The sequence below is a fragment of the Acinetobacter sp. YH12255 genome (genome assembly GCF_013417355.1).
GTDB classification, from domain to species: Bacteria; Pseudomonadota; Gammaproteobacteria; order Pseudomonadales; family Moraxellaceae; genus Acinetobacter; species Acinetobacter pseudolwoffii.
The window spans coordinates 1-57671 of sequence record NZ_VPEC01000018.1; the positions used below are offsets into that span (position 1 = coordinate 1).

Below are 57671 nucleotides of genomic sequence, written 5' to 3' on the forward strand. Positions count from 1 at the left end.
CTCACCATAGACCCATGATGCAAATTCCTTAATAAACCCATCTTTATTTTCAGGGGATACAAAATAAGCAAGGTCTTGCTCTACTTTCTTTAAGCTTTCAGTCAAGTATTTCATTGCAAGTTTTTTTTAAATTTAATACCTAAATTGTATATGTTTGACTATATTTGTCAATATAATTATTTGCTATCAATCACTCTCCTGTTCAGCATTGCGACTGCCTCTTTTGCAGAGCTGCAAATTTCAGAAAAAGTTCGCCCCCAAGTAAAATCTGTAGTTAATGCCGAGATTGAACGTCTGCCCATTCCTGCAACACCCAACAATATGATTCTGCCTGAATTTGGTAAAGGTATCATTGGTTGGGGTGCTGGCCCCAAAGATGCCGAAGTCCGTTTCCAGCGTGTCACCACAGCCGATGTTGAAAAAATGAAACAGGATGGGGTTACTTTAGAAATGGCGCAGGCCTGGCAGACCTTCTATGAAAATGAAACTCAGCGGAATCCGGGTAATCCGACTGCACCTTTTCGGGCCCAACTGATGAAAAAAATCGTCAGCCTCTGGTAAATATCCAGATATCCTGAGGACAAGTCATTAAAAGCAGCAGATTAGAAAATTATTCTGCTGCTTCATTGGTGACCCGTAACACTTCTTCAATGGTAGTTTTCCCTGCCAATACCTTGCGCAGACCATCATCCCGAATCGAACCGGATTGCTGCCGTGCATAACTTTCTATTTCGTATTCGGCCGCATTGCCATGAACCAGACGGCGCATATGATCATCGACGGGCACAATTTCATAAATCGCAGTACGCCCACTAAAACCAGTATTGCCACAGCGTTCACAACCCTGTGGTTGCGGCAGTCTTAAATCCTGTGGATGTTCAATATTTTCAAACAGTTTCTTTTCAAAAGCATCTGCTTCATGCCAGGTCGCGCAATGCGGACATAACGTTCTGACCAGACGCTGGGCAATTACCCCAATCAGGGAACTTGAAAGCAGGAACGGCTCAATGCCCATATCCTTCAAACGCGTGACAGCACCAATCGCGGTATTGGTATGCAGGGTCGACAACACCAGATGCCCCGTCAAGGAGGCCTGCACCGCAATTTCTGCGGTCTCCAGATCACGAATTTCACCCACCATCACCACATCAGGATCTTGGCGCAGCATGGCTTTTAAGGCACGTGCAAAGGTCATATCCACTTTGGTATTCACCTGGGTCTGACCAATACCTTCCAGTTGATATTCAATCGGATCTTCAGCGGTGAGGATGTTTTTGGAACCATCATTCAGGTCAGAAAGTGCGGCATATAAGGTGGTGGTTTTACCCGAACCGGTGGGGCCAGTGACTAAAATAATGCCGTGTGGACGATGCACCAGAGTTTTCAGTCGATCATAGTCATTATTCATCAAGCCCAAATGGGTCATATTTAAACGACCGGCCTGCTTGTCCAGCAGACGCATCACCACACGCTCACCATGAGAGGATGGCAAAGTAGATACACGGACATCGACTTCACGTCCGGCCAGACGCAAGGAAATACGACCATCTTGTGGAATACGCTTTTCCGCAATATCCAGTTTGGCCATGACTTTAATCCGCGAGACCAAAAGCGGCGCAAGTTCACGGCGTGGCTGGACAATTTCACGGAGCTGGCCATCGACCCGTAAACGTACCGACAGTTTTTTCTCAAAAGATTCAATATGAATATCGGAAGCCCCGACCCGAATCGCTTCAGACAATAATGCATTGATCAGTCGTACAATCGGCGCATCATCTTCCTGATCCATCAGATCTTCAGCTTCAGGTACGGAATCGGCCAGACTGAGTAAATCCGGATGATCTTCCAGACCCGCAGCCACCTGTTGTGATTCGCCGCTATCTCCGGCAAAACTGGAGCTGAGTAACTGGTTAAATTCCTGTTCGCTGCACAGCTGAAAATGAGCCGGATAACCGAGCAGACGGCGCGCTTCCTGCAATGCAAGCATCGAGGTATTGTCACGACGCAGAATAAAGGCCTGATCTCCCTCATAACGCAACAGCACACCATGGCGCTTGGCGAAGCTATATGGGATTTGTAATTGTTTAAGTACTTGCATCGCGGATTATAATAATGATGAAAAAATTTAAATTGAGTGTACTCTAAGCATATGACAGCGTGAAGTATGTTTTCAAAGATTTAGCAAGAAAGGGTGCCAACATTGCCGCAAGATAAAGATGAATTAATCCCGAATACAGCGAAAATGCGCTGGTGGGGAGAACAGATTTTTGAAATAAATCAATCCAAAGCCTGGCAGTTTGGTTCCTTGCTGTTTCGTCTGACTCGAGGCATTCAGGAATGGCGACTGGAATACTATCGTCCTGTGGTGCAATATGATTATGAGCAGCAATGGCATCAGATTGATGATCCGAACTTTGCCTTTCCAGCGCCGGTGCACATTGAACGTTATATGTTCAAATCCACCCAAAATAAATTACAGTTGATGCCACGTTTGGCAAACCGTTCGGTGGTGATCAAGCCGGTTGATCCGATTTATATTCCTGCCGGACAACGTGGTACGCTTTATATCAGCACGCCCTTATGGATTGCTGGTTTTGTCGAGGGGCAGCGCGAACCAATTTTTGATCTCCCGGTGATCTTGCCAAAAGACACCTGGTTTGGGCCGAATCATCGCTCAGGTGAAATCTGCTATGCCACTGCAGTCGATGGCAGAACTGAACTGAAACAATTGCATCCACGCGCTTTTCGTGCGGTTACACCGATTGAATTTCACAATACCAGTAACCAGCAATTGCGCTTTGACCGGATGAATGTCCCGGTGCCTGCCCTGCCGTTATTTTACAGTGAAAGTACCGGGCGCTTATGGACCTCGCAAATCCGGGTCTTGCATGAAGGTTCGGACCGCCCACCGCGTATTCGGGTGGAGAACCGTACCCCGCCAAATGCCGGTGAAGTCGCCTATCTGCATCCACCGCGTGATCCGGCGGGCGCTTTATTTAATATGTTTGATTCATTTTTCTAAGGGCGTCTGATGCCAAGTTCAAATATTCCGACCGAAGTCACCAACAGCCTGAAGGGAGTATTTACCAATATCAATACCGACCGTTTAACCGAAATTTTGGTCGCGGTGGTGTTATGTTTTATTGGTTTCCTGATTGCGCGCTTTATTTCCAATACCTTTATTCGGACCATTGGTGTACGTTTTAATGCCCATCAGAAGCTGGTCTGGCGCCGCGGGATTTTCTATTTTATTTTCCTGCTGTTTGTAATGGCCAGCCTGAAAGAAGCCGGTTTTAAACTGAGTGTCTTCCTCGGGGCTGCCGGGATTCTCACCGTAGCCTTGGGTTTTGCGTCACAAACCTCGGCATCCAACCTGATCAGCGGTCTGTTCCTGATTGGTGAGGGTTCTTTCGAAGTCGGCGATACTATTCAAATCACCTTGATTCGTGGGCATACCATTGAAGGTGAAGTGATTTCGATTGACCTGCTTTCAGTCAAACTCCTCACGCAGGATAATATCTATGTACGTTTGCCGAATGAACAGCTGATTCGGGCACCGGTACAGAACCTGTCAAAATTTCCGATACGGCGTATTCCGATTACGCTGGCGATCAATTTCCACGAAGATATTATTAAAGTACGAGAAGTGCTGCTGGATGTCGCCAATAAGTATCCATTAGTTTTGGCTGACCCGAAACCTGCAGTCACCGTTACCGCCTTTCGTGAATCATCCATCGAGTTGTTATTTGCGATCTGGTGCCAGCAGGAAAATTATCTGAAAGTACGCGATGAAATGCAGGAACGGATTCGTAATGGCTTTGTCGATAATCAGATTGAAATTCCAGTGCCGAAAATGGGCTTTGTCGACCATCCATTATCTCGCCCCTTAGAGAATGTTGATATTGACCAATACGCCAATGACAAGGCCCTCAAAAGAGAGCCTGATCTAAAATAACCCTTCGATTCCCTCTCCTTTTTAAAGGAGAGGCTTAGGGAGAGGATTCAATCAGTTTTCTCTGGCATCGGTGCAATATAGGCAATCAGCAGCATCACCCCACCTGCCAGCAAGAAGGAAATGACTCGCGTCAGGGTGCCAATATGCGACAGGTCAAAGAGCACCAATTTTAAGGTCACAACCACCAGAATACTGCCGCCTAAAATCCACATCGGCTTCAGGTTTTTTAAGGTTGCCGTCCACATGGTGATCCAGGCCAGTAATACCCAAAGTACAGTCAAGCTGAGTTGCACCGTCGCATTACCCCATAGCTCCATATCATTAAACGGCGTGTGTAAATACACATGTAAAGCTCTTAAAACCATATAACTGGAAAGCCATAACAGGCTCAACACCATCAAGACTGCGATCATGCCCTTATCACGGCCAACCTTAATCTGTTGCAACAGCATCCAGATAAAACTGGCAAACATGGCGATACTGATCAGGTCAAAAGGATTCAGAATCGGCAACCAGTAATACTGGAATGCTTGCTGACTAAATAACTGTGAACATACCAGCCAAGTGGCCATCAGCAATAAACAACACTTGGTTTGCCAAAGCTGCTGCCAGCCTGATTGCAGGTCCTGTCGATAGCACCACAGGCAAAACAATAAAGGTAAGATCACCATACTGAAATAAGGCATGCTCGGGATCAGACACAGACTGGCCAAAGCCAAACTGCTAAAAACGCCCAAACTCATCCATTCTTTGGATAGCTGCAAACCAGCCAGCGGTCTGAGCCACAGAATCGCTAATAGCATCGCCGAAAGGGCAAAAACCCCGCGCTCCAGACCGCTATCCCAGACAATCACCGCATTTTGACTGCGATCCAGTGTCAAAATCACTGCAATGACCAGCAAGGGTGAGATACCACTCCACTTCGGTAGCAACCAGGACCATTGCTGATTTTTGCGCAGAATCATTTCATTCAACAGCACATAGCCCAGTGTGATGATGAATAAACTCAACACATAGGCATGCTGACTCGAAAATTCATCTTCCAGCAAAGCAAAGAGCATTAAACTGGCTGCAACACTTAAACTACTTAAAAAACTGATACTCAGACTATCCAGTTGCTGCTGGTATTTTTCTTTGAGCTGACTGATCGCCACTACTGCCACATAACACAGACTCAAAATCCAGAAAATCATCCGCGGTGTGGGATTGATTTCGACCAGATAATACAGGCTGCTAAATCCGGCCATCAACAATAAGCCCATACTTAAATAATGCGCCACCCGGACATTTTTCTCTAAGGCCCACAGATAAATTAGCACCCCTTCCACAGCCCAACCAACCACACTCCATTGTTCGGTCAATAAGATCGGTGGCACCAGTGCCAGAAAAATCAGCATCAGACTCAGATAACTTTGTGAAATAAGCTGAATCGTTTGTTTTTGGCGCAATAAAGTCCAACAAGTGGCAAAGACCCCTGCGAACAACAGACTTAGACCGGCTTGCCAGAGTTTTTGATCGGGCTGATTAAAGTGAATCAAATACAGAAAAATATAAGCAGTAATCGGTGCGGCAAAAATCAAGGCCAAGTCGAGTACCGGTTTTAGCTGAAAACGGGACAAATCCTGTCGTGCCAGCAACTGGCTAAAACGAAAACCCAGCCAGATAAACAGCGCACTATGCGCCAGAATCAGCGCAGTCATGGCGTAACGCTCATGAGTATCACCATGAATCAGGCTATACATTCCACCGACAATCGCCGTAATTAAAAAGGCAATCTGATTGAGAATTTTCCAGGGGCGGAAGCTGCTCAGCACTGCCACCCCGACATTAATCAGCAAGTAATAACTGATCAGCTCAACAGCGGAAGCATCTCGGATTGGCAAGGTAAACGGCGCCAGATAAGCAATCAGCAAAGCCATTATGGCCAGTTCGATACTTTCCTGTTTCAGACTTAAATACAGCGTCATTGCCAAAATGATGATAAATACACATGCTGCCAGCGGTAGTGTTGGAATCACCAGATTGTAATAGGCAAAGAATAATGTCAGAAACAAACTCCCTAAACCTAATCCTTCCAGCGCCAGAGCAAAACTGCGGTTTTTAGGAATCAGCCGATAGCCCAGTCCTGTTACAAACAAACTGGCAAGCGCAACCAGACCTAATTTAGCAGCCAGACTCAGCTGCCAGTGCTCGGTGGCAAAACGCAGCAACAAAATAATCCCGATCACTAAAATACTAATGGCGACTTTTAAGACCGGATTGCCCTGAAAGATCCAGCGCTGCACTTGATCGATGAGATTAGGCGTGGACTGAGAATTTAGAGCCGGTTGAGCAGTCACAGGTGCAGCATCAGACCAGTTCGGTGGTGTCGAGGGTGGTGGATCGGCAGAATAAGATTGCAACTGTAACTGTATCAAGCGCCCTTCCAGACGTTGCAGCCATCGGAGTAAAAAGAACACCCAGGCGGTAATCCCGATGCCCATCAACCAGTCAAGCTCGGCCAGCCCACCGACAATGGCAATAATTGAAGAGACATATAAAGGAACTTTCGAATTGCGTTCCAGAGACCTCTGCTGCTGTGCAGCCAGTTGCTGTAGCGGGGCTTCTACTGCGCTGACATATTGCATCACACTGAAGAGAAAACCCACACCACACAGATAAGTCACAATCTGATAATCCAGATACCAAGCACTGATCCCAACAATTAGCAGAGTAATCAGCCAGATCATGCGTAACTCATTGCGTCCTGCAGCCATTCTTATATTTCTCTTTCCTGAATCATTCCATCATACAACAGCTTGTGCTGCTTATTTCATCTTCAGCCGATATTCGCTAAGCTGTAAACTCAGACTCGCCTCAGCGAGCGCAGTAAAAATCACGTACAATAGCGCTGTATTTTGAATAAGGAATTGATTACATGCCACCATTTGTCTTGGTCGATGGCTCTTACTTTTTATTTCGTGCCTTTCATGCACTGCCACCATTAACCACGTCAACCGGTTTACATACCAATGCAATTCGTGGTGCGATTTCTGCTATTCAAAAACTGATGCGTCGGATCCAACCGACCCATATGGCGGTGATTTTCGATACGCCAGAACCGACGTTCCGGCATGAGCTTTCACCGATTTATAAAGGTGACCGCCCGAGCATGCCGACGGAATTATCCGAACAGATTCCTTATTTGCATGCCTTGATTCGTGCACTGGGTATTCCCCTGCATACCTTGCCGGGTGCCGAAGCCGATGACATTATCGGAACATTGGCCAAACGTGCCGAAGCCTTGGGACATCAGGTGCTGATTTCGACTGGTGATAAAGATATGGCGCAATTGGTCACAGACAAAGTGACCCTGGAAGACAGCTTTAAAGAAAAGCCGCTGGATGTCGATGGCGTGTTTGAAAAGTTTGGCGTATGGCCAAATCAGATTATTGATTACCTGACCCTGATGGGCGATGCTTCTGATGGCATCATGGGCGTGCCGGGTGTCGGTGCCAAAACCGCGGCAAAACTGCTAACCGAATATGGTTCGATTGGCGGCATTTTAGAAAATGTCGACAAGATCAAAGGCAAAGTTGGTCAAAATATTAAAGAGCATGTGGATGGCATTGCACTGGACCATCAACTGGCCAGTATTGTGATCGATCTGGATCTTAACTTTGGTTATGACGATTTAAAACTGGGTGAGCCGAATGTCGAGACCTTACGTCATTTGTACACAGAGCTGGAATTTCGTAATCAGCTACAATCCTTAGATCACCCAAACAACCCGAATCATTCAAATTATAAACAGGCGGCAAGATCCATTACCGCCAAACCGGCAACTCTGCCAGACACCACAGAAGATCATGCTTCTGTGACCAGTGGCGATGATCAGCTAGGTCAAGCAACCTATCATAGTGTGTTAAACCAGCAGGACTGGGACAAGCTGTTTGCGCGCTTAAGTAGCGAAAAACGTTTTGCCTTTGATACTGAAACCACCAGTCTGGATTATCGTATCGCGCAGATTGTCGGCTTCTCGGTCGCCTTTGATGCCAACGATGCCTACTATGTTCCTTTGGCCCATGATTATGAAGGCGCACCGGAACAGCTCAATCGTGAAGTCATCTTGGCACAGATCAAGCCGATTCTGGAAGATGACAGCGTACAGAAGATTGGTCATCATCTGAAATATGATGCGCATGTACTGGAAAACCATGGCATTCATTTGGCAGGCTGGTATTTTGATACCATGCTGGCATCGTATGTGCTGAATTCTGTGGCAACCCGTCATGGTATGGATGATGTGGCGCGTCTGTATTTGAGCCATCTGACCACGACCTATGAACAAGTTGCCGGTAAAGGAGCCAAACAGAAAACCTTTAACCAGATTCCGCTGGAAACCGCCGCACATTATGCTGCTGAAGATGCTCATGTCACTTATCGTCTTTATGAAGTTTTGGATGAAAAACTCAAAGTCCATCCTGAATTAAGTCAGCTTTTGCATCGCATTGAAATGCCGGTGGCACGTGTATTAACGAAAATGGAAGAAAATGGCATTCAGTTAGACGTGCATTTCCTTGACCAGCTCAGTGAAGAATTTGCACAAACCATTCAGAATCTGGAAAACCAGATTATTGAATTAGCAGATCAAAGTTTTAATGTCAGCTCACCAAAACAAGTCGGTGAAATTTTGTTTGATAAGCTGGGCCTCAAAGGCGGCAAGAAAACCTCGACTGGCCAATACAGCACCAGTGAAAGTATTTTAGAAAAACTGGATCATCCGATTGCCGCATTGATTTTGGAATATCGTGGCCTGTCTAAACTGAAAAGCACCTATACCGATGGTTTATGCAAACAAGCCAATAATGACAGTGGCCGCGTACACACCAGTTATCATCAAGCGCTGACTGCAACGGGTCGTCTATCTTCAACAGATCCAAATTTACAAAATATTCCTATTCGCGAGAAAATTGGCCGTCAAATTCGTAAAGCTTTTGTAGCACCGAAAGGTCGTGTGCTGCTCGCTGCCGATTATTCACAAATTGAATTACGCCTCATGGCGCATTTTTCCCAAGACGAAGCCTTGGTACATGCCTTTAATCACGGTCAGGACGTGCATCGTCGTACTGCAGCAGAAGTTTTGGGCATCACTTTTGAAGAGGTGACAAATGATCAACGTCGCCAAGCCAAAGCCGTGAATTTTGGTCTGCTCTATGGCATGTCTGAATTCGGTCTAACCCGTCAGTTGGGCTTTACTCGTCAAGAGTCACAAGAATACATTAAACAGTATTTCCATCGTTATCCGGGGATTTATGAATATATGCAACGCACCCGTCAGGTGGCACTCGATCAAGGTTTTGTCGAAACCGTTTCTGGTCGTCGTTTATATACACCGGATATTGATGCTCGTAATATGATGGTGCGTAAAGCGGCAGAACGTGCTGCAATTAATGCCCCGCTACAGGGTTCGGCTGCAGATATCATTAAAATGGCAATGATTGAAGTCGACAAGATGTTGCCAAAAGATCAGGCCAAAATGCTGTTGCAAGTCCACGATGAACTGGTGTTTGAAGTCGATGAAGCTATTGCCGATGAATTGGCACCGAAACTGGCTGAAGTCATGCAATCGGTATTGCAGATTTCTGTACCGTTGCTGGTTGAAGTCGGTAAAGGTAAAAACTGGGATGAGGCGCATTAATGCGCCTTTAAGCCCCTTCCTCCTTATAGGAGATGAGGCATATATTCGGCAAGGGGATGCAGGTTAGTTTTAATCCCCTCTCCCCCTTGCGCAGCAATGTCCTCATCCCAAAGGAAGAGAAAATTTCATTTACTTATTCCTATGCCTTTCTTGAAGTCCATAATTTTGAGTTGGAAGATGTAAGGTAAAGCCCCTCTTTGAAAAAGAGGGGCTTGGGGAAATTTAAACCCCTCCCAACCTCCCTTTAGAAAAGGGAGGCGCAAATAAAAAGGACGCCTCAGCGTCCTTTTTATTTGAATCCGATTAAAGTCCGGTCAACAATACAATTGCCACCTGATTCATGATCATTTCAATGATGATCAAGGTTAAAATAGCAAAAATTGGAGAGAGATCGATCATCCCCATATTTGGCATAATCTTACGGAAAGGTGCCAGCAATGGTTCAGCCAACTCCTGAACCACTTCAATATACGGTGAACGAGACTGGGTAAACATCACCACCCAACTTAAGATAATCGTAGCGAAAATCAAATAACGACAGAAACGGATCAAGTCCTGCATCATGGTGACAAAGGTCAAAATCAGTAAATGCACAGGACCATTCGGCATGCCACCAGAGAGATACATCATGCCGAAAATTTTCAGCAAATACAGTACCACCAATAATGCCAAAGCGGCAGTATTGACACGGCCTTTGGCCAAAGTTGGGAAAATTCGACCAAACACATCTACAATTTTAGTGGCTTTTACAGTCGAAAGAACCACGGGATTGTAGGGGCTGACAGCAGCCAATTGCATTAAAAATCGGAAGAATACGAGCAAAATCGCGACGTTAATGATAATGCCAAAAATTAGCGCAGAATTTGCACCCATACTTGAACGTTCCTAAAAATTAAACTGAAGATTTGCTGCTTTCACTGAGCTCTTGTGCCAGTTCTTGACTGCGTTTTTGTGCAGCGGCAAGTGCGGCCTGAATATTTTGAGAAATCTGGGCGCGATCGAAGACTTCAAGGGCTGCCTGTGTCGTTCCATTTGGAGAGGTCACATTTTTACGCAGCTCGGCTGGGGTGTTCGAACTGGTGATCGCCATTTGTGCCGCACCTAAAGCCGTTTGCAAGGTCAGCGCCGTAGCCACTTTTTCATCCAGCCCTAAATTTTTGCCCGCACGAATCATACTTTCCATCATATAGAAAAAGTAAGCCGGCCCCGAACCCGATACAGCAGTCACCGCATCAATTTGCGCTTCTGAATTCACCCAAATGGTCAAGCCCGTAGAGGCTAAAACCTGACTGGCCAAATCACGGTCACTATTTTCTACATCTTCATGGGCGTATAGACCATGCGCCCCGGTTTGTACCAAGGCTGGCGTATTCGGCATGACCCGTACAATACGCGCTGTCCCCAATAAGCTTGCCAATGTCGCTATTTCCGCACCGGCAACAATGGAAATAATCAGCTTATCATTGACCAGACCTTTTAAAGGCTGTAACACTTGTGCCAAAACTTGAGGCTTTACCGCAAACACCACAATATCTGCATCCTGAATTGCAGCGCTATTATCATCGGTCACATTGATTTCTTTTTCCGCAAGTAAGGCACGGACTTGTTCGACCGGATCAGAAACTGTAATACGTGTTGTTGGTAAACCACGCGAAATCAGGCCGCCAATTAAGGCTTGGGCCATATTACCGCCACCAATAAAACTAATATTACAATTTAAAGCTGCACTCATGTTTAATGCTCGTTGTTGAGTTCTAAAGTTGAAGAAACCGAAATCGGCAGCCATCCCCCTGCTTCACAATATGCAGATTGGGCCAACCAAAATCCTTTAGGGGTAAACACGCCTAGCATAACATTATCTGTGCTTAATATTTGAATAGTATGCCGAACCCAAGGAAATATTTGCGCTTCCTGAATGGCTTTTTTCAGCGGCCAGGCGCCAACACGACCATAGAGATGGATCTTTTCACCCCCCTGACGCTGCTGCAAGTATAAGGGCTGCTGCAATAATGCTGTGGATAAACCCACCTTTGCAGATTCAATGACATATTTTCCGGACAAGACCTGCACATGATCTTTTAACGCAATTTTCAAGGTTTTTAGGCCAGTTTGAAGCTGTTGCTGCTCGGCCAAATAAACCTCTTCTGTCAAACGATATAGTTGCTGCTGATAGCGTACATAGTAATAATCTTTCCAGTGTAAGGCCGCCTGCGCATCGGGTTTGGCATGAATTACCTCGCGTTGCAGACGCTCGACCATATCTAAAGAGGGACGATACTGCGCTTCGCCTTTCATCCAGGCGGAGAGTAATTGACGTTGCCGTGATCTTGACAGTTGTAGAAGTTTAGACAAATCAAGTTGCGTATCGGTTCCACACGCCTGTAAATCTTGTTGTAATACTTCTTGCAAAATTTCCTGGGCATCTTGCATCAGTTCACTGGTGCGTACCAGCGCAGACTGCATTTTCGGATAACGTTCACTCAAAACTGGCCACAAGGTCTGGCGTGCCCAGGCCCGGTCATAATGGGTATCAGCATTGCTCGGATCTTCAATATTTTGAATATTTAAGTGTTTTGCCCATTGGCAAATCTGTTCACGGGAAATATCCAGCAGTGGCCGCCAAATGGTGAGATTTTCACGTACATCAACCTGTTTCATGGCCGCCAAACCATCCACGCCAGCACCAGACAATAAACGTAGCATTAAGGTTTCTGCCTGATCCTGTTGATGATGCGCCAACACCAGAATTTCATCCGTTTGCAAATGTTGTAAATAAGCCTGATAACGGCAATGACGCGCTTGCTGTTCCAGATTGCCATTTTCGACCCGAACCGGCTGGATGATGCAGGGAATACTCAGTTGCTGGCATCGATCAGCCACGAACTTACCCCAATCTGCACTGAAAACTTGTAATTGATGATCGACATAAATCGCCCGAACTTTTTCCGGGCATAAAAAAAACATCAGATGCAGTAGCAGCATAGAATCCACGCCGCCACTGCACCCGATGAGAAATTTTGTCTCTGCAGGAAAGCCCTGCAGCTGTTTTAAGAAACCAGACCTAAATTGTCGCTGCCAAACTTCATTAAACGTTGGTAACGTGCTTCGCATCGTGCTTGCGCTTCCATTGGTTGCAGTTCATTCAAAGCTTCTTTTAACACTGCTTTCAAGCTGTTCATGACATGATCCGGATTTAAATGAGCGCCCTCACCTTCATCCACCACATATTCTACAATGCCCATTTTCTGCAATTTTTCTGCAGTCAGCGCCAAGGCTTCACTGGCCTGTTCGGCTTTTTCGGCAGTTTTCCAAAGAATCGATGCACAGCCTTCAGGTGAAATCACTGAATAGATACTGTGAGACAGCATCACCACACGGTCTGCCACACCAATACCCAGTGCGCCACCTGAACCGCCTTCACCGAGTACAGTTGCAATCACCGGTACTTTCAAATTAGAAAGCTGCGCCAGACTGGTGGCAATGGCTTCTGCCTGACCACGTTCTTCTGCACCAACTCCCGGATAAGCACCCATGGTATCAATAAAGGTGAAGACTGGCAGATTAAAACGTTCAGCCATATCTAACAGACGCTGCGCCTTACGATAACCCTCAGGGTTACTCATGCCAAAATTATGCTGTAATTTTTCACGGGTACTACGACCACGATGCTGACCGACGATCATCACCGGTTGACCATCAAAACGAGCCAGACCACCAATCATCGCACCATCATCACCATATAGGCGGTCACCATGTAAAGCATCAAATTCAGTGAATATTTCACCCACATAGTCCAGAAATTGTGGACGTTCCGGATGACGTGCAATCTGCACTGTCGCCCATGCTTTTGATGGAGTCGCTTTATTTTTCATAGGTTAACCGTTTTCATCCCTATAAAGGTATTAATTAACAAACTGTTCGGATTGAATCGAGAGTTCAATCTCCCAATTTTTAAATTGCTGCTGTTCATCATGCAGTTCAGCCACCAGCAATGGCCATTGTCGGGCATCACCAGACACGCTGAGCTGCCATTGTTGCGCATTTTCAACCTTAAGTTCAATGGCAGGAAGCATCTCATCACTACGACTGTGATTGACCAAAACCGACAGACGAAGCAGCAAACATAACCATAAAAGTTTCGATCCACCGACTTTCATCACATCATGCTTGGCATCAACGCGCAATTTGCGGCGATGGTGTGCGACCAAATGTGACAAATGATTTTGGTCGACTTGTGAGAAACCGGCAATATCCGAGTGTTGTAATAAATAGGCACCATGACGATGATAACCACTATGGCTGATCGCCAAACCAATCTCATGCAGATAGGCAGCACGACGTAACAGATCGCTATCCTCTATCGTCAGGCCCAGTTCATGTTCCACGTCATTAAACAGTTTTTGTGCAGTCTGGACCACACGCTCGGCCTGTTTGGCATCGGCATTATAACGACCAATCAGGGCATGTACGGAACGATCACGGATATCTTCATGCTTGAAACGGCCAAGCAAGTCATACATCACGCCTTCACGCAGCGCACCATCCGAATAAACCAGATGATTAATTCCGAGCACATCAAACACAGCATAGAGAATGGCAATCCCAGCCGGCAATACCGCGCGGCGGTCTTCTTTGAGACCTTCGAATTCCATATCCGAGACATATTTATATTTGAGCAGTTTGTCTTTGAGTTTTTCCAGGCCTTCACGAGTGAGCTGTTCTTTGTCATTGCTCCAGCCCATATTGATACAAATCTGACGACAGGCCTTGATCGTGCCACTGGAACCGACCACCGCATCCCAGCCGGCTTCTTTATAGGTATTGGCAATTCCGGAGATTTCTTTACGCGCCGCAGTAACCGCTTTATCAAAAGCTTTGGCACTGATCTCACCATCCTGAAAATAAGCCTTGGTAAAGGCGACACAGCCCATCTGCACCGATTCAGTATGAATCGGCTCGAACTCTTCACCAATAATCAGCTCAGTCGAACCGCCACCTATGTCAACCACCAGACGACGACCACTGTTGGCCATGGTATGCGAAACCCCGAGATAAATCAGACGGGCTTCTTCACGGCCGGCAATAATTTCGATTGGCTTGGGTAGAATTTCTGCAGCTTTTTGAATAAATTCATGCCCATTTTTGGCTTGACGCAAGGCATTGGTCGCCACAATCCGTAAACGATTTGGCTGAACTGCACCTAAACGTCCGACAAAACGTGCCAGACAGGCCAAACCACGTTGCTGTGCAGCTTCGGTTAAATTTTTATTTTCATCGAGTCCGGCGGCAAGCTGAACTTTTTCTGACATTGATGCCACTTTTTTAACTTCGCCATGATCTACACGTGCGATGGCCAAATGAAAGCTATTTGATCCCATATCGATGGCGGCAAGTAATTCTTCATCAATCAAAAAGTCAGACATTCCGGAAATAAACCTTTAACGAATTGTGCTTAGAGTAATTCACATGCATGCAATTTAAAAGCCATTTGTAGCGACAATTTGATGCATGATTCTTTTTATATCGGGAACAATAGTAGGACACGATCATCACTATCGTGATCATCCATTAGACAAAATAACATTAAGCATTGAAAATTTACAGATTCCCCTACATTGTTAAAGATGGCTATGTAATACTAATAATTAGTTATCTTTAAAATATTAATCTGGAGCACATTCCATGTCTGGCAACATCGTAAACACTACTGACGCAAACTTCGAAGCAGACGTTCTTCAATCAGACGTACCTGTACTGGTCGACTTCTGGGCGGGCTGGTGTGCACCATGTAAAGCAATTGCACCCGTACTAGAAGTGCTTGCTGATGAATACCAGGGCAAAGTTAAAATCGTGAAAGTTGACGTAACTTCTTGCGAACAAACTGCCGTAAATTTCAACATCCGTAATATCCCGGCTTTGTTGATGTTCAAAAATGGTGAAGTTGTTGCAACTCAAGTGGGTGCTGCGCCAAAATCTAAACTGACTGCGTTTATTGATGACAATATCTAAGCCCAGCATTTTCAGTAAAAAATACGCGACTGACAATCGCGTATTTTTTTCGGCTATAAATTGACAAAGCCGACATTTTCTCTTATATTTGCTACTCAAGAGATAAAGGATCTTAAATCCTGCCAATTTCTTACAAGACACATTACATAAGATGCCGCTCGGCAATAGAAATTGTTTTTCACATTTTTCTTTGAAACACTCAAACAGATCTCTGAATTGTTATTTTGCAAATTCAATTGCTTTCGTTTGAATGCTTGTATGCGGCCGAATGTTACTCCCTTTCTAACCTGTACCTCAGAACTTTGATTCTATCTGACCACCTATGAATTTAACCGAACTCAAGAAAAAACCGATTGGCGAACTCATCAAGATTGCCGAGTTTATGGGCCTTGAAGGTATGGCTCGTAACCGTAAGCAAGACATTATTTTTGCCATCTTAAAACGTCATGCAATGAATGGCGAAGAGATTTTTGGTGATGGCGTTCTAGAAATTTTGTCAGATGGTTTTGGCTTTTTACGCTCAGCCGCAGGTTCTTATTTAGCAGGCCCTGACGATATCTATGTCAGTCCTTCTCAAATTCGTCGTTTTAACCTACGTACTGGCGACACCATTACTGGCACTATTCGTCCACCAAAAGAAGGCGAACGTTATTTTGCCTTACTTAAAGTTAATCAGATTAACTACGACACCCCTGAAAATTCACGTAATAAAATCTTATTCGAAAACTTGACCCCATTGTTCCCGACTGAACAGCTGGTGATGGAACTCGGTAATGGTACCACTGAAGATTTAACCACACGTGTGATCGACTTGGTGGCACCGATTGGTAAAGGTCAACGTTCAATCATTGTGGCACCGCCAAAAGCCGGTAAAACCATGTTGCTGCAAAGTATTGCGCAATCGATTGTTCGTAATAACCCAGAAGCTATTCTGATTGTGCTTCTCATTGATGAACGTCCAGAAGAAGTCACCGAAATGGAACGTACCGTTCGCGGTGAAGTGGTTGCGTCGACCTTTGATGAATCACCTGCACGTCATGTTCAAGTCGCTGAAATGGTGATTGAAAAAGCCAAACGTCTGGTTGAGCACAAAAAAGATGTGGTGATTCTACTGGATTCGATTACCCGTCTGGCACGTGCGTATAACACGGTGATTCCTTCATCAGGCAAGGTTTTGACCGGTGGTGTAGATGCGCATGCATTAGAACGTCCTAAACGTTTCTTCGGTGCTGCACGTAATATTGAAGAAGGTGGTTCACTCACCATTATCTCTACTGCTCTGATTGAAACAGGCAGCAAGATGGATGAAGTGATCTACGAAGAATTCAAAGGTACAGGCAACCAGGAAATTACTCTGGATCGCCGTATTGCTGAAAAACGTGTCTTCCCTGCGATGAATATCAAGAAATCTGGTACTCGCCGTGAAGAACGCCTGATGTCAGAAGACAATCTGCGCAAAGTCTGGATTCTGCGTAAGCTGCTGCATACTCAAGATGAATTGGCAGCGATGGAGTTCTTACTGGATCGTATGAAAGAAACCAAGACCAATGATGACTTCTTTGATCAGATGAAACGCAAAGCCTCGAATTAAAATTTCAAATGAAAGGTCACCTAAGCGGTGGCCTTTTTTTAGGTTGACATAAATTACACAATGAAACAATCGAGCCTCATTTATGTAAACTTATTTTTAAGTTTTTGATTAATAAAATAATCAAATTAAAAATTGTATAACTTTTAAAAACTTAACAAGCCTTTCTCCAATCTAAATGTTTCATTCCATTGTTATTTTCTGTTAAAAACTTATGATTTTTTAGCATTTTTCAGTACTTTTTTGAGTCTTGCTAGTAGCAATTAAAAAGGCGCAGTGATAGCATATTTGCAGACCAGTTAGACTGCTCCTGCGTTGTTAGTCCCTAACACAATTAGGAACAATAAAAGCACTTAACAGACTAACTTAGGTTTTTTTTAATCTCAATTTTTAGAGAGTGATGCCATGTTATTCAAAAAAATCGCTATTGCTGCTGCAGTTGCTACTACTCTAGCTTTCGTTGGTTGTGCTAAAAAAGCTGACGACGCTGCTGCTGACGCTAACCAAGCTGCATCTGAAGCTGTAGAAGCTGCTTCTGAAGCTGAAGCTGCTGCTGACGCTGCTGCTGTAGAAGCTACTGACGTTGAAGCTTCTACTGAAGTTGACGCTGCTGCTGAAGCTGACGCTGCTGCTGCTGTTGCTGTTGACGCTGCTGCTGACGCTACTGCTGCTTCTGAAGCTGCTGCTCAATAATCTTTTAGATTATTCAGTACAAAAAAAGAGAGCCTTGAGCTCTCTTTTTTTTATTTTAAAAACTGAAATTTAGAAAAATAACAGAATTTAAAAAAAAGCAGATCAGTTGATCTGCTCATTTCCCACACGTTGACGGAACTTCTGTCCCGCACGGAAGGTCACCACACGGCGTGCAGAAATCGGAATTTCTTCACCCGTTTTAGGATTACGGCCTGGACGTTGACGCTTATCACGCAACTCGAAGTTACCAAAACCCGAAAGTTTTACTTGTTCGCCTGAGATCAGCGCTTGGCTGATCTCATCGAAAAACAACTCAACCATTTGTTTTGCTTCACGACGGTTTAAACTCGTGAGCTCACTTAAATGATCAGCCATTTCTGCTTTAGTTAGTGCTGTCATGAAGCCCTCAATGTCGCTTGGTAAGTGTTTTCTAACACTTGAAGGATATTATCCATACCTGATTTAATTTCAGCATCTTCCAGTGTACGGCTTGGATGCTGCCAGAGAAGTGCAAATGCCAGTGAGCGTTTCCCTTCTTCTACTCCTTGTCCAGTGTACACATCGAATAACCACGTCGAGTCTAAAAGCTCCCCACCTGTTTTTTCGATAAGTCCCTGAATTTCGCTAACATTAATCTTATCACTAATTAAAAGCGCAATATCACGTCGAACCGATGGAAAACGTGATAATTCTGTAAAATTAGATACATAAGTTTGCAAAACAGCCGTTTGATCCAATTCTGCCACCCAAGTCGTTGCCAGATCAAGCTCGTCTTCCAGAGAAGGATGTAGACGCCCTAGGTAACCAATTGATTGACCATTCACGAGAATTTCTGCGGATTGACCTGGGTGTAACCAGCTACGCTCTGAACGTACATATTCCACTTTGACACGGCCGGCAGCCAGAATTTCTTCTACATCACCTTTAAAGTCAAAGAAGTCCATTGCAGCAGGTTTAGCATGCCAAGATTCAACATGACGTGAACCGGTTGCAATCAGCGCAAAGGTTGGAATCTGTTTTAAATCATGAATGCTGCTGGCTTCCTGATAGTCAAAACGTAAACCCAGTTCAAAGAAGCGTACACGGCTTTGCTGACGGTTAACATTGTACTGAACACAAGGGATCAGACTAGACAACAAGGTAGAACGCATGACAGCCAAATCACTTGAAATTGGATTTGCTAATGCTAATGGATTCACACCGGAATTAAGTTGCTTTTCAAGCTTCAAGTCAGCGAAGCTAAAACTGATCGCCTCTTGATAGCCTAAAGTCACCGCCGTTTGACGTAATTGACCCAGTTCAAACTGATCCTGGTATTTGGCCAACTTCACATCAATCACAGGCAGACTGATTTGAATGTTGTCATAGCCATGAATACGTGCAACTTCTTCAATCAAATCCTGATAAATCACCATATCATAACGATGTGATGGCGGAACTACAGACCATTCGCCTTCTGCTTTTACCATCACCGTGCAACCAAGGCGTGTCAAGGCATCAGTAATAAAATCGCTTTCAACTTTATAACCTAATAACTGATCGACTTGAGCTTGGTTTAATTCAATCGCATCACGTTTTGGCAGAAGTTCAGCTTTTTCCGCCACGGTGATTGGTCCAAATTCACCGCCAGCCAGCTCAGAAATAAGCTGAGATGCACGGTGCATTGCAATTAATGGCAATTCAAAGTCCACACCACGTTCATAACGTTGTGAGGCATCCGTATGTAAACCAAAGCTACGGGCACGACCGGCAATATGTAATGGTGCGAAGAAAGCAGATTCCAGGAAAATTTCAGTGGTTGCATCACTGACTGCTGAAGACAGGCCACCCATGATACCGGCAATCGCCAATGCTTTTTCGTCATCCGCAATCACCATCACGTTGTCAGAAAGCTCAACGTCTTGCTCGTTTAAAAGCACAAGTTTTTCGTCCGCAGTGGCTTGACGTACATGGACTGCGCCTTGCACTTTAGCAGCATCAAATGCATGTAGCGGTTGACCCAGCTCCATCAAGACATAGTTGGTAATATCGACCAGAATACTGTGCTGACGAATACCTGAACGTGCTAATGCGCGTTCCATCCATACAGGAGTCGCTGCCTTGGTATTGACGTTTTTGATCACACGACCTAAGTAACGTGGACAGCCTTCAGTGCTGACTACAACCTGCTTTTCATCAGCAATGGTTGCAGTCACTTCTTTAATTTCAGGCGCAGTCACTGGCAATTGGTTAATCACACCAATTTCACGTGCGATCCCGCGAATGCTGAAACAGTCACCACGGTTCGGCGTGATACTGATGTCAATCACATTGTCATCAAGATCCAGATATTCACGAATGTTGACACCCACAGCTGCGTCGTCTGGTAGCTCTAACAGACCGTCAATTTTATCTTCGAGATCAATCTCAGAAGCGCCGCACAGCATCCCTTGAGACTCAATACCACGTAGCTTGCCTTTCTTGATTTTGAAATCACCCGGCAATACCGCACCAATGGTTGCTACAGGCGCTTTCATGCCTGCACGTACGTTTGGCGCGCCACAGACGATTTGTAATGGCTCAGCTGTACCGATATTCACAGTGGTCACACGTAAACGGTCTGCATCCGGATGCTGTTCTACTGTCAGAACTTCACCAACCACTACGCCTGTAAATGCTTTTGCTGCAGGAGCAAGTTCATCAACTTCAAGACCCAACATGGTCAATTGATCAGAAAGCTTGTCGCTATCGATGGCTGGGTTGACCCATGTGCGTAGCCAATTTTCGCTAATTTTCATTGATATAAAACCTGTAATTCAAATCTCTAGAATCCCCCTCTGACTCCCCCTTTTCTAAGGGGGAGAACCCCATTTATTTCGTGGAGTCCCTCTCCTTTCTTAAAGGAGAGGTTAGGAGAGGATTAAATAAAAAGTTTTAAGCAAACTGGCGTAAGAAACGCACATCATTCTGGAAGAACATACGTAAGTCGTTCACACCGTAGCGCAACATCGCAAAACGTTCTACGCCCAGTCCGAAAGCAAAGCCTTTGTATTTCTCAGGGTCAATGCCGGCAGCTTGTAGCACATTTGGATGCACCATACCGCAGCCCAAAACTTCTAACCAGCGACCGCGTTCATCCATGATATCCACTTCAGCACTCGGCTCAGTGAACGGGAAATAAGATGGACGGAAGCGTACTTTCAAATCTTTTTCGAAGAATTCATTCAGCAGGTTAATCAACAAACCTTTCAGTTCTGCGAAGCTGGTATTTTCAGCCACATACAAACCTTCGATCTGATGGAACATTGGCGAATGGGTTTGATCCGAGTCACAACGATAGACACGGCCCGGACACACGATCTGGATCGGTGGCTGTTGTGTTTCCATCGTACGGATCTGTACACCAGACGTATGCGTACGTAGCAAATGATTTACATCGAAGTAAAAGGTGTCATGCATGGCACGCGCCGGGTGATGCCCCGGAATATTCAGCGCTTCAAAGTTATGATAGTCATCTTCAACTTCAGGACCAGTGGCCACCGTAAAACCGGCTTTGGTAAAGAACTGACAAATACGCTCTTGTACCTGGGTCACAGGGTGGATACTGCCCACCTGTTGACCACGACCTGGCAAGGTAATATCAATGGTTTCGCTTGCCAATTTTTGTTCTAACGCCGCTTTATGCAGTTCAGCTTGACGTGATGTTAATGCAGCGGTAATGGCTTCGCGTACAGCATGGATTTGTGCACCGAAGACTTTACGTTGTTCAGGATCCATTTTACCAAGCGACTTAGATTGTTCCGCGAGCTGGCTTTTTTTCCCCGTAAATTGCACTCGTACTTGATCAAGTGCAGCAAGGTCTTCTGCTGCTGCAATCGCAGCGAGCGCTTCAGTGGTCAGGGCTTCCAGTGACATAGTAACTCTCAAAGCAACAGGTTAAAAAATATTTTAAAACCCCACATTCTAACAGTTTTTAGACACTTTGATGAAGATACGTTTTAAGGAAAATTAGATTGGCATGATTAAATATAAAAAGTATAAGATAAACACAATATCAATCAGATCAAATCACTATGGCACTCGATCAAATTTGGAAACAGCAGCTGACCTTGGTCACTTATGGCAATGAGTATCTGACTCAGGACCTGAGTTTCAATCGTTGGATTCAACATTCCATTTTTAATCAGCATCAGTTTGCCTTCCGGGATCTGATGTCACAGCACCTATTGGCCCAGCATTTTCAGATTTGGCTGGAAGGACTTAAAAAACAAGGGGTTCGCCGACTAAGCTTGCATCGCTCGGATTTACTGGTTGATGAAAAAAATCCGAATGCCAATGTCGAGCTGCTACCTCTGGCGCATTTTATCGTCAGCCATGGTGCCAAAGCCAAAACTGCCTGGATTATTGGCAAAGAATTGCCGGAATGGTATAGCGCAGACAATGATTACGAAGCGCCTAAATCGCAGCAATCCCCTTTACGTCATGAAACATTCTGGTGTTATGAGCTGAATCCCAAACTGGCCAAGCGTATTGACACAGATCTGGAAGCACCGAACTGGGATGATATTCAGGCTTATACCAATTATGAGTTATTTGAAAGCAGCCTAGCTCAAGATTTTATAGAACCGGCGTATACCAATCTTCCATACTACGGCACGATACCGGCAATTCAGGCAGATACAGAAAGTCATTTGGCCCTGATTCCAACCGACTATTCAGCTGATTATGCGCATCAGACTTTATACCGGCTAGATGCCTTAAATGAGTTTATTCAAACTAAAATTCAACATCCCTATACGTCAGATGGTGAAGTCCTGAGCCCAGATCAGCAGCTCAATTTACGCCACTTTTCACAAAAAATTGATGATTTAAGTGCCAAATTCATCAGCAAAGTTGCCAACCACTATAAAACTGCACAGCTCACCCCAAAAGTTGCGCCTGACCCATTTGTGGGTATGAGTACCGAACACCGTTCGCCCAAAATATCTAAAGCGGAAAAACCTCAAGATCCGGGCAAATCTAATTCTGCAAATGTACTGACCTTGATTGTGATTACCGTGATTATCTGTCTGATTGGCTACTATTTTGGTCTTTAAGATTTCAGCAAGAAAATATTAACTTCTTGGATAAAACTTAGCCGAATCCAGTGGATATATTGATATTCGACAGCAGAGATGAGCTTGAAATAATGCTGTCGGTTTTCGCGATGAGTTTTGATCATTCATCAAACAATTGAATCTCAACTCAACCAGGGTTTGATATTTTTTCGATTATTTGAATTTAACCGCAATTATTTTTTACTCAGCGCTCGAGATAATGCTCTTTTTATTGCTCAGTAAAGATGGGAATAAAAGGTTAAATTCAAGCAGATTACAGTATTAGTTTCAGCCCATTTTTCTGAAATAGTATCGGTGTCGTTATTCGCAAACTTAACTTTTTTTAGTCTGATCGATGGGCGACCATATTTCACGAAAATCGCGCATTAGCTATTTCCCATTTTTCAGGCAAAAAAAGACCGCCAAATGACGGTCTTTTTTCAAGTCATAAAGACTTATGCAGCCAACGCATCTTTTGCTTTTTGAGCAATCGCAGCAAACGCAACTGCGTCATGCATAGCGATGTCAGCAAGAACGCGACGGTCAATGATTACTTGAGCTTTTTTCAAGCCAGAAATCATGCGGCTGTATGACAAACCGTTTTGACGTGCACCAGCATTGATACGTGCAATCCACAAAGCGCGGAATTGACGTTTCTTCTGACGACGGTCACGGTATGCATATTGACCAGCTTTGATTACCGCCTGGAACGCTACGCGGTAAACGCGTGAACGAGCACCATAGTAACCTTTAGCGCGAGCAAGAATTTTTTTGTGACGGCGATGAGCCTGTACACCACGTTTTACACGAGCCATTTATAATCTCCTTAGATGTACGGGCACATACGACGAACTGAAGCAACGTCACTTACGTGAACCATTACACAGCCGCGCAATTGACGAATACGCTTAGCAGATTTTTTGGTCAAAATGTGGCGTTTGAACGCTTGTTTACGCTTAAAACCGTTAGCAGTCGCTTTAAAGCGTTTAGCTGCACCACGGCGAGTTTTCATCTTAGGCATAACAACCTCTTTTGAACACCTGTTCGGCTCGTTTGCACCATTACAAAACGACCTGCAGGTAAGGGAGCGAGTATTCTAAAGCATCTTTGTTTAAAACAAAAGCATCTTCATCCAATAAGCGAATTTAAACAGGATGGTTTTATGATTTCACTTTAAAAATAGTGCGCAAAACAGAATCAGAAAAATCGCTTCAGGTTTAGAACAGGGCAAAAGCCGCATAAATAAACAGATAACGTCCAATTTTCGCCAGGCTGACAATGAGTAAAAATCGGGCAAAGTTTTCTTTCAGTAGTCCTGCAATTAAAGTAATGGGATCTCCAATAATAGGCACCCAGCTCAGCAGCAAAGACCAATAGCCATATTTCTGATATATCATTTGTGCCTTGAGCATCTTGTCTTCTGACACCGGAAACCATTTTTTATTTTTATAATGCTCGATTTTGAGCCCCAGATACCAGTTGACACAGGAACCCAGAATATTCCCCAGACTGGCCACGGCAATTAACAGTGCCACACTATGGCTTGCCTGTACCAAAAGACCAAGCAGCACAGCTTCAGACTGTAAAGGCAGTAATGTCGCTGCACCGAAGGCTGATAGAAAGAGCAGAAACAGGCTCATGCCAGTATTAACGGCTTAAACGCAGTTTTTTCTTGGCTTTGCTATATTCCCAGCTGGACCACAGTACTGCTGCCACCATTGCCATGATCCGTCCCCATTTATACTGCTGGGTAATGGGTTCAATCGCTGCACGCAAAATCTGCTGATCTTTGGTATTGAGAGCAGCAATTACCTGATCAATATGTACAATTTCAGCAATATAAAGTACTAAACATGCAGCAATACCGAAGAGAATACTCCAGTAAATTCGGGTATTGCTTTCAACAATCTTGGTAAAATTCAGAAGAAAATCGTTCATATATCCATCCAATAAAAAACCACCTTAAGGGTGGCTTTATTTATTTAAGGCTATTTTAGCATAAAGGCTGCAGCTTAACTGACCTGTATAGCAAGCGCTTTCTGAACTGCAGGACGTGCATTCAAGCGATCGATATATTTAGCCACTTCAGGATAATCTGCCAGGTTAATCTGCTGCCAGTCGTGTCGCAACAACCACGGGAATATCGCCATATCGGCAATCGAGTATTCACCAGCCACATAATCCTGCCCGACCAGCTGCTTGTTTAGCACGCCATACAGACGTTTGCTTTCATTGACATAACGCTCGGTGGCATAGGCGATACGCTCAGGCGCAAAACGGCTAAAGTGATGATTTTGCCCAAGCATCGGGCCTAGTCCACCCATTTGCCACATCAGCCATTGTTCTACCTGAATACGTTTGATTTCATCTGTCGGATAGAACATGCCGGTTTTACGACCTAAATACTGCAAAATCGCACCCGATTCAAAGATTGAAATCGGCTGGCCATCTGGCCCTTCCTGATCGACCATCGCCGGAATTTTATTGTTAGGAGAAATAGCCAGAAAGTCAGACTGGAACTGGTCATTTTCCAGAATATTAATCGGAAAAATTTGATACTTCAGCCCCATTTCTTCCAAAGCAATGCTAATTTTATGGCCATTGGGGGTGCCCCAATAATATAAATCGATCATTTTTTTAATACTCCCTGCACTTTATCTATGCCATGATGCATTCAACATAGAGGATTCAGCCAGAAACAACAAGTCTGTATTTTAAAAATATTTTTATATAAATATCATTATCTTAATAAAAATTCATGTATTTTTTTATTTTTTATCTTGAAAATTTTTACAGCAGACACATATTTATTTGTGCATAAGGATTGCGTCAATCTTATGTACTGTCGATGTCTGACATGACAGATCTTATTTTCTTGTTTTTATAACTTTGCTTAATCGAGAAGGTTCTAATCATGAGCAACTTAAATCTTCATCCTCTGTTTCGTCGTAGTATCGGTTTTGATCGCTTGAATGACTTTATTGACTATGCCATGCAAAGTGATGCGCCGAATTATCCCCCGTATAATATCGAAAAGCATGGCGAAAATAATTATCGGATTGTGGTCGCAACTGCGGGTTTCCGTCAAGAAGAACTCGACATTCGTCTGGAAAATAAGTTACTGACCATTTTAGGTAAGCCTGAAAACCAGAACAATGACCATACCGAATTCTTGCACAAAGGCATTGCACGACGTACATTTAAATTGTCTTTGCGTCTGGATGAATATATTGAAGTACAACAGGCAGATTATGAAAATGGTCTATTGATCATTGACTTGCAACGTATCATTCCAGAAGAGAAATTGCCGCGCCAAATTCCGATTGGCAATAAACTGCTGATCGAAAATGATGAAAAATCAGTTGAATAAGCTGGATTTGACTTAAAAGAAGGGCCCAAAAGGGCCTTTCTTTTTGACTCCAGATTATCTAAGCTCATTAAAATAATACGCTTTATGATCATAAAAATAAGCTATGAACGCGTCAGAAAAAATCTTGTTTCATCAGAGTAGTCCGATCATGCGCGCTATCGGATATTTACTACTCTGTTATCCGGTTGGCATATTCAGCATTTTTTATTTAAGCAGTCTGCGTAGCAATTCCAGCTTTCTGCAAGGATTGTTATTTTTATGGCAGGAATCGCCTGGCTTTTATGTTTATATCGGCGGCTTTCTTGGTTTTTCGTTGCTCATGCTGGGAACCAAACTAAAAATAACGTCTCAGGCAATTTATTATACTTTGGCCGGTTTCCGGATCAGCCTCTGCTTAAAACGGCACTCGGTACACTATAGCTTTCTGAATCCGCGATACGATTCTCTCAAAGCCCATCTCAAGCGCTGGCTGAGTAGAACTCCAGCGCATGTCATCAGTCAACGCGATGGCACGCTAGATTTTAGATTATGCCAGCCTGGTCTGATCAACCAAATCTGTCTCGGGTTTTTCCGGATTCAATTGTCAATGTTTTCCCGGCAACAGGCTCAACAGATTATGCAGGCCATACAAACTGCCTGGAATTTTAGGGCATAAAAAAAGCCCTGCATCTGCAGGGCTTTGTTCGCTTCATGAGTGCTTACTTTTTCTTTTTAGGACCAAGCAGCATACCCATTTGACGGCCTTCCATTTTCGGCATCTGTTCAACAGTACCGAATTCAGCCACGTCAGCTTCAATTTTTTGCAATTGAGCCAGACCCAACTGTTGGTGCGCCATTTCACGGCCACGGAAACGAAGGGTGATTTTCACCTTGTTACCTTCTTCAAGGAACTTGATGATTGCACGTAGTTTTACGTTGTAATCACCAACATCAGTACCCGGGCGTAGCTTGATTTCTTTCACCTGGACTTGATGTTGTTTTTTCTTCGCTTCTTTCTGCTTTTGCTTAAGATCAAACAAATGCTTGTTGAAGTCCATGATCTTACATACTGGTGGCTCAGCATTGGCTACGATCTCGACAAGATCAAGTTCCACACTTTCTGCTGCGCGCAGGGCTTCAGCTAAGCTTACAATCCCTTTTTGCTCACCATTTTCGTCTACAAGACGGACTTCTTTCGCACGAATTTCATCATTCAAGGCAGGACGGTTTGATTTGTTACCGCCCTGTTGATTACGGTCAGGCTGTTTAATCGCTGTTACTCCACAATGTACCGGCCGCGTTCGGCAACGGCTGCTTTTACTAGGTCAACGAAAGCATCGATTGACATAGTACCCAAATTTTTTCCTGAGCGGGTACGGACGTTTACTGTACCTTCTTCAACTTCACGGTCCCCAAGTACCAGTAAGTAAGGAATACGCTCTAAAGTACGTTCACGAATCTTAAAGCCGATTTTCTCATTTCTCAAGTCAGAAATTGCACGAATACCGTTTTCTTTAAGTTTTGCGACAACTGACTCACATGCTTCTGCCTGAGAATCGGTAATATTCATCACACACGCTTGCATCGGCGCCAACCAAGGTGGCATGAAACCTGCGTAGTGTTCAATCAGTATACCAATAAAACGTTCAAAACTGCCAAGAATTGCACGATGTAACATTACTGGCTGATCGCGGTCGTTATCTTCTGTGACATAAGACGCATCTAAACGTTCTGGCAAGTTAAAGTCACACTGAATGGTACCACACTGCCAGACACGCCCCAGACAGTCTTTCAGAGAGAATTCAATCTTTGGACCATAGAATGCACCCTCGCCCGGCTGAAGCTCCCATTCAAGACCCGCAGCATCTAAAGCATCTGCTAAAGATTTTTCAGCCATATCCCAAAGTTTGTCATCACCGACACGTTTTTCAGGACGTGTTGATAATTTCATTTGTACTTCTTCGAAGCCAAAATCTTTGTATACGTCGAGTGTCAATTTGATAAAGTCTGCAACTTCAGGCCCAATCTGTTCTTTGGTACAGAAGATATGCGCATCATCTTGGGTAAAGCCACGTACACGCATAATGCCGTGTAAAGAACCTGATGGCTCGTTACGGTGACATGAACCAAATTCTGCCAGACGTACCGGAAGATCACGGTATGATTTTAAACCCTGGTTGAACACTTGTACGTGACAAGGACAGTTCATTGGTTTAACCGCGTAGTTACGGTTTTCAGAATGCGTGGTGAACATGTTGTCTGCATAGTTGGCAGCATGTCCTGATTTTTCCCACAGCGTGAAATCAACCACTTGCGGGGTACGGATTTCTTCATAGCCGTTGTCTTGCTGAACTTTACGCATGTATTGTTCAAGTACCTGGTAAATGGTCCAGCCGTTCGGATGCCAGAACACCATACCCGGTGCTTCTTCTTGCATATGGAACAAGTCTAGCGCTTTACCAATTTTACGGTGATCGCGTTTTTCTGCTTCTTCAATACGTTTTACATAAGCTGCAAGCTGTTTCTTGTCTGCCCACGCTGTACCATAAATACGTTGTAATTGTTCGTTTTTCGCATCACCGCGCCAGTAAGCGCCCGAGATTTTAGTCAGCTTGAACGATTTTAAGAATTTGGTATTTGGAACGTGCGGACCACGGCACATATCCAAGTAATCTTGATGGTAGTACAAGCCCATTTGTGTTTCTTCAGGCATGTCGTTGATCAAGCGTAATTTGTATTCTTCGCCACGCGCTGTGAATTCTGCAATCACTTCGTCACGCGGGGTCATTTTTTTCACAACATCATAGTCTTGATCGATGAGCTTTTTCATACGCTCTTCGATGGCTGCCATGTCGTCTAATGTGAATGGACGTGGCATCCAGATGTCATAGTAGAAACCTTCTTCAATGACAGGACCAATGACCATCTTTGCTTCTGGGAACAGTTGCTTAACCGCATGACCCACCAAATGCGCGCAAGAGTGACGAATAATTTCGACACCGGCTTCGTCTTTAGGCGTAATAATTTGTAAGGTTGCATCTTCAGTGATGAGATCAGACGCATCCACTAAACGGTCGTTTACACGACCAGCAACGGTATTTTTTGCAAGACCAGGACCAATGCTGAGTGCAACGTCCATCACAGATACGGCTTGATCAAACTGTTTTTGATCGCCATTTGGCAAAGTGATAATTGGCATAAGAAATCCTTAAGGAGTGATGCCCCGTACCATGGAGCATGTCACCGCGAGATTATGATCGAGGAAAACCTCAAAAGATAAAAACGGTGGATAAATAAAATCGATTCGAATTTTACACGGCTTGGCCGCATGATTAAACCTTTTCCCCAATAAAAATCAGATTTACCCCCAAATCTTTCCCTGATCTTTAAAGACTTAGGCTCATCTCTTAATTCAAAATGTGGTTATTCCCGGAAAGTCTGCCACTCAATAAATGTTCTCTCACGATAAACATAGAGCTGGGCAAATTGCGGAATGATGGCTTCACTTTGTGTCGGCCTTAAAAACACATAATCATCGACATGAATATTGCATTGCCTAGGTACCTGAAGCATTTCCTGATTACTACTGCGACCATACAACAGATGCGGCCGGCTTTTTTCAGGATAAATATAATCTGCCTGCCAATAGCCACCATAGATAAACAGTGCTTTATGCCGATGCGGCAAATGATTCAGCATTTCCAGACCCGGAATCTGGCTATAAGACAATACCTTTAAAATCGGTGTGGCAATCCAGAGCGCACATTTTAAAACGGATAAATTGTCCAGATCGAAGTCACTGGGTTTGAGCAGCATCGAGCCAAAAGCCAGATCATTACAGACACTCTGCTGGCAGTGCTGCATAAAGGTCGGACTGCCACCACCGTTAAAACACAAATCTGCCCGCCATAAATCGGGGAATTGCTGCTGAATAGTATTTTTATATTGTTGATAAATCTGCTGCGATTGCTGATAACTTTTTTCGGGGCTTTTCAAAATATTCGGCAATTTGGCGACATGTGCATCATAGCCCATCAACCCTGAAAGCCTGAGAGCGTCGGGATATTGCTGAATGAGTTTGAGTAAGGCTATTAACTGTTGCTGACTACTCACCCCACCACGATGTAAGCCGACATCAATTTCAATATTGATATTTAACTGAAGATTAGATTCTTGAGCGAATTGCAGATATTGCTTCAAGCGCTTTATGTCATCGATCAGCCATTGAATATTGCTTTGATCATTTGCTTTATTTTGTTCAGGAACGTTTTGATAAAAACCTTGTACCGCATGAATTGGCATCGGTTTACCCAGCAAGATATCAGCCTGTTCAAATGCTCTCATCATTTCTAAAAGATGGGGTAAATGAAATACCATAAATCGTCGGGTATTCAGCTTTTCACTGGCCAGTTTGAGTAGCTGGATACTGGCTAGAGACTTCACCACCAGACGCGGCTTGAGCTGCGCAGGGATTTTTGCCTGTACAATCTCCAGATTCTGCTGATATTGAGCCAGATCCAGAATCAGTTGCGGTGTACCAGTTCCCTGCTGCTGCAAATCTCGGGTCAGTTGCTGAAAATACTTCGATTGCATAATTCGCTCCTGCTATTCAGACAAAAATAACTGCTGTAAATGCGGATTCAGCCATTTTTGCTGCGGATCCAGTTGCTGGCGCAATCTCATAAAATCATCCCATTTTGGGTAAAGATCACACAGCGAAGCGGCTGTCATGCTGTGCAACTTTCCCCAATGTGGCCGTCCCTGATACTTCTGAAAAATCGGCTCGACCAGATCGAAAATAGCTCGGCAATCCTGTTTATAAAACTGATGAATCGAAATCGAAACCGAATCACGCTGATAAAAAGGACTCAGCCATATCTCATCGGCTTTGACATAACGAAACTCGACTGGAAAGAACATCGGCACTCGATGTTTGCGTAAAACACGCAGAACCTCGTCCAGACACTGCAAGCCGGAATCGACCGGAAGCTGATATTCCATTTCGTTAAATCTGGTCTGACGCGGAGTCGGAAAAATCCGGGATGACCAATCCACATAACAACTCGGTTTAACAAAAACACCCAATAATTTTTGCAGATAAGGATTAGATGCAGGAATAAATCGGGTCAATTCAGAACACAAAGTCAATAACGCATCTTCAGATGGCCAGTTCTCCTGCCTTGGCTGAATTTCATCATTCGTTTCATCCAGGGTTTTTAGCATGACCTGATCAGAATGAAGAAAAGCCCAAAATTCAATATGCCGGTGCTGATGTTTCCATTGATCGATATGCGCAAATACTTCTTTTAATGGACACAGCCGAATCTGTTCTTTTAATTTATAGCGCGGACGATTTTGCAGGGTAATTTTGGTCAATATCCCCAGACTACCTAACGCCACACGCCCCGCTTGGAAGATGTCCGCATTTTGCTGACGATCACATTGCAACAGCTCTCCATCTGCAGTCAGCAATTCAAAACCGTCCACAAAAGCAGATAAACAGGGTAAATCGATGCCGGTGCCATGCGTTCCCGTGGAAATCGCTCCCGCCAGACTTTGCTGATCAATATCACCCTGATTGGGTAAAGCTTGATTGATCGGGGCAAGATATTCACCTAAATCATATAAACGCGTACCAGCGTGCACGGTACATTGAACTTTTGCCTCATCCAAAGCCACCACACCTTTTAAATGATCGAGATGAAGCAGCACATCATTGGTTTTAGCCAAAGCACTAAATGAATGCCCCGCACCTACTGCACGAATCTTTGCCTGTGACTTCACCAAACCTTGTAATTCGCTTATTTCTCTGGGCTGAAAAACTTGAGGAGCGCTGTGCTGACTCCCTGACCAGTTTCGCCAGACTGCATTCGCCTGTTGTATTTTCATTATTATTCTCTGGCTCATATTATTTTACTGACTCAATTAGAGTAAAATACCTAAAAAATCAAATATGGGAACCCACGGGTTCAAAAAAATCAAATAGGGCTAAATATTTTAATTAATATTCAATGACTTAAAATTTATATTAATTTACTCGACTAAAGCATAAATGCAAGATTTCGAAGAAGTGCATATCTTTTCAAAAGGATATGAAAATAACGATACAACGGAGTTTTACCATGGTTAGCGCATACGATGAATTACCGCGTACCCCCGCAAATTTTGTAGCCTTGTCACCTTTACGCTATCTAGATCGTGCAGCTTATATCTATCCGAATCAAAATGCGATTATTCATGGTCAGCGCCGCATTACCTGGCGTGAGAAATACAATCGCTGCCGTCAGTTTGCCAACCAACTCCAAAAATTAGGCATCGGTAAAAATGATACCGTGTCTGTCCTGCTGCCTAACGTCCCTGCCATGATTGAAGCGCACTTTGCTGTGCCGATGGCAGGTGCGGTACTCAATACCTTAAATACCCGTCTGGATGCCAAGACGCTCGCCTTTATGCTGGAACATGCTGAAAGCAAAGTCTTATTGGTCGACCCTGAATTTACAGCGCTTGCGACCGAAGCACTGGCGCTGGTTTCACAAGAGATCTATGTGATTGATGTGGCCGATGCAGAGTTTGAAGGTGAAGACAGCCGTATTGGTCAAATCGAATATGAAGACTGGATTGCCCAAGGCGATGCAAATTTTGACTGGCATTTGCCTCAAGATGAATGGGATGCCATCAGCTTAAGTTACACCTCTGGCACCACGGGTAATCCGAAAGGTGTGGTCTATCATCACCGCGGTGCCTACATTAATGCCGCCAGTAATATCATTGCTTGTGGCATGATGCCGCGTGCCACCTATTTATGGACACTGCCACTGTTCCACTGTAATGGCTGGTGCTTTGCATGGACTATGGCGGCCAACGGCGGAACCAACGTCTGCCTGCGTAAAGTCGATGCCGAACTGATTTTCAAACTAATTGCTGAACATAAAGTCGATTACTTCTGTGGCGCACCGATTGTCCTGTCAATGCTGATCAATACGCCTGAAGAGAAAAAGACCAAAATTGACCATCGTGTCGAAGTCATGGTGGCGGGTGCTGCCCCGCCGGCTGCAATTATTGAAGGCATGCGTAATATCGGAATTAACGTGACACATGTCTATGGCTTGACTGAAACCTACGGCCCTTCTGCGCTCTGTGCATCACAGGCCGGCTGGAGTGATTTGTCTATTCAGGAACAGGCACAACTGCACTCTCGTCAAGGCGTCCCATATCCATTGCAAGATGGCATGAAAGTGCTTGATCCGGATACCATGCAGGAAGTGCCGCATGATGGTCAGACCATGGGTGAAATCATGTTCCGTGGCAATATCGTGATGAAAGGTTATCTGAAAAATCCTGAGGCGACAGAAGAAGCCTTTGCCGGTGGCTGGTTCCATACGGGAGATCTGGCAGTTTGCCAACCGGATGGCTATGCCAAAATTACCGACCGCTCCAAAGACGTGATTATTTCCGGCGGAGAAAATATTTCATCGCTTGAAGTGGAAGAAGTACTGTATCAGCATCCGGCGGTGCTGACTGCTGCAGTAGTCGCCAAGCCTGATCCACGCTGGCAGGAAGTTCCTTGTGCCTTTATCGAACTCAAAGAAGGAATGACAGCTTCGGAAGAAGAAATTATGGAATTCTGCCGTGAACATCTGGCCCGCTTTAAAGTGCCTAAGGATGTGGTGATTACCGAAATTCCAAAAACTTCGACCGGCAAACTGCAGAAATTTGTTTTACGTGAATGGGCCAAAGAGCGCGCGCAAGGTGAGTTTTCTTAACTCCAGACAAGCAGGTTCCCGCAAAATCTGTCCAATAAAAATCGTACCAAGAAAACTTGGTACGATTTTTTATTTGAAATAACTTCTCCCAAATCCTCTCCTACTCCTATAAGGAGAGGACTTTAAGGAACTTACATCTCTACCATTTCCACACCGTCAATGCGTGCTACAGTCATCAAGTCCTTATCACCACGACCTGAAACCGTCGCAATAATAATCTGATCCTTGTCCATGGTCGGTGCAAGTTTGGTCACGTATGCCATGGCATGTGCGCTTTCTAGCGCCGGAATAATGCCTTCAATCTTGGTCAAGTCGCGGAAACCTTGTAAAGCCTCCTGATCATTGATCGGCACATAGTTCACACGTTCCATATCTTTCAGGAAGCTATGCTCTGGCCCCACACCCGGATAGTCCAGACCGGCAGAAATTGAATGGGTTTCAATGATCTGACCTTCTTTATCCGACATCAGGTAAGTCCGGTTACCATGCAGTACACCGACATGTCCGGCATTTAACGGCGCAGAGTGCTTACCAGTTTCAATACCCAAACCTGCTGCTTCTACTCCATACATTTTCACGTCTTGATCGTTCAGGAATGGGTAGAACAAGCCCATGGCATTGGATCCACCACCAACACATGCGACCAGTGCATCTGGCAGACGGCCTGCCTGCTCCTGAATCTGACGGCGTGCTTCACGACCAATGATCGACTGGAAATCACGAACCAGCTGCGGATATGGATGTGGACCTGCCACAGTACCAATCACGTAATAAGTAGAATCCACATTGGTCACCCAGTCACGCATGGCTTCGTTCATGGCATCTTTCAAGGTTTTAGAGCCACTTTGTACAGGCACAACTGTCGCACCGAGCAAACGCATACGGTACACGTTCATGGCCTGACGTTTGACATCTTCAGCGCCCATAAATACCACGCACTCAAGACCTAAACGTGCTGCAATTGTGGCAGTTGCTACACCATGCTGACCGGCACCTGTTTCGGCAATAATACGTTTTTTACCTGACAATTTTGCAAGCAAGGCCTGACCAATAGTGTTGTTGACCTTATGCGAACCGGTATGGTTCAGGTCTTCACGTTTCAGATAAATTTGCGCACCACCCAACTCTTTCGACCATCGTTCAGCATGATATAAAGGACTCGGACGACCGACGTAAAACGCCAGATCACGGTCAAATTCTGCCAAAAACTGTGCATCATCTTTCATACGGAAGTAGAGCTTTTCCAAGTCTTCTAAAGCCGCCATGAGTGTTTCTGACACAAAACGTCCGCCATGAATACCGAAATGCCCGCGTTCATCCGGGAATTGGGTATAGTCAACTGCCTGACTGTTCTGGCTAGTATTTTGCTGATCCACGATGGACTCCTTGCATAAAGCGTTCTATGAGTTGTTGGTCTTTTATACCTTTTGCGGACTCGACACCGCCACTCACATCCACAGCATAGGCTTGTGTGGTGAGAATTGCCTGCTCGATATTGTCAGGGTTTAAGCCCCCTGCCAAGATGAGCGGAATATTTAATTTTGGAAAAGTAGTCCAGTCAAAGCTATGCCCGGTGCCCCCTTTTAAATCTGGATGCCAGGCATCTAACAGCACAGCACTTGCCCCTGCATCCTGATAACCTTGAATTTCGGCTTGAATATCTAAACCCGGTTTCACCTGGATGGCTTTATACCAACGGCGTCCGACCTGCTGGGCGATAGCCTGACACTGTTCAGGTGTTTCATCGCCATGAAATTGTAAAATATCCAGTGGAACGGTTTTCAGAATATCCTGAATTTCATCTGCATGACTATTCACAAATAAACCTACAGCCTGCACATACGCCGGAATCGCCCGGATCAGGATTTCAGCCTGCTCTAAAGTGACATGACGCGGACTCGGGGGATAAAATACAAATCCTATCGCGTCACAGCCAGCATTGACTACGGCATGTACATCTTCGACTCGGGTAATTCCACAAATTTTGGCACGGGTTCGCATATTATGTTGGCTCTAGATCTACCAATGTATTGAACAATCTATAAGATTGGGGCAAATCATTGTAATGCAATTTTTCTGACTTGCGTAAAGTTCATCCGGATTATTCTCTATGCAGATTGTATATAACTCATACTGACTTTATACTGCGCTCACTTTGCAGCAAGTCCAAGCCTTCAGGCTTTAGGGAAGCTGGTGTAAATCCAGCACTGCCCCCGCAACGGTAAAAAATGAAACGTCTATCAATTTAAACTCTTCGGTTTACACCACTGCATCTTGATGTGGGAAGGTGGATATACAGCAAAGTCGCTGCTTTGCACATTTAAGTCCGGAAACCTGCTTGTTGTGTTCTATAACTCAATCATTCACGGGGAAGTGAATGTAGGGAGCTTTAACATGTCACTTCATTGTCAACCTACTGCCTTAGTAGGTGCGATCGCACTTGCCTTGGGTTTCACTTCATCTGTTCAGGCTGCCGAGCAAAAAGTTGCGAAAGCCTCTTTAGATACCATTGTGGTGACTGCCACACGTTCTGAAGAAAAGATAGAAAATGTACCTGCGCGGATTTCAGTGATTGATGAAAAAACCATTCAACAATCTCCTATTGCAGATTTAGGTTCTCTACTGAATAGAGAAGCATCTATTAACATTGTGCAATCAGGTGGTATTGGTCAAACGACATCTGCGTTCCTTCGTGGTACAGATCCAAAGCACCTTCTATTTTTAAAAGATGGCGTCAGTTTAAATACCGCTCTAGATGGTGGCTCTAATATTCCTTATATAGATTTAAGCGATATTGAACGTATTGAAGTCTTAAGAGGTCCTGCATCCGTTCAGTATGGTACAGATGCGATTGGTGGTGTCATCAATGTGATTTCTGCTACACCTAAAAAAACAGGGATATCATTAACCAATGAAATTGGTGAAAATCATACCTATAAATCTATTATTGGTGCAGATTTTGTAGATCAGTCAGGTTTATATGCTCAAATTAAAGGTCAGCGCCTTGAAAGTGATGGTACGCCTGTAACGAACAAAGCTAAAGTAAACGCGGGATACGATCAGAAAGGCTATAGTGCTAAATTAGGCCTCAATAAAGAAAAATATAGTGCAAGTCTTAGTTTTAGTGAGAATGAAGGAACTAATATTTACTATGGCGGCTCACAAGATTTTTTAAACCAAGTCCTTATTGCTAAAGCAAGTGCTCAAGTTTCACCGAACCTTTTACTGAATGGACAATACTCAAACTTCAAAGATGAATTATTAGGAGCCGGAAATAGCTATCTATTTAACACTGAACGTGATGAAGCTGATTTAAGTGCAAAATGGAAATTATCTAATACACAGCATCTTCTTTTAGGGGCCAGTTTAAACCAGACGAATATTGAAAGTTATTCAATCTTGGGGCAAAAACAAGATTTAGACAGTATTGGATATTATGTGCAACATAATTACGATACCAATAAAGTTCATACGCAAGCTGGTTTACGCCTAGAGGATCATGATGAATTTGGTAGCCATATTGTAGGTCAACTTGCAGGTCGATATAATCTAAATGCTAAAACTAGTATTTACAGCAATATCGGAACTGGTTTTAAAGCACCTACAGGTAACCAACTTTACTATTCTTACGATAATGCAACTTGGGGAGGTACTTACGGAAATCCTGACCTAAAACCTGAAGAAAGTATTTCGTATGAAATCGGTTTAGATCATCAGCTCACAAATAGTTTATCTTTAAACGCAGCACTCTATGAAACTCAGGTTGATAACCTAATTGATACTCGCCCGATCGAAGTAGGGAAGAAAGATAAGACCTATGACAATATTAGAAAAGCCCAAATGCAAGGTGGCGAATTCGGCTTAACATGGCAAAAAGATGATTTCTTTATAATTGGCGAGTATGCTTATGTTAGAACTGAAAATAAGGATACTGGCTTAGAACTTATTCGACGCCCTCGTCAATCACTTTCAACAACGATTGGATTAGAAAATAGTTTGTATGGTTTAAGCGCCACACTCATCGCAAAATCTACCTCTAAAATCTCTAATGTTGCTGATTCGGAAGAAGTTCCCGGATATGCAACTGTAGACCTAAATGGCTATTGGAATCTTAATCCTAATATTAAGTTATTTAGCAATATCAAAAATATTGGTGATGTGAAATTTAAAACTGCTTCATATGGTGGTGATGAATATTACATCAACGGTGGTCGCCTCGCATCTGCCGGTGTGACCTTTAAATATTAAGCCCATCCAAGTTCAAGCAAATACTTTTGGGATCATGTCATGGCTATGGCATGATTCTTTTTATTTACAGCATTTCATTATTTAAGGAACTTACATGGGTCACCGCTTAAGTAAAATTTATACCCGCACAGGCGATTCAGGCACCACAGGTCTGGGAGATGGTTCACGTGTTGCCAAAGATGATTTACGTATTGATGCACTCGGTGATGTCGATGAACTGAATGCCGTGATTGGTGTACTTCGCTCACACATTGCTTTAAGTACAATTGAGGACAAAGCCAAGTGGGATAAATCTCTTAGCTTAATTCAACACTGGTTATTCGATTTAGGTGGTGAAGTCTGTATTCCGGGTTTTAATCTGGTACAACCTGTGTCGATTGATTTTTTAGAAAATGATATCGACCGTATGAATGAAGCCTTGCCAATGCTCAAAGACTTTATTCTGCCTGCTGGCACTTTAGTCTGCAGCTTTGCCCATCAGGCGCGCGCAGTCTGCCGCCGGGCAGAACGTAGCGTGATGTCAGTCCACTCTCGCGACCAGAATATTCAGGCAGCGTCGCTACAACTGCTGAACCGTTTATCAGACTGGCTATTTGTAGCATCGCGCACCTTGCAACGCAGCGAGGGCGGTTCAGAAGTACTGTGGCAAAAAAATATCAATGACAGCATCGAAAACTAGAATTATTTCTTGATTCTAAATCTAAAAATACGCGTCAGATGTATCTTGATTTTACAGTGCATCTGACGACAATAAGCCTTATCATCTTTTTGTCACATAGCACGCATACAATGAAATCAACTTCTCAATTTATGGGCAGTCTATGCGCATAATTGGTCATCGTGGTGCACGTGGCGAAGCCCCTGAAAATACCCTAGGCGGTTTTCAATATATTCAAGACATCGGTATTCGCGCCGTTGAGTTTGATGTGCGTCAGCTCAAAGACAATGCCTTAATCATCATGCATGATGACGACTTTGTGCGAACCACAGGTTTGCAAAAGCATTTATATGAATGCAGTCGTCAAGATCTTGCACACTATAATCATGCTGTGACCTGGTCAGACTGGAATAAAGTCGAAGCCACTCCCCTTTTAAATCAGACCTTAAATGTCATTCGAGACTTTGAGCATATTGAAGTCGAAATCAAAAGTGTCGATTCCGAAGCTGCGGCTGAGAAAATTGCACTGGGCGTTGCACAGCAACTGCAAGGCTATGAGCAGGCGGCCATCATTACCAGTTTTGATGCCAAAGTCCTGCAAGCCTTCAAACAGCAAAATTCCCGGCTAAAACGCGGTTTACTCATCGAAACCGACCTAAAATATCAAGCGATTGATCAGGCGCTAGAACTGGATTGCTGTCATATTGGCTGGATGAATGAGCTGGCCAGCAAAGACCTGATTCAGGCCACCCAGGCTGCTGAATTAAATATCAGTGTCTGGACGGTCAATGATGTGAGCCGAGCCAAAGAGCTGCGTGATTGGGGAATTCAAGGGCTAATTACCGATTACCCAAAACTGATGCTGCAGCAACTCTAAAAAACAGCCTGATTATCGATCAGTTCAAATCGTTTTATTTAAGACAGCTCGATTCCATGTCAAGCTATTAAAGCGTGTCTGACTTTTAGATTGATTCGACTTGAATGTTAAATTAATTTTCTATGAGATATATTCTGCAAATTTTCTGGCAATATTGTAGAAATGATGAACAGTTAAATCACTTAATATTAGCCAAATTAAATAGTCTAAAAGACCGATAATCCTCAGTCACTTAGTCGGAAATCAAGCCCCGTCTAGACTGGCAAAATGGTCGTTTTTGCCCTACTTATCCTGTTACTGACAAGTACAATACAACCGTACAATAATGCTAGTGATGCTATAGGCCACATGCTAATATAAACAAGATAGGCTGCTGTTAAAATCAACAGTGGTTTCTGCTTTTTGTTAAACCTTCCGAGGTTCTAGGAGTGCTGTTGGAGATGAATGCTCCCTTACCCAAAGCCCCCATTAACTGGATTGCGGTGTTTGCATTGGTGTTATTACCCATTGTCGCCCTGATTGCAATTCCGTTATATGCGTATCACCATGATTTTAGCGCCGCCGCTTGGATCAGCATGTTTGTTTTACTGGGCGTAAGCAGCCTTGGCATTACAGCAGGATACCATCGCCTGTGGGCACATCGTGCTTATGAAGCCACTCTACCATTAAAAATCATCTTAATGATTATGGGTACATTTGCTGTACAGAATAGTATCTTGTTCTGGGCATCTGGTCACCGTACTCATCATCGTCATGTCGATGATGTGGATCAAGATCCGTACTCGATCAACAAAGGTTTCTGGTATGCACATATCGGCTGGATGTTACGTGATTATCCATCAGGTGTGGCAAACTATAAAAATGCGCCAGATCTGTTAAAAGACAAAGTCGTCATGTTTCAGGACAAATACTATATTCCATTAGTGATTGCCGTTCATGCTGCTATTTTGCTTCCAATTGGCTGGGCAGTCGGCGATGTCTGGGGAGTCTTGCTGCTGGGTGGATTAGTGCGTTTAATCCTAAGCCATCATGTGACTTTCTTCATCAACTCGCTGTGTCACATGTGGGGCAATCGTCCTTATACCGACGAGAACACTGCACGTGACAACTTCGTACTTGCGATTGCCACCTGGGGTGAGGGTTATCATAATTACCACCACATTTTCCAGTACGATTACCGTAATGGCGTGAAATGGTGGCAATACGATCCAACCAAATGGTTGATCTGGACCTGTTCTAAACTGGGTTTAGCCAAAAACTTACGTCGTATTCCTAGCTTTAATATCAAAAAAGCAGAACTGGCAATGAAGTTTAAATATGCTGAACAGGATCTTGCGGTCTATGGCCATGATGTCTCTGAAGACATCATTACTGTGAAAACCAAGATTGCACAGGAATATGATGCCTTTACCCAAACCTTAAATGACTGGGCCAAACTAAAAGAGCAAGAAATTCAGGTGAAAAAGGCTTCTATGGCAGAAAAAATTCACCAGATGGATGACAAACTGAAAGTTGAATTCCAGCTGGTTGAACAGCGTTTATCCCATCACCGGGCAACCTTGAATTTACTGGTTCGTAATTTGAAAAAATCAGCAGTATCTTAATAAAACTGCTCACAAAAAAGCCCCAATCGGGGCTTTTTTTATGTCTGAAAGAAAGATAACTTGAACTCTCGTTTATACAACAGTTTTCTACAGGCAACTTTGTTATAGTCAAGGTATTCCAAGCCTGTACTGAGTGCCATGTATTTTAACTCTCGTTATCAAACCCTTCCTGCTGCCCTTTATCACCATCAAGTTCCGCTGCCGTTGAAAGGCGCAAAAGCCGGGCATTTTAACGTAGCTTTGGCAGAACAACTGCAATGGTCAGATGATGATAAAGCGCAATGGGTCGAGATGTGTAGTGGTCAGAAAGTCTTTGCTGAGTTTCAACCCTTGGCCATGGTCTACGCAGGTCATCAGTTTGGTCAATGGGCTGGACAATTGGGAGATGGTCGCGGCCTGTTAATTGCACAGATCCTTGATCAGGAAGGTCAGACTATTGACCTGCATTTAAAAGGTGCGGGTGCAACGCCCTATTCGCGTATGGGTGATGGGCGTGCAGTACTGCGTTCGGTGATTCGTGAATATCTGGCGGGTCATGCTTTAAATTCTTTGGGTGTAGCGTCGAGCAATGCGGTTGGCTTTACTTCCTCAACGCAAGGCATTCAACGCGAAAAGCTCGAACCCGGTGCAATGATGTTACGTACCTCAGACTGTCATATTCGTTTCGGGCATTTTGAATGGATCAATCAATATCAGCCGGATCTGCTGGCTGAATTTACCCAGAAATGTATTGAATGGCATTATCCGGAATGCCTGCAAGCCGAACAGCCGATTCTGAGCTTTGCCACCAAAGTTATTCAGCGCACTGCCGTCATGATTGCCAAATGGCAATTGGTTGGTTTTGCACATGGCGTGATGAATACTGACAATCTGAATATTACCGGCTCGACTTTGGACTTTGGTCCTTATGGCTTTATGGAACGCTTCCGTCCGAACTGGATCAATAACCACTCGGATTATCAAGGGCGTTATACCTATCAGCAACAACCAAGTATCGGGCACTGGAACTTGTGGCAATGGTTAAACAATCTGGTTCCCCTCTGCCCTGCGGATTATGACAAAGAACAATGGAAACAGGATCTGGCCGGCTGTCTGGAACATTATGAGCCGACATTCTTGGAACATTACAAACACGGTTTAAACCAGAAAATGGGCTTGCCAGGTTTCCATAAAGACAGTTTTGACTGTGCGATGGCATTTTTGCGAATCTTGCAAAGTGAGCAACTGGATTACACCCAGAGTTTTATCCGCCTGCAAAATAAAGACTATGACGCTATTAAAGATGATTGTCTGGATCGCCGTCAGTTTGAAGCTTTCCTGACACAATATGAAACTATTCGTGCACATCAGGATATTGAAGAACTGGATGCCGCCATGAAGCAAGCCAATCCGCATTACATTCTGCGCAATCACATGGCACAGAAAGCCATTGAACGGGCAGAGCGTGATGATTTTTCCGAAGTCGATCGTTTGTTTAAATTGCTCAGCCAGCCTTATCTGAAACAGCCAGATCTTGAACATGCTGAAGATTTAGCACCATTGCCAAGTGATGTGCCGGAAGTGATGGTGAGTTGTTCGTCTTAATAAATAGAATCAAAAAACATGCAAAAAATTGATCAAACTAAACTGACGCATGAAATTATTGAAACAGCATATAAGCTGCTTACTCACAAACTCGCATTTGGAGGATTAATTACACATAATGAAAGTGCTTTCCAATTAGAATTAGGACATATTTTAAAAACACTTGGGCAGTTGTATGAGTTTAGGTTAAGCGACAAATTCCATTTAGAGTTTGAAGCATTTTTACCTTTAAAAACAACAAGTATTAAGAGTCAATCTGAGCGAGCAAGAGTCGATATTTTAATTCGTTATCAAGATGGTGATCATCAAACTTGTGCTGCTATAGAACTAAAATTCTTTAAGAAAAGTAACCATCGGGAACCTAATAACCGTTACGATGTCTTTAAAGATCTTTCAAATTTAGAACTTTACAAGAAAAATGGAATCGACATTTGTTATTTTATTTTTGCAACTGATCATCCCCACTATTACAACCAAATAAAATATTCAGATGATACCCGTGATTTTGATTTCAGGCATAAAAGTACGTATAGAGAAGGAACGATATTAAGCTATAGAACTCCTAAGCCTTACGGAACCGATATTACACTCATGCAAGACTATGAGTTTTTATGGGACCAGATTAACGATTTATATTTTCTGAAAGTACAAGTTTAAATAAATGTGGATGGTTAATAATGACATCCACATTTATTTTTTCAATCAGTCCTCAGGATATTCAAAACGGTAGCCAACACCATACACCGCCTGAATCCACTCATGACGGTTACCGGTTTCAGCAGCATCCGAAATTTTACGGCGCAGGTTTTTGATATGACTGTCAATCACGCGATCCGCGACATCAAAACTGTCTGGATTGATATGATCCAGCAATTGCGCACGTGAATAGACCTGCCCGACATGTTCCAGGAATAACTCCAGTAAACGGAATTCGGTCGGCGTCAGATTCAAGGCCTTTTGCTGATACCAGATACGCTGCTGGGATTTATCCATACGGAACAGATCATTACTTTCCGGTTCTGATTTACGGTCCAGACGACGTAAGACTGCCTGTACCCGTGCCACCAGTTCCTTCGGACTAAATGGTTTACACAGATAATCATCTGCGCCCATATTCAGACCCAGCACACGGTCAATTTCTTCGGTACGCGCGGTCACCATAATAATCGGCAAATCTGACTGTTCACGCACTTTACGGCAAATGGTCAGACCGTCCATACGCGGCACCATCAAGTCCAAAATCATCAGACTCGGTTTACGCTGGGTAAAACTGTTATATGCTTCCTGCCCATCATGAAACATACTGACCTCAAAACCAGCAGCTTCCAGATAGTCTCGCACCAATTGTGCAAGTTCGATTTCATCTTCAACCAGCATGACATGTTTCATCAATATATTTCCTTTAGGGTTTCATTTGTTTAGGAAAACTCAGTTTGCAGCGTAAACCACCGAGTGGTGAATGCGCAAAGCTTAAGCTGCCACCCAGCGCCTGCGTAATTTTACATGATAATGCCAAACCAAGCCCAGTTCCGCCAGTCGCCCGGGTACGCGAATCATCGACACGGTAGAAACGCTCGCCAATCCGCGCCAGTTGCTCATCGCTCAAACCAAATGGGCTGTCATCGACATATAAGCTCCATTCTTTCTCATCCTGCATGCTATGAATATGCACCTGCCCGCCCGCTTCAGTATAGCGAATACTATTACTAAGCAAGTTGGCCACAATCTGTTTAAAACGATCCAGATCCAGATTTAACTCAGTATCTTCGCCATTTGCGGTGACCGTCAATTTAGCCTGTTCAAAGTTTGGCTGGAAGTTGATCAGTTCCTGCTGTACCACCTCCCACGGATTCACCGTCGAGAAGTAAAATTGCAATTGCTGCGCATCGGCCTGTGCCAATGCGGCCAGATCCTGTGTCAGTTTTTTCAGGCTGGTGACCTGCGCCAGCATGGAAGCAAAATGTTCAGGGGTGGGTTTACGAATCCCATCCTGCATTGCTTCAATCTGTGCCTGCAATACCGCCAATGGCGTTTTCAATTCATGTGAAGTATCTGCCACCCATTGACGGCGTGAGGTTTCATGCTGATCCAGAATCACAGCCAAGGCATTTAATTCATTGGATAAATCACCCAATTCATCATTGCGGTTGACTTTGACCTGATACTGATAATTGCCTTGGGTCAGAGCACGCGTACCATTCAGCAAACGTTGAATTGGTTTCTTGAAATAAGTCGCCAATAACAAGGAGGCAATCAGACTGGCCAAAATACTGAGCGCATAGACCAAAAATAAATAACGCTTTTGATTACTAAAGAAATTAATACTTAAGGCATCATCCTGATCCAGAACCGGCTTTAAGCCCAGATAGCCAACAATCTGATTATTCACCATAATCGGACGATAGGAAATCTGCTCATCTGAAGCCTCACCTACCACAAAACGCCGTTTTGCATCATACAATGAAAGACGTGAACTGAGACCAAGACGGTCCGGCATCTGGATAAACTGCTTCTTGCCGGTCGGCTGCTGTGCTGCTTGTTCGCCATTCTTACGGTCAGTTCTAAACAGATTCTGATTGGAACTCAGCGGGAATTTTAGGCCTTCAAAGGGCTGAAACTGCGAGGGTAGATTGGAAGCCAGGAGGCGTAACTCTTCTTCATTGACCTGACGCGGTGGCAAAGCCGGATCGACCATACTGGGTGCGACTTGAACCAGGGTCTGTTCCTGAAAATAGCGCTGCTGCAAGGCAATATCATACTGACGGCGCAGCCACCAGCGTGATAAACGATCATAATCATCTGGCGCAGCCTCCCCTTCCATTTGTAGAATCTGGGCCTGAATCGCATTGCCCCAGTCCTGATACACCGCATAGACATCCGCCAGATTTTTAATCACATAATCCAGTTTCTGCATTTCGACATCAGCCACATAGCGGGCGAAATTACGCTGCATATTCAGATGCAGTACACCCAGACTCACTGTGGTAATAACCAGCGTGGTCAACAGTACGGTCAAAAATAGACGTAATGCAATCGGAATACGGCGAATGTTCAAAACAGAAATCTCAATTTTTCTTCTATATTCATTATTGTAGCGAACATGGCATCAAAAAACTCTTCATTGTTTCTTCATCTTTATTGTTTAATCTTTACCTGACATAAAATCAGGTTCTTGACGGGAATAAATACAATGCAAGCCATGACAAAAATAGCCTTAATCAGTGCCAGTGTTCTTTCTATGGGTGCTTTGACTGCCTGTCAATCTACCAGTAATGTACCGAACAATGAGCATCGCCAAATGATGAAACATCATCATGAGGGTAAAAAACAGCATCATCTTTCGCCTGAACAGCGCGAGCAGTTTAAGGCAAAGCGTGCGGAACGTCTGCAATTTGCCAAACAGCTGCAACAGGCCTGTGACAATAAAGCCGTAGGTTCAGCGGTTCAAATCAAGGCCGGTGATAAAACCATTGATGGCAGCTGCACTATCGTTTTTAAAGCCGATCGTAAAAACATGCAAGGCCAGCGCGGTGAACACCGCGGCATGAAAGGTGAACATCGTCCAATGCGTGCCGATGTCCGTGGCGGCATGATGCGCGGTGAAGCATTAACTGATGCAAAACGTGCAGAATTGACCAAACAGTTTGATCAACGTCTGGCTCAGCGTCAGGCACAACAACAAGCGATGCTGCAAGCCTGTCAAGGCAAGAAAGATGGTACGGCTGCACAGATCAAAGCAGGTGAACAAACAGTGAATGGTCAATGTCATGTTCGTTTCCAGCCCAAAACATCTGCCTATTAATGCATAGGAATCAATGATTCACGACAAGCACCTTCGGGTGCTTTTTTATTGCGTGCTATTTACCCTGGATAGTTGACTATTCGTATCATACAAAATATGACTAAAGCCTTTATACTCAATATGTTTAATACGTCATGCATATTAATCTTTGACTTTACAGTCACCAAGAAATCCCCCTGAAAAGCTTGTACCGCAGGGGAAGATGTTGCAGGATTAGAATCATTCCAAACCGTGTCAGTGAAGATACGTTTTTAGTTCATCTAAGATTATAACGCTGGTTAAACCAGTATTGAGGAAACCGATATGCCACAATACAAAGCGCCTTTACGTGATATGCAATTTGTGTTGCATGAATTATTAAATGCTGAACAACACTATGCAAATCTCCCTGCATTCCAAGAAAACGTAAGCCGTGAACTGGTAGATCAGTACTTAGAAGCTGCGGCTGATTTCTGTGAAAATGAACTTTCTCCGATTAACCAGGCGGGCGACCGTGAAGGTTGTACCTGGAATGACGGCGTGGTGACTACACCAACAGGCTTTAAAGAAGCGTATCAAAAATACATCGAGCTTGGCTTCCCTTCACTTTCTGCTGAAGAACAGTATGGCGGTCAAGGTTTACCAAATTCTTTAGGGATTACCATTTCTGAAATGGTCGGTACTGCGAACTGGGCATGGGGCATGTACCCTGGCCTGTCTCACGGTGCAGTTCGTACTTTAGAACACCACGGTTCAGCTGAACAAAAAGATGCTTACCTGCCTAAACTGGTTTCAGGTGAGTGGACGGGTACCATGTGCCTGACCGAATCGCATGCAGGTTCTGACCTGGGTATTATCCGTACCAAAGCCGAGCCACAAGCAGATGGTAGCTACGCCATTTCTGGCGAGAAAATCTTCATCTCTGCGGGTGAACACGACATGGCTGAAAACATCATCCATATCGTACTGGCACGTTTACCGGGCGCACCGAAAGGCACCAAAGGTATTTCATTATTCATCGTACCGAAGTTCAACCTGAATGCCGATGGCTCTATTGCCGATCGCAATGGCGTACGTTGTGGTTCAATCGAACATAAAATGGGGATCCACGGTAACGCAACCTGTGTGATCAACTTCGATAACGCGAAAGGCTTCCTGATTGGCCCTGAAAACCGTGGTCTGAACTGCATGTTCACCTTCATGAACACCGCACGTATCGGTACGGCAGTACAAGGTCTGGCAGCGTCTGAAGGTTCTTTCCAGGGTGCACTTGCCTACGCCAAAGACCGTCTGGCGATGCGTTCACTGTCTGGCCCTAAAAACCCGGAAAAAGAAGCAGATCCAATCATTGTGCATCCAGCTGTACGTAACATGCTGCTAACCCAAAAAGCATATGCTGAAGCAGGTCGCGCACTGGTTTACCTGTTGGCGCAATATGCGGACGTGGTTGAACATGCTGTAGAAGAAGCCGATCGTAAATTTGCAGACAATATCTTGTCTCTACTTACCCCAATCGCAAAAGCATTCCTGACTGAAACCGGTTCTGAAGCTGCGAAACACGGTGTGCAGGTCTTCGGTGGTCATGGCTTTATTTCTGAGCATGGCATGGAGCAAATCGTACGTGATACACGTATTGCCTGTTTGTACGAAGGTACCACTGAAATTCAGGCGCTGGACTTGTTAGGTCGTAAAGTGTTGGGTACTCAAGGTGCGATGTTGAAAGACTTCACCAAGATGATCCACAAATTTGCTGAAGCGCACAAAGACAATGCGGCAATGAAAGAATTCGTTGAGCCATTGGCAGCCTTGAACAAGGAATGGGGCGACCTGACCATGCAAATTGGTATGCGTGCGATGCAAAACCCTGAAGAAGTCGGTGCAGCTGCGGTCGATTACCTGTACTTCTCTGGTTATGTCACCCTGGCTTACCTATGGGCACGTATGGCACTGGTTGCTCAAGAGCAACTGGCTGCTGGCACCACTGAAGTTGACTTCTACAATGCCAAAGTGACCACTGCACGCTTCTACTTCAAGAAAATCCTGCCACGCGTTCGTTCACATGTTGACGTGATCGCAACAGGTGTAGAGCCATTGATGAACCTGGATGCAGAACATTTCGCATTCTAAGTTAGAATCAGACTAATCGCATCACAGAAAAAGGACGGTCAATGAACAGACAGTCCTTTTTCTTTATAACGAGTTACAGAATTAACCTTTAGTCGTCTAACATTCAGATTTTGAGTGTTTTAGACTGATTAAAACTTATTTAATCAAACAATAAACAGGTGACACACCATGCCAATTTATAACGCGCCACTTGCCGATATGAAATTCATCCTCAACGATGTCTTTAATGCAGAACAATTCTGGCAAGCCAATGAAAATTTAGCGCACCTCGATGCTGCAACAGCAGAAGCCATTCTGGAAGAAATGGCGAAATTTGCGCAAAACGTGACCCTGCCACTCAATCGTAGCGGTGATGAAGAAGGCGCAAAATATGAAAATGGCAATGTGACTACCCCTGCTGGCTTTAAAGAAGCCTTTAAACAATATGCAGAAGGCGGCTGGATCGGGTTGGGCGCAGATACCGAATGGGGCGGCCAGGAAATGCCGAAAATGCTAACGGTACTTTCTGATGAAATGCTGTTTGCCACCAACCCGTCTTTCATGCTGTATCCGCTGCTGTCTGTCGGTGCAGGTATGGCCTTAAACAGCTATGCTTCACAAGCACAAAAAGAAACCTATTTACCTAAAATCTATTCGGGTGAATGGTCAGGCACCATGTGCTTAACCGAGCCACATGCCGGTACTGATCTGGGTATTATCAAGACCAAAGCTGAACGTAACGAAGACGGCACTTATAGCATCAGCGGCACCAAGATTTTCATCACGGGTGGTGATCATGACCTGGCGGAAAATATTATTCACCTCGTTCTAGCGAAAACCCCAGATGCCCCTGCGGGTTCACGTGGTATTTCCCTGTTCATCGTACCGAAATTCTTGGTGAATGAAGATGGTTCGATTGGCGAACGTAACCCGGTCGGCCCAGGTTCAATTGAACACAAAATGGGGATCAAGGCATCTGCGACTTGTGTGATGAACTTTGACGGTGCGAAAGGTTATCTGGTTGGTAAAGAAAACGAAGGTCTGGCGGCGATGTTCGTGATGATGAACTACGAACGTCTGTCGATGGGGATTCAAGGCTTGGGCGCTTCTGAATTCGCTTATCAAAACGCTGCGCAATATGCGACAGACCGTTTACAGGGTCGCAGCGCGGCTGGCGTTCAATCACCAAGCAAACCTGCGGACAGTATTCTAGTGCATGGTGATGTACGCCGTATGCTCCTGAATGTACGTGCCAACAATGAAGCTTCACGTGCATTCGCGGTATATGTAGGTCAACAGCTGGATATCACCAAATTCTCTACTGATCCTGAAGCGGTGAAAAAAGCCAATGACCGTGTAGCGTTGCTGACCCCAATCGCGAAAGCATATTTAACGGATACCGCATTCCAGGCGACATTAGATGCACAAATGGTCTTCGGTGGTCATGGCTATATCCGTGAATGGGGCCTGGAGCAATGTATCCGTGACCTGCGTATTTCCCAGATCTATGAAGGCACCAACGGCGTACAGTCACAAGACTTGATCGGCCGTAAAACCATTAAATGTGGCGGCGAATATATCTCTGAATATATCTCTGAAATCCGTGACTTTGCCAATAGTCTGGATGCAGACCTGAACTTCATTAAAGATGCCACACTGGATGCAGCGACTGAAGTTGAATCAGTGACTCAGTACATTCTGGAAGCAGCAAGAGAAAGCCATGACTTCCCGAATTCGACCGCAGTTGACTATCTGCACGCTGTAGGTCTGTTGAGCTTCTCTTATATGTTTGCGCGCATTGCTAATGCAGCGAAAAATAAAGAGGGTGATTTCTATCAGAACAAACTCGCTTTGGCACGTTATTTTGTGCAACGCATTCTGCCTGAACTGGCATTACGCATTACTAAAGTGAAATCAGGTTCTGACGTCATCATGAACTTCTCTGAAGATTATTTCACGACTCAAGCTTAAGCTGAAAATCTGCAATAAAAAACGCCTGCTTCAGCAGGCGTTTTTTTATGAAAATGCAATAATTAAACTTTTTGAATCAGCAAGGTATCCGGTTGATTATTGCTCTTCGGATTCAGATGTTTATTCACAATTTTGATATTCCCCTCAGACTCTAAAGACTCGCAGAGTTCCACCACCTTTTGCATATCTTCAGCCTTAATGCCTACGCCGAGGATTAATTTTTTTCCGGCTTCTAATTGGCTAATTTTTGTTTGAATTTTATCTAACACTTTTTTCTCCTATTTATTCAATATACCACCCATACAATATAGCAATTTAGTCTAAAAAAAGCGCAAAAGTTCAAATAATTTAATCTTTATTTTTCATTCAATCATTCTGTGCATGATCTTTGCACGTTATTCTACAACTATCTTTTATTTCACATGAAAAATCAGGAGGATAATATGTCTAAATCACGTCCGAAAATTGAAAAATTTGAAGCCCTCCTCGACCGTCTTGGTAATCTTGCTGTAGAAAGCTTTCATTATATTGCGCTGTTTATTATTGGCTGTATGGTGATCTGGTCCGCTGGCCATACCGTCATTGACATTCTGACCGTCAAACAGTTCGCCACCATTGATGACATTCTTTTATTGTTTATTTATCTGGAACTGGGTGCCATGGTTGGTATCTATTTTAAGACCAACCATATGCCGGTACGCTTCCTGATTTATATTGCCATTACTGCACTAACCCGTTTGCTGATTGCGGATATTCAACACACGCATAAAGCCAGCATGGATCTGGTGATTATTACCGGTTCGATCCTGATTATGGCATTTGCCATTTTAGTGGTGCGCTATGCGTCATGGACCTACCCATCGGTGATTCGTGACAAACACAGCGAGAAACCAGTGCCACAAGGCAAAACGCCTCGTCCGGAAGATGATGAGTTGGCTTGATATAAAAAATCCCCCTTGAATAAAGGGGGATTTTTAACTTAACGATTCGGCACCAGCACATAACGTCCATTTTCATAAATCCAGTAACTGCCACGCGGTGGTGCAGGTAAGCCCAGACGCTGCCAGTCACTGATAACGCTATATCTTGAACTTTCAATTCGAGCCACATTCGGATCGCCATTCACCCAGCTATAGCTATTGGAATTTTGATAAATGGTGGTCGGTGCCTGATACTGGATATTGAGACCACTTTGACTTTGAGCCGGCGGATAACCCCAATGGGTCGGTCGTTGCGGGTAATGTGGTCTAGGTGGCATCGGACGCTGCGGATAAGAGTGCCGTGGTGGATCATAAGAGCGTGATGGTGCAGCGCGGTAATTCGGCTTAGAACGTTCAACCCCTGTATATCCGCCCCAAGCGTTTCCGGCCATCGTCTGTGCAGAAGCCCCCAATAGCAATGCAGCAAATATTGCACTCAATAACACTATTTTCATTTGAGCTTCCTCTCAATCACTCGTTTATATTTTAAACAAAATAAATGCAGAAAATATGAATACGCTTACTGACCCTGCAATTTTTTGTAATGTGCCTGCGTATTTTCAATCTAGCAGGCCCATCGGCAGGCGACTGCTTTATGCTAAAATCACTTTTTTAATGTTTCGAGTTGAATACCGTGTCTGATTTAAATTTCGATCGTTTACATGAATATTTTTCTAAAGTGCCGAGTGTTCAAAAAGAACGGATTGATAGCTATGGTTCAGATGGCAAACAGGCATGGTGGTTTAAATTTCAGATCAATGTAGATCATCCGTTGGCTTGGCAGACCGTACAGGAACTAGGTCATGTCCTGAATTATATTTCTAAAAATGAACGTCTTCCGACTCAGTTCCTGCCAGTATCGCCACCACCGTATATGAATGGTGTCGCCAAAGATTTCTTGTCTTGGGTGATTCAATGTAATCATGCCGACTTCCCGCCAGATGTAGTCTGTGACTGGCTAGAAGCACGTTTACCCAATCCGGTCGACCATGAAGAGCAATGGAAAATTAAAACGGATCTTGCTGAACTTGAAGCATTGTCCGATAAAGAACTGGATGAACTGGTTCCACCGAATCCGGGGCCTTAAAAAATCCCTCCTACCCTCCCTTTAAAAAAGGGAGGTAAAGTCCCACTGCTGTCCCATAGTTTGCTTTAAATAAAAAAACCTGAGTCCTAACAGTTAAAATATGAGTGCAAACAAACACTTTAACGACCAGGATTCAGGTTTTGTCACATCAGAATACCGTATTTCATGAGCTAATTAAACCTGTTGTGCGACAGGATTTTGAACAACTTGCTAAAGTACACCATGTTGGACAGAAATTTAGAGCGGCTTCCCGGTGGGATCAGTTTATTGCCATATTGATGTCTCAATTCTCTTGTAGACAAAGTCTGAGAGATATTCAATCCAATTTGGAGTGCCAACAGGAAAAGCTAAGTCATCTCGAAGCAAAGTCTATTCCCCGAAGCACGCTGGCACGAATCAATGAGCAGCAGCCTGCTGCCTTGTATCAACAGCTATTTCACAAGTTGCTTAAATACTATGAACACTCAAAAGTAGCTCATAAATTTCGCTTTAAGAATCCCTTGTATTCCTTGGATGCCAGTCATATTGACCTGTCGCTTTCCTTATGTGAATGGGCCAAAGTTCACGACTTAAAAGCCAGCATGAAACTCAGCATAGGATTGAATCACAGCAATGATATTCCTGAGTTTGTTGCAGTTGAAAATGGCAAAGAAAATGACATGGTACAAGGCCGCAAATTCCAGTTTCCTGCTGGCAGCATTGTAGTTTTTGATAAAGGCTATGTCGATTACCAATGGTATGCAAATCTGACTGCTCAAAACATTGGATTTGTCACACGTTTTAGGCCTAAATCTGTGTATCAGGTGATCCAGCAACATCCAGTGCTTGAATCCAAAGGTATTCTAAAAGATGAAACCATTCAGCTGAATAGCGCACATGCCCTAAAAAGAAAAGCCCCAGTGTTAAGAAGAATTGAATATAGAGATCAGCAAAGTGGCAAGCACTTTAGCTTTCTCAGCAATAACTTTCATTTAGCCGCCTCCACCATTGCGGCGATTTATAAAGATCGTTGGAAAGTTGAGCTGTTCTTTAAGGCGATTAAGCAGAATCTCAAATTAAAAGCGTTTCTAGGCCGCAGCAGGAACGCAATTCAGACACAAATCTGGATTGCGATGATCGCCTATTTATTGGTGAGTTTCGCTCAACATTTAGGGAAAACAGGTTGGACAGTTCAACGTTTACTCAGAATAATTCAAGTGAATTTGTTTGAAAGAAGAACTTTAAAAGCTTTATTTTCACCCGATAAAATACCCATAAAACAAGAGGAAGCTCAAATGAGCTTCCTCTTGTGAAAAATTGTGGGACAGCAATGGGTAAAGTCCCTCTTTTCAAAAGAGGGATTTAGGGAGATTATTAGAGATGCTAAAACGTCGACCAGCCGCTCCATTCCATAAAGCGATACAGCCAATATTTAGACCATGAATTGTCTTCATATTGTCTATAGTCCACACTCATCACACGGCCATTCAGATTTGACCATGCACCATCAAAATATTGTTGGGCATCTTTAAACACTTCTGCCTGATGCTGACCCAGCACGCGCATATTGGTTTCCAGATTATAGTTTTTCAGATTGCGTGCGGTGAAATTGGCCGAGCCTAAAATCATTTCAGCCTGCTGAGCATTACGCTTCATCAATATTTTGCTATGACATTGCTCACCCTGGGTATTGCACCAGCGTACATCAATGCCTGCCTTGTGCAGTTCCGAAGCCACCTGTCGGTTTGGAATCCCGTTTTTCTCACGGCCAAAGGCATCTTTATTGGGATCGAGTAAAACCCGAACCTTAACCCCGCGTTCATGCGCCGCAATCAGACTTTTAATAATCTTACGCTCGGACAGATAAAACATGGCCAGATCAATCTGTTCATTTTCTTTCGCCGTCTGAATCAGATTTAAAGTCGCATCATAAATGGCTTTTTCCGTCAGTACCTGAACTTGTGGCTGGGTATTTTCTGCCTGAAAATCGCCCGCGATAATGGCCGGCATATTGGCCTGTGACATGATACCAACCGATTGTTCTGTTCTCAGAATATCCACGGCTGTGGTTCCCCAGACCAATAAACCGATATTGGAATGCCGCGAACTCCCATCATGCGGATTCATGGAGGTGACCAGCGCTTTCCAGCCCTGATCGGTGTCTACCACCAAGGTTTTACGATGATTGGCTTTAAAGTTAAATAAATCAAAATAACTGCGCAGGGTAATTTTTTCTGGGCCAAATGGATTCGGTAACCAGCCTTTTTCCGGATTATTACCAATGCCCTGGCAACATAAATACCAGAACCCCGACCAGCTCGGATTGGACGCCCGCAAAGGGATCAGATTGGTTTCAATTACATCGATACCATGCTGACGTAACTTGCGATACTGCTCGGACTGAATTCCGCCATAGACTGAATTGATCGGATCGGTAATGAACTTGATTTCAACTTGCGGTTGCAGCAGACGTTTACTGATTAAGGCATCGCTCAACTGTTGACTCAATGCCTGATGTTCCTGTGTCGAGGCACCGGTTTGCTGATTAAATAAAAACAGATCCAGCACAATCAGTGATTTGGCCTCTTCAATCATCTTCAGCATTTCATTAAAAATACGATGATCTAAGTGCTGTTTTCCTTCGGCATCCAGATAAGTCCGATCAGCCAGAAACTTGACTTCGGCATGGCGCAGCTTGCCGGTGTAATTCAGACCTTCCGGCAAAGGCTTATAAGTATGATAAACAGCAGATGCCAGATAACTGACCGCCAGTAGACTGATAATCAATGCCGCATAACGGCGATTTGACCAGTTCAGTTTATTGTGAATTCGTTGAAAGATACGCATAAGAAAAAACCTAACCCAATATGCTCAGGCTAGGTTTTATCAGATGATTTTTCAAGTCAATTTCAGTGACATCTCTTTGATTTGGTCAGTTATTTCATCACTGCTTTAGAAATCATACTGCACACCGACGCTAAAGTTACGACCGACTTGCGGAATATTCGACAGGAACGAAGTATGGGAATAGACCTGATCATCGAGCAGGTTATTGGCCTTGAAATACACCCGATAAGCATTGTTATCTGCAAGGGTATTGGTATAGCTTAAGCCCAGATTGACCATGTTGTAGCCTTGGGTTTCCTCTTCATAGCTGGCAATCTTGTCCTGATTGAAGACATGATAATATTCAGCCAGACCTGACCAGCCATCGGCAAAATCTGCTTCCACTTTGCTGCCTAAGCGACCGGCAGGAATACGTGGTGCATTCTCAGCTTCAATTTTGCCACGCACGTAATCGCCAAAGACACTCAGCTTGTACATATCATTGATCTGATAACCGGCTTGAGCCTCAGTGCCATAGAATCTGGCCTGGTCTTGGGTATATTGCACGCCGCGCAAATTACCTTTCTGCGCTACCGTTTCGCCATAAATATAATCATCAAACCAGTTGTGATAGACATGCACATGGTAATCCAGTTTATCCCCTGCATAGTGCAGACCTAATTCAAGATTATTTGACCTTTCTTTATCAAGATCAGGATTCCCCAATTCATAGGTATTGGTCGCAAAATGCAGACCATCAGCATACAGCTCTTGCGCTAGAGGCAAACGCTGTTGATGTGATCCCACTACAGACAGTTTGTAATTCGGTGCAAACTCCCAATTCGCAGCCGCAGATGCAGAAACACCCGTACCTGAATAATCTTTCTGCTCCGAATCTACTTTTACTTTTTGATGATCGACACGTGCTCCAAGTTCAACATGAACATCGCCGAACTGCTTATGTTCTAAAGCAAAAAGGCTGTATTTTTGGGTTTTGGTATCTGCCATTAACACATCATGATTATGATCCGCATGCTCACTATGATCGTGCTCATGTCCTTCATGATCGTGTTCTGCATGACTATGCGATTCTGGAGCGGATAAATTAATTTTCTGCTGTGAAAGCTGGGTGCCAATGACACCTTCCCAACCTGCAACAGGAACATGCACCAGCTCTAAACGTGCATCATAACCCTTACTTTTAAAGTTGCTGATGACTGCATTTTCTTCCAGTTCATCATGTTCATAATCGGTAAAGCTGGCATGCGCACGCAACTTGTCAAAACCGGCAAAAGGTTGTTCTAGCTCGGTACGAACATCATAACGCTCAGAGTTTAAATCTACCCACGGCCCTGCTGTTTCTTCATGATCATGCTCATCTTCGCCCGGTTTTGGACAGTGAAAATGATCGCCATGAATTTCACAGCCATGATATTCATGGCTGTGTCCTGGCAGACCATATTGGTCTTGGCGATTACTATAAGATAAGCCGACAAAACCACGGTCATGAATCCATGATCCACCAATATTCACCGTTTGTCCTTCAGCAAAGGTATTGTCTACACGGCGCTGTTTATGAAAATGTGAGTGATCTCCATGAGACTCTTCAACGACATAATCTGGTGCAATATAATCATTGGTCTTACGTTTTGAGCCTTCTACACGCAAAGCTAAATTTTCACCAATTCCAGCCGTAATTCCTGCACTCGCCAGTTTCTCATCACTGCCCGTGTTATAGCGCAGACCGACTGTACCTTCCAGACCATCTTCAGGCATTTGCGTTGGAATTTTCTGATCGGTGACATTGACCAGACCACCCACTGTTCCTGCTGCATAGAGCAACGTCGATGGCCCACGA

50 protein-coding genes and 1 riboswitch (1 of these 51 running past the window's edge) are annotated in these 57671 nt (G+C 44.2%); of the genes, 23 read left to right on the forward strand and 27 right to left on the reverse strand.

Annotated features, from left to right (window positions below; all coding sequences use genetic code 11):
* The first annotated feature begins 150 nt into the window (after positions 1-150).
* Positions 151-561, forward strand: coding sequence for a DUF4951 domain-containing protein (locus FTV30_RS09075; protein ID WP_180001461.1), 411 nt, complete (start codon positions 151-153; stop codon positions 559-561).
* A 49-nt stretch (positions 562-610) separates the two neighbouring features.
* On the opposite strand, the gene gspE is transcribed toward FTV30_RS09075, so the two are convergent.
* Complete coding sequence (gene gspE / locus FTV30_RS09080; RefSeq protein ID WP_005172539.1) at positions 611-2098, reverse strand: type II secretion system ATPase GspE; 1488 nt, start codon at positions 2096-2098, stop codon at positions 611-613.
* Positions 2099-2242: 144 nt separating this feature from the next.
* Between gspE and FTV30_RS09085 the strand changes: the two genes are divergently transcribed.
* Positions 2243-3022 carry a hypothetical protein gene (locus FTV30_RS09085; protein WP_167381259.1) on the forward strand — a complete coding sequence of 260 codons (780 nt, stop codon included), beginning with the start codon at positions 2243-2245 and terminating at the stop codon, positions 3020-3022.
* A 9-nt stretch (positions 3023-3031) separates the two neighbouring features.
* On the forward strand, positions 3032-3955 hold the full coding sequence (locus FTV30_RS09090) for a mechanosensitive ion channel family protein (protein WP_005095828.1): 924 nt from the start codon (positions 3032-3034) through the stop codon (positions 3953-3955).
* 47 nt (positions 3956-4002) lie between these two features.
* On the opposite strand, the gene FTV30_RS09095 is transcribed toward FTV30_RS09090, so the two are convergent.
* On the reverse strand, positions 4003-6711 hold the full coding sequence (locus tag FTV30_RS09095) for a DUF2339 domain-containing protein (protein ID WP_180001462.1): 2709 nt from the start codon (positions 6709-6711) through the stop codon (positions 4003-4005).
* A gap of 161 nt (positions 6712-6872) precedes the next feature.
* Between FTV30_RS09095 and polA the strand changes: the two genes are divergently transcribed.
* Entirely contained in the window at positions 6873-9635 is a 2763-nt protein-coding gene (gene polA, locus FTV30_RS09100) for a DNA polymerase I (RefSeq protein ID WP_180001463.1), read from the forward strand.
* Positions 9636-9938: 303 nt separating this feature from the next.
* Here the strand turns inward: polA and FTV30_RS09105 are convergent, their stop codons facing one another.
* From FTV30_RS09105 to ppx, 5 genes are read right to left on the reverse strand one after another with little or no spacing between them, the layout of a single operon-like run.
* A complete protein-coding gene (locus tag FTV30_RS09105) occupies positions 9939-10508 on the reverse strand; it encodes a YggT family protein (RefSeq protein ID WP_005095820.1) in 570 nt (189 codons plus the stop codon).
* Between the two features lie 19 nt (positions 10509-10527).
* The gene (gene proC, locus FTV30_RS09110) at positions 10528-11367 is read right to left on the reverse strand and encodes a pyrroline-5-carboxylate reductase (protein WP_005095818.1); all 840 of its coding nucleotides are present in this window, start codon (positions 11365-11367) and stop codon (positions 10528-10530) included.
* Positions 11368-11369: 2 nt separating this feature from the next.
* Complete coding sequence (tilS, locus tag FTV30_RS09115) at positions 11370-12746, reverse strand: tRNA lysidine(34) synthetase TilS (RefSeq protein WP_100534577.1); 1377 nt, start codon at positions 12744-12746, stop codon at positions 11370-11372.
* On the reverse strand, positions 12683-13507 hold the full coding sequence (locus tag FTV30_RS09120) for an acetyl-CoA carboxylase carboxyltransferase subunit alpha (protein WP_005095813.1): 825 nt from the start codon (positions 13505-13507) through the stop codon (positions 12683-12685). The genes tilS and FTV30_RS09120 overlap by 64 nt, the downstream gene beginning before the upstream one ends.
* A gap of 30 nt (positions 13508-13537) precedes the next feature.
* On the reverse strand, positions 13538-15058 hold the full coding sequence (gene ppx / locus FTV30_RS09125) for an exopolyphosphatase (protein ID WP_074384073.1): 1521 nt from the start codon (positions 15056-15058) through the stop codon (positions 13538-13540).
* Between the two features lie 259 nt (positions 15059-15317).
* Between ppx and trxA the strand changes: the two genes are divergently transcribed.
* From trxA to FTV30_RS09140, 3 genes are all read left to right on the forward strand, one after another.
* Positions 15318-15644: a thioredoxin gene (gene trxA, locus FTV30_RS09130; RefSeq protein ID WP_004278266.1), complete on the forward strand. Its 327-nt coding sequence runs from the start codon at positions 15318-15320 to the stop codon at positions 15642-15644.
* A gap of 322 nt (positions 15645-15966) precedes the next feature.
* On the forward strand, positions 15967-17235 hold the full coding sequence (gene rho, locus FTV30_RS09135) for a transcription termination factor Rho (protein ID WP_005095808.1): 1269 nt from the start codon (positions 15967-15969) through the stop codon (positions 17233-17235).
* A 402-nt stretch (positions 17236-17637) separates the two neighbouring features.
* Positions 17638-17925, forward strand: coding sequence for a hypothetical protein (locus FTV30_RS09140; protein ID WP_180001464.1), 288 nt, complete (start codon positions 17638-17640; stop codon positions 17923-17925).
* A gap of 102 nt (positions 17926-18027) precedes the next feature.
* Here FTV30_RS09140 and FTV30_RS09145 read toward each other — a convergent pair whose 3' ends face one another.
* The 3 genes from FTV30_RS09145 to pheS form a co-directional block, all read right to left on the reverse strand.
* Entirely contained in the window at positions 18028-18324 is a 297-nt protein-coding gene (locus FTV30_RS09145) for an integration host factor subunit alpha (protein WP_004783565.1), read from the reverse strand.
* Entirely contained in the window at positions 18321-20702 is a 2382-nt protein-coding gene (pheT, locus tag FTV30_RS09150; RefSeq protein WP_074384071.1) for a phenylalanine--tRNA ligase subunit beta, read from the reverse strand. Before pheT ends, FTV30_RS09145 begins: the two co-directional genes overlap by 4 nt.
* Before the next feature lie 136 nt (positions 20703-20838).
* A complete protein-coding gene (gene pheS / locus FTV30_RS09155) occupies positions 20839-21819 on the reverse strand; it encodes a phenylalanine--tRNA ligase subunit alpha (protein WP_005095803.1) in 981 nt (326 codons plus the stop codon).
* Between the two features lie 158 nt (positions 21820-21977).
* Between pheS and FTV30_RS09160 the strand changes: the two genes are divergently transcribed.
* Positions 21978-23000, forward strand: a complete 1023-nt coding sequence (locus FTV30_RS09160) for a hypothetical protein (RefSeq protein WP_100534580.1) — start codon at positions 21978-21980, stop codon at positions 22998-23000.
* Between the two features lie 455 nt (positions 23001-23455).
* Here FTV30_RS09160 and rplT read toward each other — a convergent pair whose 3' ends face one another.
* The 5 genes from rplT to FTV30_RS09185 all read right to left on the reverse strand — a co-directional run bounded on the left by rplT (position 23456) and on the right by FTV30_RS09185 (position 25633).
* The gene (gene rplT, locus FTV30_RS09165) at positions 23456-23815 is read right to left on the reverse strand and encodes a 50S ribosomal protein L20 (RefSeq protein ID WP_005095799.1); all 360 of its coding nucleotides are present in this window, start codon (positions 23813-23815) and stop codon (positions 23456-23458) included.
* An 11-nt stretch (positions 23816-23826) separates the two neighbouring features.
* Positions 23827-24021 carry a 50S ribosomal protein L35 gene (gene rpmI, locus FTV30_RS09170; RefSeq protein ID WP_004278281.1) on the reverse strand — a complete coding sequence of 65 codons (195 nt, stop codon included), beginning with the start codon at positions 24019-24021 and terminating at the stop codon, positions 23827-23829.
* A gap of 196 nt (positions 24022-24217) precedes the next feature.
* Positions 24218-24640: a YqaA family protein gene (locus tag FTV30_RS09175; protein ID WP_005095796.1), complete on the reverse strand. Its 423-nt coding sequence runs from the start codon at positions 24638-24640 to the stop codon at positions 24218-24220.
* A 7-nt stretch (positions 24641-24647) separates the two neighbouring features.
* On the reverse strand, positions 24648-24938 hold the full coding sequence (locus FTV30_RS09180) for a hypothetical protein (RefSeq protein WP_100329202.1): 291 nt from the start codon (positions 24936-24938) through the stop codon (positions 24648-24650).
* 74 nt (positions 24939-25012) lie between these two features.
* Complete coding sequence (locus FTV30_RS09185) at positions 25013-25633, reverse strand: glutathione binding-like protein (RefSeq protein ID WP_100355717.1); 621 nt, start codon at positions 25631-25633, stop codon at positions 25013-25015.
* Between the two features lie 281 nt (positions 25634-25914).
* Here FTV30_RS09185 and FTV30_RS09190 point away from each other — a divergent pair, with 281 nt between their 5' ends.
* On the forward strand, positions 25915-26370 hold the full coding sequence (locus FTV30_RS09190) for an Hsp20 family protein (protein ID WP_100355718.1): 456 nt from the start codon (positions 25915-25917) through the stop codon (positions 26368-26370).
* A gap of 103 nt (positions 26371-26473) precedes the next feature.
* Positions 26474-27025, forward strand: coding sequence for a hypothetical protein (locus FTV30_RS09195; RefSeq protein ID WP_180001465.1), 552 nt, complete (start codon positions 26474-26476; stop codon positions 27023-27025).
* A 43-nt stretch (positions 27026-27068) separates the two neighbouring features.
* On the opposite strand, the gene infC is transcribed toward FTV30_RS09195, so the two are convergent.
* The 4 genes from infC to FTV30_RS09215 all read right to left on the reverse strand — a co-directional run bounded on the left by infC (position 27069) and on the right by FTV30_RS09215 (position 32238).
* Positions 27069-27566: a translation initiation factor IF-3 gene (gene infC / locus FTV30_RS09200; RefSeq protein WP_004647518.1), complete on the reverse strand. Its 498-nt coding sequence runs from the start codon at positions 27564-27566 to the stop codon at positions 27069-27071.
* A gap of 59 nt (positions 27567-27625) precedes the next feature.
* A complete protein-coding gene (thrS, locus tag FTV30_RS09205) occupies positions 27626-29548 on the reverse strand; it encodes a threonine--tRNA ligase (protein WP_005095787.1) in 1923 nt (640 codons plus the stop codon).
* 224 nt (positions 29549-29772) lie between these two features.
* Positions 29773-30942 (reverse strand): alanine racemase, encoded by a 1170-nt coding sequence (locus FTV30_RS09210; protein WP_180001466.1) that lies wholly within the window; start codon positions 30940-30942, stop codon positions 29773-29775.
* A gap of 12 nt (positions 30943-30954) precedes the next feature.
* A complete protein-coding gene (locus FTV30_RS09215; RefSeq protein ID WP_180001467.1) occupies positions 30955-32238 on the reverse strand; it encodes a D-arabinono-1,4-lactone oxidase in 1284 nt (427 codons plus the stop codon).
* Between the two features lie 233 nt (positions 32239-32471).
* On the opposite strand from FTV30_RS09215, the gene FTV30_RS09220 reads away from it, so the two are divergent.
* A complete protein-coding gene (locus tag FTV30_RS09220; RefSeq protein ID WP_180001468.1) occupies positions 32472-34112 on the forward strand; it encodes an acyl-CoA synthetase in 1641 nt (546 codons plus the stop codon).
* 131 nt (positions 34113-34243) lie between these two features.
* Here the strand turns inward: FTV30_RS09220 and trpB are convergent, their stop codons facing one another.
* On the reverse strand, positions 34244-35488 hold the full coding sequence (gene trpB / locus FTV30_RS09225) for a tryptophan synthase subunit beta (protein ID WP_180001469.1): 1245 nt from the start codon (positions 35486-35488) through the stop codon (positions 34244-34246).
* Positions 35469-36113, reverse strand: a complete 645-nt coding sequence (locus tag FTV30_RS09230) for a phosphoribosylanthranilate isomerase (RefSeq protein WP_180001470.1) — start codon at positions 36111-36113, stop codon at positions 35469-35471. Before FTV30_RS09230 ends, trpB begins: the two co-directional genes overlap by 20 nt.
* Positions 36114-36257: 144 nt before the next feature.
* A riboswitch (cobalamin riboswitch) is annotated at positions 36258-36469 on the forward strand.
* 37 nt (positions 36470-36506) lie between these two features.
* Between FTV30_RS09230 and FTV30_RS09235 the strand changes: the two genes are divergently transcribed.
* The 6 genes from FTV30_RS09235 (at position 36507) to FTV30_RS09260 (ending at position 43740) form a co-directional block, all read left to right on the forward strand.
* The gene (locus tag FTV30_RS09235) at positions 36507-38360 is read left to right on the forward strand and encodes a TonB-dependent siderophore receptor (RefSeq protein ID WP_180001471.1); all 1854 of its coding nucleotides are present in this window, start codon (positions 36507-36509) and stop codon (positions 38358-38360) included.
* A 94-nt stretch (positions 38361-38454) separates the two neighbouring features.
* The gene (locus FTV30_RS09240; RefSeq protein ID WP_180001472.1) at positions 38455-39039 is read left to right on the forward strand and encodes a cob(I)yrinic acid a,c-diamide adenosyltransferase; all 585 of its coding nucleotides are present in this window, start codon (positions 38455-38457) and stop codon (positions 39037-39039) included.
* A 142-nt stretch (positions 39040-39181) separates the two neighbouring features.
* Positions 39182-39895 carry a glycerophosphodiester phosphodiesterase gene (locus FTV30_RS09245; RefSeq protein WP_180001473.1) on the forward strand — a complete coding sequence of 238 codons (714 nt, stop codon included), beginning with the start codon at positions 39182-39184 and terminating at the stop codon, positions 39893-39895.
* Positions 39896-40335: 440 nt separating this feature from the next.
* Positions 40336-41499 (forward strand): acyl-CoA desaturase, encoded by a 1164-nt coding sequence (locus FTV30_RS09250; protein WP_005095770.1) that lies wholly within the window; start codon positions 40336-40338, stop codon positions 41497-41499.
* Between the two features lie 138 nt (positions 41500-41637).
* Positions 41638-43083, forward strand: a complete 1446-nt coding sequence (locus FTV30_RS09255) for a YdiU family protein (protein ID WP_180001474.1) — start codon at positions 41638-41640, stop codon at positions 43081-43083.
* A gap of 18 nt (positions 43084-43101) precedes the next feature.
* The gene (locus FTV30_RS09260) at positions 43102-43740 is read left to right on the forward strand and encodes a hypothetical protein (protein ID WP_180001475.1); all 639 of its coding nucleotides are present in this window, start codon (positions 43102-43104) and stop codon (positions 43738-43740) included.
* Between the two features lie 45 nt (positions 43741-43785).
* Here the strand turns inward: FTV30_RS09260 and FTV30_RS09265 are convergent, their stop codons facing one another.
* Both FTV30_RS09265 and baeS read right to left on the reverse strand, forming a co-directional pair.
* The gene (locus FTV30_RS09265; protein WP_004278304.1) at positions 43786-44472 is read right to left on the reverse strand and encodes a response regulator; all 687 of its coding nucleotides are present in this window, start codon (positions 44470-44472) and stop codon (positions 43786-43788) included.
* 13 nt (positions 44473-44485) lie between these two features.
* Positions 44486-46138, reverse strand: a complete 1653-nt coding sequence (baeS, locus tag FTV30_RS09270) for a sensor histidine kinase efflux regulator BaeS (RefSeq protein ID WP_005095758.1) — start codon at positions 46136-46138, stop codon at positions 44486-44488.
* Between the two features lie 135 nt (positions 46139-46273).
* On the opposite strand from baeS, the gene FTV30_RS09275 reads away from it, so the two are divergent.
* From FTV30_RS09275 to FTV30_RS09285, 3 genes are all read left to right on the forward strand, one after another.
* Complete coding sequence (locus FTV30_RS09275) at positions 46274-46885, forward strand: hypothetical protein (RefSeq protein WP_100534591.1); 612 nt, start codon at positions 46274-46276, stop codon at positions 46883-46885.
* 303 nt (positions 46886-47188) lie between these two features.
* Positions 47189-48991, forward strand: coding sequence for an acyl-CoA dehydrogenase C-terminal domain-containing protein (locus FTV30_RS09280; protein WP_005095752.1), 1803 nt, complete (start codon positions 47189-47191; stop codon positions 48989-48991).
* 168 nt (positions 48992-49159) lie between these two features.
* Complete coding sequence (locus FTV30_RS09285; protein WP_180001476.1) at positions 49160-50941, forward strand: acyl-CoA dehydrogenase C-terminal domain-containing protein; 1782 nt, start codon at positions 49160-49162, stop codon at positions 50939-50941.
* 62 nt (positions 50942-51003) lie between these two features.
* On the opposite strand, the gene FTV30_RS09290 is transcribed toward FTV30_RS09285, so the two are convergent.
* Positions 51004-51210 (reverse strand): hypothetical protein, encoded by a 207-nt coding sequence (locus tag FTV30_RS09290; protein WP_004278311.1) that lies wholly within the window; start codon positions 51208-51210, stop codon positions 51004-51006.
* 174 nt (positions 51211-51384) lie between these two features.
* On the opposite strand from FTV30_RS09290, the gene FTV30_RS09295 reads away from it, so the two are divergent.
* Positions 51385-51882, forward strand: coding sequence for a phosphate-starvation-inducible protein PsiE (locus FTV30_RS09295; protein WP_180001477.1), 498 nt, complete (start codon positions 51385-51387; stop codon positions 51880-51882).
* 38 nt (positions 51883-51920) lie between these two features.
* Here the strand turns inward: FTV30_RS09295 and FTV30_RS09300 are convergent, their stop codons facing one another.
* Positions 51921-52376 (reverse strand): RcnB family protein, encoded by a 456-nt coding sequence (locus FTV30_RS09300; protein ID WP_005095740.1) that lies wholly within the window; start codon positions 52374-52376, stop codon positions 51921-51923.
* A 179-nt stretch (positions 52377-52555) separates the two neighbouring features.
* Between FTV30_RS09300 and FTV30_RS09305 the strand changes: the two genes are divergently transcribed.
* A complete protein-coding gene (locus FTV30_RS09305) occupies positions 52556-53008 on the forward strand; it encodes a hypothetical protein (protein WP_005172612.1) in 453 nt (150 codons plus the stop codon).
* A gap of 140 nt (positions 53009-53148) precedes the next feature.
* Positions 53149-54300 carry an IS4-like element ISAbe18 family transposase gene (locus tag FTV30_RS09310; protein ID WP_180001478.1) on the forward strand — a complete coding sequence of 384 codons (1152 nt, stop codon included), beginning with the start codon at positions 53149-53151 and terminating at the stop codon, positions 54298-54300.
* A gap of 70 nt (positions 54301-54370) precedes the next feature.
* On the opposite strand, the gene FTV30_RS09315 is transcribed toward FTV30_RS09310, so the two are convergent.
* Positions 54371-55834, reverse strand: coding sequence for a phospholipase D-like domain-containing protein (locus FTV30_RS09315; protein WP_074384052.1), 1464 nt, complete (start codon positions 55832-55834; stop codon positions 54371-54373).
* 105 nt (positions 55835-55939) lie between these two features.
* Positions 55940-57671, reverse strand: partial view of a zinc piracy TonB-dependent receptor ZnuD gene (gene znuD / locus FTV30_RS09320; RefSeq protein ID WP_180001479.1) — the 3' portion only. Its footprint extends 407 nt past the window's final position; the window shows 1732 of its 2139 coding nt (coding positions 408-2139); the start codon falls outside the window, past its right edge; its stop codon occupies positions 55940-55942.

Coding starts and splice junctions, on each gene's coding strand:
- FTV30_RS09075 (WP_180001461.1), top strand. CDS start 151: ATGTTTGACTATATTTGTCAATATAATTATTTGCTATCAATCACTCTC.
- gspE (WP_005172539.1), bottom strand. CDS start 2,098: ATGCAAGTACTTAAACAATTACAAATCCCATATAGCTTCGCCAAGCGC.
- FTV30_RS09085 (WP_167381259.1), top strand. CDS start 2,243: ATGCGCTGGTGGGGAGAACAGATTTTTGAAATAAATCAATCCAAAGCC.
- FTV30_RS09090 (WP_005095828.1), top strand. CDS start 3,032: ATGCCAAGTTCAAATATTCCGACCGAAGTCACCAACAGCCTGAAGGGA.
- FTV30_RS09095 (WP_180001462.1), bottom strand. CDS start 6,711: ATGGCTGCAGGACGCAATGAGTTACGCATGATCTGGCTGATTACTCTG.
- polA (WP_180001463.1), top strand. CDS start 6,873: ATGCCACCATTTGTCTTGGTCGATGGCTCTTACTTTTTATTTCGTGCC.
- FTV30_RS09105 (WP_005095820.1), bottom strand. CDS start 10,508: ATGGGTGCAAATTCTGCGCTAATTTTTGGCATTATCATTAACGTCGCG.
- proC (WP_005095818.1), bottom strand. CDS start 11,367: ATGAGTGCAGCTTTAAATTGTAATATTAGTTTTATTGGTGGCGGTAAT.
- tilS (WP_100534577.1), bottom strand. CDS start 12,746: ATGCGAAGCACGTTACCAACGTTTAATGAAGTTTGGCAGCGACAATTT.
- FTV30_RS09120 (WP_005095813.1), bottom strand. CDS start 13,507: ATGAAAAATAAAGCGACTCCATCAAAAGCATGGGCGACAGTGCAGATT.
- ppx (WP_074384073.1), bottom strand. CDS start 15,058: ATGTCTGACTTTTTGATTGATGAAGAATTACTTGCCGCCATCGATATG.
- trxA (WP_004278266.1), top strand. CDS start 15,318: ATGTCTGGCAACATCGTAAACACTACTGACGCAAACTTCGAAGCAGAC.
- rho (WP_005095808.1), top strand. CDS start 15,967: ATGAATTTAACCGAACTCAAGAAAAAACCGATTGGCGAACTCATCAAG.
- FTV30_RS09140 (WP_180001464.1), top strand. CDS start 17,638: ATGTTATTCAAAAAAATCGCTATTGCTGCTGCAGTTGCTACTACTCTA.
- FTV30_RS09145 (WP_004783565.1), bottom strand. CDS start 18,324: ATGACAGCACTAACTAAAGCAGAAATGGCTGATCATTTAAGTGAGCTC.
- pheT (WP_074384071.1), bottom strand. CDS start 20,702: ATGAAAATTAGCGAAAATTGGCTACGCACATGGGTCAACCCAGCCATC.
- pheS (WP_005095803.1), bottom strand. CDS start 21,819: ATGTCACTGGAAGCCCTGACCACTGAAGCGCTCGCTGCGATTGCAGCA.
- FTV30_RS09160 (WP_100534580.1), top strand. CDS start 21,978: ATGGCACTCGATCAAATTTGGAAACAGCAGCTGACCTTGGTCACTTAT.
- rplT (WP_005095799.1), bottom strand. CDS start 23,815: ATGGCTCGTGTAAAACGTGGTGTACAGGCTCATCGCCGTCACAAAAAA.
- rpmI (WP_004278281.1), bottom strand. CDS start 24,021: ATGCCTAAGATGAAAACTCGCCGTGGTGCAGCTAAACGCTTTAAAGCG.
- FTV30_RS09175 (WP_005095796.1), bottom strand. CDS start 24,640: ATGAGCCTGTTTCTGCTCTTTCTATCAGCCTTCGGTGCAGCGACATTA.
- FTV30_RS09180 (WP_100329202.1), bottom strand. CDS start 24,938: ATGAACGATTTTCTTCTGAATTTTACCAAGATTGTTGAAAGCAATACC.
- FTV30_RS09185 (WP_100355717.1), bottom strand. CDS start 25,633: ATGATCGATTTATATTATTGGGGCACCCCCAATGGCCATAAAATTAGC.
- FTV30_RS09190 (WP_100355718.1), top strand. CDS start 25,915: ATGAGCAACTTAAATCTTCATCCTCTGTTTCGTCGTAGTATCGGTTTT.
- FTV30_RS09195 (WP_180001465.1), top strand. CDS start 26,474: ATGAACGCGTCAGAAAAAATCTTGTTTCATCAGAGTAGTCCGATCATG.
- thrS (WP_005095787.1), bottom strand. CDS start 29,548: ATGCCAATTATCACTTTGCCAAATGGCGATCAAAAACAGTTTGATCAA.
- FTV30_RS09210 (WP_180001466.1), bottom strand. CDS start 30,942: ATGCAATCGAAGTATTTTCAGCAACTGACCCGAGATTTGCAGCAGCAG.
- FTV30_RS09215 (WP_180001467.1), bottom strand. CDS start 32,238: ATGAAAATACAACAGGCGAATGCAGTCTGGCGAAACTGGTCAGGGAGT.
- FTV30_RS09220 (WP_180001468.1), top strand. CDS start 32,472: ATGGTTAGCGCATACGATGAATTACCGCGTACCCCCGCAAATTTTGTA.
- FTV30_RS09230 (WP_180001470.1), bottom strand. CDS start 36,113: ATGCGAACCCGTGCCAAAATTTGTGGAATTACCCGAGTCGAAGATGTA.
- FTV30_RS09235 (WP_180001471.1), top strand. CDS start 36,507: ATGTCACTTCATTGTCAACCTACTGCCTTAGTAGGTGCGATCGCACTT.
- FTV30_RS09240 (WP_180001472.1), top strand. CDS start 38,455: ATGGGTCACCGCTTAAGTAAAATTTATACCCGCACAGGCGATTCAGGC.
- FTV30_RS09245 (WP_180001473.1), top strand. CDS start 39,182: ATGCGCATAATTGGTCATCGTGGTGCACGTGGCGAAGCCCCTGAAAAT.
- FTV30_RS09250 (WP_005095770.1), top strand. CDS start 40,336: ATGAATGCTCCCTTACCCAAAGCCCCCATTAACTGGATTGCGGTGTTT.
- FTV30_RS09255 (WP_180001474.1), top strand. CDS start 41,638: ATGTATTTTAACTCTCGTTATCAAACCCTTCCTGCTGCCCTTTATCAC.
- FTV30_RS09260 (WP_180001475.1), top strand. CDS start 43,102: ATGCAAAAAATTGATCAAACTAAACTGACGCATGAAATTATTGAAACA.
- FTV30_RS09265 (WP_004278304.1), bottom strand. CDS start 44,472: ATGAAACATGTCATGCTGGTTGAAGATGAAATCGAACTTGCACAATTG.
- FTV30_RS09275 (WP_100534591.1), top strand. CDS start 46,274: ATGCAAGCCATGACAAAAATAGCCTTAATCAGTGCCAGTGTTCTTTCT.
- FTV30_RS09280 (WP_005095752.1), top strand. CDS start 47,189: ATGCCACAATACAAAGCGCCTTTACGTGATATGCAATTTGTGTTGCAT.
- FTV30_RS09285 (WP_180001476.1), top strand. CDS start 49,160: ATGCCAATTTATAACGCGCCACTTGCCGATATGAAATTCATCCTCAAC.
- FTV30_RS09295 (WP_180001477.1), top strand. CDS start 51,385: ATGTCTAAATCACGTCCGAAAATTGAAAAATTTGAAGCCCTCCTCGAC.
- FTV30_RS09300 (WP_005095740.1), bottom strand. CDS start 52,376: ATGAAAATAGTGTTATTGAGTGCAATATTTGCTGCATTGCTATTGGGG.
- FTV30_RS09315 (WP_074384052.1), bottom strand. CDS start 55,834: ATGCGTATCTTTCAACGAATTCACAATAAACTGAACTGGTCAAATCGC.